The sequence below is a fragment of the Klebsiella sp. CN_Kp100 genome (assembly GCF_040065315.1).
Lineage (GTDB): Bacteria > Pseudomonadota > Gammaproteobacteria > Enterobacterales > Enterobacteriaceae > Klebsiella > Klebsiella oxytoca.
The window spans coordinates 1-57671 of the sequence record NZ_JBEAIJ010000005.1 but is presented as its reverse complement, the minus strand read 5'-3'; the positions used below and the strand labels follow the sequence as shown (position 1 = coordinate 57671).

The following is a 57671-nucleotide window of genomic DNA, read 5'->3' as shown; positions in this document are numbered from 1 at the left end:
TCCATTCGCTTCTAATGGCACAACCCAGCTGCGTATCGATAACGATCAGTATATTCCGCGCCTGTTCAAATTAACCGAAACCTTACATAAACACGGCGCCTGCGTCGGTATTCAATTAAACCACGCTGGCGCATCGGCCTATGCATATCGCCTGAACGGCGAAATGCCGCTTTCCTCTTCCAGCACGCCGTCCAAAAAGAACGGTAATATTCCCCGTCCGATGACGCACGACGAGATATATCATGCCGTCGATAAGTTTGGTGATGCTGCGGAGCGCGTTCGCCGCGCTGGTTTCGACTGTGTGGAAATTCACGCCGGCCACTCTTATTTAATTAGTCAGTTTTTATCACCGCTGTTTAATAAGCGTACCGATGAATTTGGCGGCAGCGTAGAGAATCGCGCCAGAATATTAACCTTAATCGTCGATAAGGTACGCGCCTGCGTAGGTCCGCGTTTCCCGGTCAGCCTGCGTATTAGCGCCGATGACTTCCTGGAGGGCGGGAATACGCTCGAAGATTCCTTGCGGATCCTCGAATTGTGCCAGGAGAAAGTCGATATTATCAACGTCTCCGCCGCGCAAAACGACAACCTGAATTTCCAGATTGACCAGATGTCTCTGGAAGATGGCTGGAAGCGCTATCTCTCCCGTGCGGTACGCGACAAATTCCACAAGCCAACGGTAATTGCCGGCAATATCCGTACTCCTAAAGTCGCTGAAGATATTATCGCCAGCGGCGATGCTGACCTGATAGCCATTGGTCGCGGACTGATCGCCGAGCCGGAGTGGGTACAAAAAGTGCAGAGCGGTAACGAACGTTTGATGCGGAAATGCATCTCCTGCAACATCGGCTGCGCGGATCACCGCATCGCCCGCTCCCGCCCTCTGCGCTGCTCGATTAACCCGGATATTATCCACGGCGATGCCTATAAACAGCAGCGCGTTATCCGCGATACCAACGTCGTGGTTATCGGCGCGGGTACGGCGGGAATGGAAGCGGCCTGCACCGCGGCGGAAGTCGGCTGCCATACCTGGCTGCTGGAAGAGAAGCACAGCATCGGCGGACTGGCCAGCGAGATCTCCCTGCTGCCGGAGAAAAAGCGTATCGCCGATTTTCCGCAGTTTATGAAAAACCGTATCGCCTCGCTCGATAACCTGATGCTGCAGGTCGGCAAGCGCGCCACCGTGGCATCCGTTTCCGCTCTTCGCCCGGATTTAATCGTCAACGCAACCGGTTCAGTTCCTCTGCTGCCGCCAATTGAAGGACTGCGCGAGAACATCGATGTCGAAGGCGGAAACGTCTTCTCCATCACCAACATGATTCATCATCTGGACCAGTTTGCCGATGCTACAGGTAAACGCATCGCTGTCGTCGGCGCAGGCGCCGTAGGTCTGGATGTTATTGAATACTTCTCCGCGCGCGGCGCCAGCGCCGTGCTTATCGAGATGCAGGACGCGCCGGGACGCGACCTGGACATCATTACTAAAAATGCCATGTTGACCATGCTCGATGAACATCACGTGGAACAGCACATGCGTACGCAGCTGGTTGCCGTCACCCCAACGCATTTCACCGTTAAAAATGCGGATGGCACCTTTGACATTCCTTTTGATTACGGCTTCGTCTGCCTGGGAATGCGCGCCAATACCGCCGGTCTCACTGAGATTGAACAATGGGCCAGAGCCAATAACGTAAAAATAATGAACATCGGCGACAGCCTGATGGCCCGGCGAATCATTGATGGCGTGCGCGAAGGGCGCAACGTGCTGGACACCCTTGAAGATATGGGCGCTCTCGGCAACCGCGAATCGACAAAAATTCCATTTCTAACATATTGAGGACTTTATCATGGCAGAACGTATTACTGGACACACCGAGCTGATTGGCCTGATTGCGACCCCGATTCGTCACAGCATGTCGCCGACTATGCATAACGAAGCCTTTGCCCATCTGGGACTGGACTACGTTTATCTGGCGTTCGAAGTAGGTAATGAAGAGCTGAAAGATGTCGTACAGGGTTTTCGTGCATTAAAACTGCGCGGCTGTAACGTCTCCATGCCGAACAAAACGGAGATTTGCCAGTATCTGGACAAACTCTCGCCGGCGGCAGAACTGGTTGGCGCGGTGAATACCGTGGTGAACGACAATGGTGTCCTGACCGGCCATATCACCGATGGCACCGGATATATGCGCGCGCTCAAAGAAGAAGGCATTGATATCATCGGCAAAAAGATGACCGTTCTGGGCGCTGGCGGTGCGGCAACCGCGCTCTGCGTTCAGGCCGCGCTTGATGGCGTCAAAGCGATCTCCATCTTCAACCGCAAAGATAAATTCTTCGCCAACGCAGAACAGACCGTTGCCAAAATCCGTAATAACACCAACTGCGAGATCCACCTGTTCGATCTGGACGATCATGACAAACTGCGCGCGGAAATCGACAGCAGCGTCATTCTGACCAACGCCACCGGCGTGGGGATGAAACCGTTTGAAGGCCAGATGCTGCTGCCTGACGACAGCTTCCTGCGCCCGGACCTGATCGTTTCTGACGTGGTCTACAACCCGCGCAAAACTTATCTGCTGGAAGTGGCTGAGAAAAAAGGCTGCCGCACCATCAACGGTCTGGGGATGATGCTCTGGCAAGGCGCGCGCGCTTTTGAAATCTGGACAGGCAAAGAAATGCCGGTTGAACACGTCAAAAATATCCTGTTCTAAGGATGGGCGCGATGAAAAATCAATATGTCCCAACGGCAGCTGGGCTATATCTTAACTATCTGATCCACGGTATGGGGGTTTTGTTAATTACCCTCAATATGGCGAATCTGCAGGAACAATGGGGAACCGACGCTGCCGGCGTCTCCATCGTTATCTCGTCGCTCGGGATCGGTAAGCTCGCCACGATCGTGACAGGATTCCTGTCCGACCGTTTTGGTCGTAAACCCTTTATCTATCTCGGCATAGCCAGTTATGTGGTGTTCTTCCTCGGTATTCTGCTGACGAAAAACATCTATCTGGCCTACTGCTGCGGCATTATGGCGGGCCTGGCGAACAGCTTCCTCGACTCCGGTACCTATCCGGCGCTGATGGAGTCTTTCCCTAACTCCGCCAGCCGGGCTAATGTGTTGATCAAAGCCTTTGTCTCTGCCGGGCAGTTCCTGCTGCCGTTTATTATCGGTGCGCTGATATGGGCGAATATGTGGTACGGGTGGTCGTTTATCATTGCTGCAGCATTAATGATCCTGAGCGCGGTCTACCTGATAAAAATGCCTTTCCCGGATCATCGGGCGAAAAAGGAAACCGCAGAGAAATCAGTGACTGCCGCCGCCGCTCCGCAGGCGGACTCCGGCAAACTGGATATGGTCATCTTTACCCTGTACGGCTATATCGGTATGGCGACTTTTTATCTGGTAAGCCAGTGGTTAGCGCAGTACGGCGAGTTCGTTGCCGGCATCCCACACGAGTCGGCTATTAAACTCTTGAGCGTCTATACTGCCGGTTCACTGACCTGCGTATTTGTCACTGCGGCATTTGTTAAAGAGGTATTCAGCTCAGCCGTCGCTATGATCATCTACACTTTCCTGTCGATGATTTCACTGCTGATCGTTTGCCTGTTCCCGACGCCAATGATTGTGACCGGCTTTGCCTTTATCATCGGCTTTGCCGCCGCAGGCGGCGTGCTGCAGATAGGCGCGACCATCATGGCCATGAGCTTTCCGAACGGGAAAGGCAAAGCCACCGGGATCTTTTATACCGCAGGAAGTCTGGCCAGCTTTACGATCCCGTTGATTACGGCAAAACTGTCGAAGATTGGTATCGCCAGCATTATGTGGTTCGATCTTCTGATCGCTATCGTCGGCTTTGTGATCGCCCTGTACATCGGTTATCGTCAGCTTCAGGTTCGCGCCGCTGCAAAAACATCCCGCGTTGCAGCAACCGCCTGATGGTCAATGACAAAAAGAATAATGGATACCAACATGACTAAAGCAGTAACAGTAAAAAACATCACCTTCCAGGAAGGGGAAACCTTAATCTGCGTACCGCTGATCGGCAAAACGCTTGCCGAGCTGCAGACTAACGCACGCGCGCTGGCTACCGCCGGAGCCGATATTATCGAATGGCGCGTCGATCACTTCACCCAGGTCAGAGAAACTGAGCAGGTTCTGCTGGCGCTGGGCGAAATTCGCCAGCTGCTGAAAGAGATTCCTCTGCTGTTTACCTTCCGCAGCAAAAAAGAGGGTGGCGAAACGGAAATTAGCGACGAAGCCTATTTTGAGCTGAATCGCCAGGCGGCCGTTAGCGGTCTGACCGACGTGATTGATATCGAGCTGTTCAACGACGAAGCGCAAATTCGCTCGCTGGTGAGCGATGCCCACGCTGCGGGCGTTAAAGTTATCATGAGCAATCACGATTTTCATAAAACGCCAGCTCAGGAAGATATCATCTACCGTCTGCGTCGCATGCAGGATCTTGGCGCTGACCTGCCGAAGATCGCGGTTATGCCACAGTCGCCGCAAGATGTTCTGACCCTGCTTTCGGCAACGCTGACGATGAAAGAGAAGTATGCCACTCGCCCATTAATCACGATGTCGATGGGTAAATCCGGCGGCGTGAGCCGGGTAACCGGCCGTTTGTTCGGTTCAGCAATGACCTTTGGCACCGTCGGTCAGGCTTCTGCGCCAGGGCAAATCGCCATTACCCAGCTGCGTGAACTGATGGATATTCTTTCCTGATGAAACCATCGCCCGGAGGTCACCCTCCGGGCATCTTGTTATCTGATTTTTTGGCTGTCATTAATAATGACATCTTTAAATGACTGAATGGCCGGGGAAAGTACCCGCTCCTTCATGGTCGCCAGATAGATATAACGCGGAGGAATGGCATTTTTGATCGTCAGGATATGCACGTTGTAATACGACAGCGCGGAAATTCTCGGCATAATCGCAATACCGTAATCTATACTGACCAGCCCCGCCATCGCCGTATCCTCATCAACGTAGCAGGCAATATCCGGAACCAGTTTTTGCTGCATAAACACGTTATCAATAAAAGGTCGCAGACCGCTATTTTCTGAAAAATAGATATAGGGGTAGTGGATCGTCTCCACGAGGTCGACTTCATTTTCATAAAGCCTGGCCAGAGGATGATCTTTTGCCGTCACTACGACCAGTTCTTGTTGAATAATAGGAATAAAGTCAATATCCGGTTCATCCGCAATATAGGAACAAATAGCCAGATCGCTTTTTCCGGCTTTCAGTTCCTGGAGAAGGGTTAACGAGGTTCCCTGAGTAAAAGAAAATGTCACATTGTGACGAGATGGTGACAGCGAATATTTATTAATTAACTGCGGAACAACATATTCGCCCATGGTATAAATAAATGCAATGCGAATATTTTCTTTGTTCTCAGCGCTATTTTTTTGCAACGTCATACGGCCATTTTCTAACGAGGCCAGCGCGTCTTCCACGTAGGGCAGAAAGCGCCTACCATTCTGCGTAATCTTGACATTGCGCCCTTTCCTGGCAAATAGCGCCACTCCCAGCTCTTTCTCCAGTTCAGATATGGCATGGCTGAGGGACGGTTGGGTGATAAAAAGGCTGGAGGCAGCTTCAGTGTAATGCTCAGTTTCTGCCAGTCGCTTAAAATAATAAAGTTGCTTTAGGTTCATTATTTTTGCTCGTATAATATAAAAATAAAACTAATGTGCTTAATATACCATACAAGCTATCTATGATGAGCCGGAAAGGAGAAATATCGGAGTCATATCAAATATTCTTTTACCATTTCGTTCCAGGGGTAACAAGGCATGACCAATCATCGATAGAGTCAATACTTAAGCAGAGTATTTCTGCATGCATAAATACATGCAAAAATATTTTAAACTTTAAAGGAACTCTCTATGAGGACACTCAATGCTCAGGAACGGCCGATTTTGCCGTCGGCCACGCAAAAGCGAACTAAAACACGAATTGTAATTTTAATGTTACTATCGATCGGGACGATGATAAATTATCTCGATCGTACTATTTTAGGTATTGTTGCACCTAAGTTAACGAGCGAAATCCATATCGACCCGGCGATGATGGGTATCGTTTTTTCCGCTTTCGCCTGGACCTACGCGCTGGCGCAAATTCCCGGGGGAATGTTTTTAGATCGCTTCGGTAATAAATTAACTTACGCGCTTTCTATTTTCTTCTGGTCAACCTTTACCCTATTACAAAGCTTTTCCGTAGGCTTAAAATCATTGCTGCTGCTGCGATTAGGTTTAGGCATCAGCGAAGCCCCCTGCTTTCCGGTGAATAGTCGGGTCGTGAGTAAATGGTTTCCCCAGCATGAACGCGCTCGGGCAACGGCGACTTACACCGTCGGTGAATATATTGGACTGGCCGCATTCTCCCCGCTACTTTTTTTAATTCTGGAGCATCATGGCTGGAGAACGCTATTTTTCCTGACCGGCGGTTTGGGCATTGCATTCACTTTTGTGTGGTGGAAATTTTATCATGAACCGCATCAATCAAAGACTGCAAATAAAGCAGAGCTGGAATATATCGGCGTAGAAAATACGACTAGCGCCGATGAAAATATCCCGTTTAACTGGCCCGATGCCAAACGCCTGCTGTGCTGCCGACAGATTATCGGCGCCAGCCTGGGGCAGTTTGCCGGTAACACCACGCTGGTTTTCTTCCTGACCTGGTTCCCCACTTATCTGGCTAACGAACGCCATTTACCGTGGCTTCACGTGGGTTTCTTCGCCTCCTGGCCGTTCCTGGCCGCGGCTATCGGTATCTTTTTCGGCGGTTGGGTATCCGATAAAATCTTAAAGAAAACCTGTTCCGTAAATATTAGCAGAAAGCTACCCATTATTTCCGGGCTGCTGCTTTCGAGCTGCATCATCATTGCTAACTGGGTCGAGAGTAACACCGCTGTTATTATTATTATGTCGATCGCTTTTTTTGGTCAGGGGATGGTTGGACTCGGCTGGACGCTTATTTCAGACATTGCGCCTAAAAACATGGGCGGACTCACCGGGGGGATCTTCAACTTCTGCGCAAATATGGCGTCAATTATTACCCCGTTAATTATCGGGGTCATCATATCCATGACCGGTAATTTTTTCTACGCGCTGATTTATATCGGATTAACCGCGCTGATTGGCGTTATCGCTTATATTTTTATTATCGGCGATATAAAAAGGATCGTGTTGAAATAACCCGCCGGGACGCTGCCCCGGTAGCCAGCCGGGGCGGTAACGACAATCAGATATCTTTCACCCGGCTGGTCATAAATAGCGTCACCAGCGAGATAGCGGCAATTGTCCAGTAGACGCTGGCGTGCCCATAGCTTTGCGACAGTGCGCCCTGAATCACCCCGGCCAGAATCACCCCGGTAGAGATACTGTTGGTAAACAGCGTCGTCGCGGCGCCCACCCGTCCGGGCATCAAATCCTGAAACCACAGCATGCCAATGCCGGCAACAATGCCGATAAACACGGCATTAAACAGCTGTAACACCAGCAGCGCCACGCGGTCGTGAAACAGAATCAGACCGATATAAAACAGCACGCCCGCCGCCACCGCAGTCACCATCATCTTGCGTTTCCCCCAGCGCTTAACGTAGTAGCCCGCCAGGATCATCGCCGGGATCTCCAGCCCGGCGGCGGTGCCCATCAGAATCCCCGCGAGGCTATCGGGAAGGCCAAGATCGCTACTGATCCACAAAGGCATATCAATGATATACATGGTGTTGCAGGTCCACATCAGCGTCGAGGCAATAAACAGCATGCGTACGTTTTTATCGTGCCATCCTCCGGCCTGTACCAGAACTTCAGCGCCTTCCGAGGGTTGTTCAACGCGGGCGACCGAGGGCAGCTTGAAGGCAATCAGCGCCAGGCTAATAACAAAGATCCCGGCAGCAATCGAAAACATGGTGGTGAAGCCGTAGTTCAGCGCCAGCATAAAGGCCAGCGGCGGGCCAATAACCCATGCCAGCGAGAGCTGCGCACGCATTATCGAACTGAACATCACCACTTCACGCGCCGAGCTATCAGCATATTCCCGCGCGAGGGCAAAAAGCTGCGGCATCGCGGCATTCGCCACGGAGGCCAGCATAACCCCGCAGGTAATCAGCGTCAGATAGTGGCGATTAAAAGCAAACAGCAGCGCGTTTCCCACCGCCATCAGGCAGCAAAACATAATCAGCCGTCGGCGATCGCCCCGACTATCGGAGCGCTTAGCCAGCGCCAGGCTGACCAGTATGCCGGCAATGGCGTTAACCGTATAGAATAGCCCTACCCAGAAAGGCTGCGCGCCCACTTCGCGGCTGAGAAATAAGCTGAGCGTCGGCGCCTGCAGCGCGCCTGCGATTCCCATCATGAAAGCGACAAGCATAAAAGCGGCGTAAACGCCGTTAAGACGTCGACCCATCGTCATTAACCACAGCATGAAATATCCTTAAGCACGCGAAGAAAACGAAAAAAGCCAGCAGAAGTTTTCTGCTGGCGGGTGATTCTATACTCTATGGATTTCGAGTTGCGGGCAGGCGGCCAGAACGTAAGTCCCTGGGAACATAGATAACTATGTGACCTGGGCGAGCGGGCGCAGCCAACGCACCTGCAGCTTGAAAGACGACGAGTATAACACCAATACTCAGTCACACATGATGTCTGCAAGTCAATGATCAGAGGCCTGCGACGTAACTCCCCACTGCATCAGTTCGCCGAGAATTTCCTGCTGTCTTCCTGCCATCAGGCGGGCCAGCCAGGACGCATCCTGCGTCGCAGAAAAGTAGCGTTGGTAGAACTGTTTAATGGTTGACCCCATCATATTCACCTCCTCGCTTCATCGACGTTGATTATTGACTTAATATAGGAAGTAATAAATTGCTGAGTTTTTATCAGGAGTTCCCCTTTTATGTCTTCCGGTCGTTTACAACAGCAGTTCATCCGCCTGTGGCAGTGCTGCGACGGCAAGTCGCAGGAGACAACGCTGAATGAACTGGCAGAGATGCTAAGCTGCTCGCGTCGTCATATGCGTACCTTACTCAACATGATGGAGGCGCGCGGCTGGCTGACCTGGGAGGCGGAGGCCGGACGCGGCAAGCGTTCCCGGCTCGCTTTTCTCTATACCGGTCTCGCGCTGCAGCAGCAGAGGGCGGAAGATCTGCTGGAGCAGGACAGAATCGATCAGCTGGTGCAGCTGGTTGGCGATAAAGCCGCCGTCCGCCAAATGCTGGTTTCCCATTTAGGCCGCAGCTTTCGCCAGGGTCGGCATATCCTGCGCGTGCTCTACTACCGGCCGATGAAAAATCTGCTGCCCGGCAGCGCGCTGCGCCGCTCGGAAACCCATATTGCCCGGCAGATTTTTAGCGCCCTGACGCGAGTAAATGAGGAAAATGGGGAACTGGAAGCCGATATTGCTCACCATTGGCAGCAGATCGCGCCGACCCACTGGCGTTTTTTTCTGCGTCCAGGCATTCATTTTCACCATGGGCGTGAGCTGGAGATGGAGGATGTCATCACCTCCCTGCAGCGCAGTAACACGCTGCCGCTCTTCTCTCACATCGAGCGTATCGACTCCCCCACCGCCTGGACTCTCGACATTCATCTCAGCCAACCCGACCGCTGGCTACCGTGGTTGTTAAGCCAGGTACCGGCCATGATCCTTCCGCATGAGTGGCGAACGATGGAGAATTTCTCCAGCATCCCCGTGGGGACAGGGCCTTACTCGGTTGTGCGTAATAATCAGAATCAGCTCAAAATTCACGCCTTCGATGACTATTTCGGCTACCGGGCGCTGATCGATGAAGTGAACGTCTGGGTTCTGCCGGAAATCAGCGAAGAGCCCAACGGTGGGTTAACGTTACAGGGCACCACGCAAAGCGAAAAGGCGGTGGAAAGCCGTCTGGAAGAGGGGTGTTATTACCTGCTGTTCGATGCCCGTAGCCCGCTCGGCGCGAACAGCGCGGTACGCCAGTGGCTAAGCTATGTATTCCAGCCCGCTAATCTGCTCTATCACGCGGGTGAGCACTATCAGGGCAACTGGTTCCCGGCGTATGGCCTGCTGCCCCGCTGGCATCATGCGCGCAGCCACGCCTGTGAAAAACCGCCCGGTCTTGAAACGGTCAGGCTGACCTACTACCAGGACCACGTCGAGCATCGCGTGATGGGCGGGATCATGGCGACGCTGCTGGCCGAGCATCAGGTTAAGCTGGAGATCCAGGAACTGGAGTATCAGGAGTGGCACCGCGGTGAGGTGGTCAGCGACGTATGGCTCAACAGCGCCAACTTTACGCTGCCGATCGATTTCTCCCTGTTTGCCTGGCTGTATGAAGTTCCCCTGATTCGCAATTGTATCCCCATCGACTGGGAGCAGGACGCCGCTCGCTGGCGCGCGGGTGAGCTGAATCCGGCGACCTGGAGCCAGCAGCTGTTGGCCAATCAAACCGTGGTGCCGCTCATTCACCACTGGCTGATGATCCAGGGGCAGCGCAGTATGCGCGGCGTACGCATGAACACGCTCGGCTGGTTTGACTTTAAATCCGCGTGGTTCGCGCCGCCGGAGCCGTAATGCTTTCAGTCCGCTGACAAAATCATTACACTAACTGCCGTTCTCAACGGGGTGCTAATAAACATACGCAATCTCATTCAAGTTGCCTCAATGCGCGGTTAGCGCGGAAGCAACCCGAAGATAAAGCGTATGGGCTGAGAAAATACCCGTCGAACCTGATCCGGATAACGCCGGCGAAGGGATTTGAGGCCCTCTCAAAATCCTTTGCCCCCCCTTTTTCTGAGGTGCAAAGTGTTGAAAAAATTACTCCCCCTGCTGGCGCTGGCCGCCGCGCCCGTTTTTGCCAAACCGCTGCTCACCGTTTATACCTACGACTCATTCTCCGCCGACTGGGGCCCTGGCCCGGCGGTTAAAAAAGCCTTTGAAGCCGACTGCGGCTGCGAGCTGAAGTTCGTGGCGCTGGAAGATGGCGTCTCGCTGCTCAATCGTCTGCGGATGGAAGGCAAAAACAGCAAAGCCGACGTAGTGCTGGGGCTGGATAACAACCTGCTGGAAGCGGCTTCGCAAAGTAAGCTGTTCGCCAAAAGCGGCGTCCCTGCCAGCGCGGTGAACGTACCCGGCGGCTGGAACAACGACACCTTCGTCCCGTTCGATTACGGCTATTTCGCCTTTGTTTACGATAAAAACAAGCTGAAAAATCCGCCCAGGAGCCTGAAAGAGCTGGTTGAGGGCGAGCAAAAATGGCGGGTGATTTATGAAGATCCGCGTACCAGCACGCCGGGTCTGGGCCTGCTGCTGTGGATGCAAAAAGTCTACGGCGATAAAGCGCCGGAAGCCTGGCAGAAGCTGGCGGCGAAAACCGTCACCGTCACCAAAGGCTGGAGCGAAGCCTACGGCCTGTTCCTGAAAGGCGAAAGCGATCTGGTGCTGAGCTACACCACCTCCCCGGCTTACCACATTATCGAAGAGAAGAAGGATAACTACGCCGCGGCAAACTTCGCTGAAGGACACTATTTGCAGGTCGAAGTCGCCGCCCGCACCGCGGCCAGCAAGCAGCCGGAACTGGCGGAAAAATTCCTCAAATTTATGGTATCGCCGGGCTTCCAGAATGCGATCCCCACCGGCAACTGGATGTATCCGGTCACTCAGGTTGCGCTTCCGCCAGGCTTTGACGCGCTGATGAAACCGCAGACGACCCTCGAATTTACACCGCAACAGGTGGCCGCCGAACGTCAGAACTGGATTAGCGCATGGCAACGCGCCGTCAGCCGCTAGCTTTCGGCTGGCTCCTGCCGGGACTCACGGCGGCCATCGTTCTGGTCGTCGTGGCGCTGGCCGCCTTTCTGGCGCTATGGTTCAGCGCCCCGGAGACCACCTGGAAAGCGCTTATCAGCGACGGCTATCTCTGGCACGTGGTGCGTTTCTCCTTCTGGCAGGCCTTCCTTTCCGCGCTTTTTTCGGTGATCCCGGCAATCTTCCTCGCCCGCGCTCTGTACCGGCGACGTTTCCCCGGGCGCACGCTGCTGCTGCGCCTTTGCGCGATGACCTTAATCCTGCCGGTACTGGTGGCGGTCTTCGGTATTCTGAGCGTCTACGGTCGTCAGGGATGGCTGGCTGAATTATGCAACGCGTTCGGCTGGCAGTGGGAATTCTCGCCCTACGGGCTACAGGGGATCCTGCTGGCGCACGTGTTCTTTAATATGCCGATGGCTACGCGCCTGCTGCTGCAGACGCTGGAAAATATCCCCGGCGAGCAGCGGCAAATCGCCGCCCAGCTCGGCATGCGCGGCTACGTCTTTTTCCGGCTGGTTGAATGGCCGTGGCTGCGGCGGCAAATCCCGCCCGTTGCGGCGCTGATCTTTATGCTCTGTTTCGCCAGCTTTGCAACCGTGCTGTCGCTGGGCGGAGGACCGCGGGCCACGACGATCGAGCTGGCGATTTACCAGGCTCTCAATTTCGACTACGACCCGGCGCGCGCGGCGATGCTGGCGCTTATCCAGATGATCTGCTGTCTCGGGCTGGTGTTGCTTAGCCAGCGCCTGAGTAAAGCGCTCGCCATCGGGGCCAGTCATATCCGCGGCTGGCGCGATCCCGACGACCGGCTATATAGCCGGCTGTGCGACACGGCGCTGATCGGCGCTGCGCTTTTGCTGCTGCTACCGCCGCTGCTGGCGGTGATAGGCGACGGGCTGAACAGCAATCTGTTTAGCGTGCTGCAGCAGCCTGCGCTTTGGCAGGCGCTGTGGACATCGCTGCGTATCGCCCTTGCCGCCGGACTCTTTAGCGTCATCCTGACCATGATGCTGCTGTGGAGCAGCCGTGAGCTCCGCGCCCGCCGTCGCCCTCTCGCCGGTCAGGCGCTTGAGCTGAGCGGCATGCTGATCCTCGCCATGCCGGGCATCGTGCTGGCCACCGGTTTCTTCCTGCTGCTCAATAATAGCGTGGGCCTGCCGGAATCCGCCGACGCCATCGTTATTTTCACCAATGCGCTGATGGCGATCCCCTACGCGCTTAAGGTGCTGGAAAACCCGATGCGCGATATTGCCGCCCGCTACGGCACCCTCTGCGAGTCGCTGGGGATGCACGGCTTTACCCGCCTCCGGGTGGTCGAGCTTCGCGCTTTAAAACGGCCGCTGGCCCAGGCGCTGGCCTTCGCCTGCGTGCTGTCGATTGGCGATTTCGGCGTCGTAGCGCTGTTCGGCAACGAAGATTTCCGTACTCTGCCCTTTTATCTGTATCAGCAAATTGGCTCTTATCGCAGCCAGGACGGCGCCGTCACCGCCCTTCTGCTTCTGCTGCTGTGCTTTTTACTCTTTAGCGTGATTGAAAAACTTCCGGGACGCGATGCTAAAACTGAATGATGTGACCTGGCTTTATCAGCATCTGCCGATGCGTTTCACGCTTGCCGTCGAACGCGGTGAGCGCATTGCGGTTCTTGGCCCCAGCGGCGCCGGGAAAAGTACGCTGCTGAACCTGATTGCCGGTTTTCTGCCGCCTGCCAGCGGCAGTATCGAGATCGATGGTCAGCCCCATACCTACACGCCGCCCACGCGTCGCCCGGTATCGATGCTGTTTCAGGAAAATAATCTGTTTAACCATCTCACCATCCGCCAGAACATTGCTCTGGGAATGCATCCGGGGCTCAAGCTGAACGCGACGCAGACCACCCGCCTGCAGGCCATTGCCGGGCAGATGGGAATCGACGCCTTGTTAGAGCGGCTGCCGGGCGAGCTTTCCGGCGGCCAGCGTCAGCGTGCGGCACTGGCGCGCTGTCTGGTACGCCAGCAGCCGGTACTGCTGCTGGATGAGCCCTTCTCCGCGCTCGATCCCGCGCTGCGTCAGGAGATGCTGACCCTGGTTGCCGACATCTGCCGGCAACAGCAGCTGACGCTGTTAATGGTCTCGCACAGCGTGGAAGATGCCGCGCGTATCGCGCCGCGGTCGGTGGTCGTGGCTGAGGGACGGATTGCCTGGGATGGCGAGACTGCCGCGCTGCTCAACGGCAGCAGCAGCGCCTCGGCGCTACTGGGAATTAGCGCAAAATAACCTTATGCAGGATGTCGAGATAGACCGGCATCAGCGGATGACGGAAGGCGAGCACCAGGGCCGCGGCGGCGGCGCATACCATCAGCGGCGCGATCCACAGCAGGCGCGAACGCGGCAGAAAGCGGGTGAGACGATCGCCGGCGCTTTTGGCGCTGCGCCACAATCGCCAGCACAGCCACGCCGCCAGCCACGCCAGCAGCGCCGCCCCCAGCAGCAGCCACTTAAAGCTGGCGCTATTCTCATCGGCCGGAATATCAATTGCCGCCCCGGCTAGTATCCCCGGTAAGAAGTAGAGCGGGGGCCATAGCAGGCAGCCAATGATATTCGGCGGAATGAATTTCGCGACCGGCAGATCCAGCATCCCGGCGACCATCGGCACCAGCGGGCGCGTTGGCCCGACAAAGCGGCCAATCAAAATGGTAAACATGCTGTGCTGATGCAGCGCATGTTCGGTTTTATCCAGCAGCGCTTTGTTTTTCTTTAAAAAAGACCAGCGATGCAGCGGCTTTTTAAACCGCCAGCCAAGCCAGAACGATATCCAGTCGCCGAGCAAACAGCCGATAATCCCCGCCAGCCACGCCTGCCAGAAGTTAACCTCTCCGCTGCCGATCAGCGCCCCCAATCCGGCCATCATCACCGTTCCCGGTAAGATAAGCCCCACCAGCGCCAGCGACTCGAGGAAGGCGACCAGCAGAACGGCTATCAGGGAATAGACCGTCGATTGAGTAATAAAGTGTTCCAGCAATGCTTGCATAATGTACCCGGTTTAAAAACGAAGCACGGATTCTCCGGAGCCGTTCATACTTCGTCAAGCCATCATTTGTTTGTATAGTTTACTGGCTGTGTTAAAAATCCGGGCCATCATTTCACTTTCTTTACTTTTTATTCACACCCAGCGCGAAACTCGCTCGGGCTGGCGCCGGTGCATTTCTTAAACACGCGCGAAAAGTAGAGCTGGTCCTCAAAACCGACGTTACGGCCAACGGTAGCGATCGGCATCCGCGTCGTGCTCAGCAGCAGCTTGGCCTGGCTAATGCGCTGATCCTCCCGCCACCCCAGTACGCTGATCCCTAACTGCTGGCGGAACAGATGCGACAGGCGCGACGGCGACAGGCACACGTGCTGGGCGACGCTGGCAATGTCGAAATGGCTGTCCGCCAGATGATCGCTGATGTACTGGCAGGCATCGCGCACCCGGTTATCCAGCGGCGGATGCAGCGATTCATTGATGGCCTCCATACGGCGCAGCAGCAGTTGCTCCATAAGATTGATCGCCAGCAGCTCGGAATAACGCCCCGCGCCCTGCCCGGCCTCCACAATCTGCCCGAACAGCTCGCCAAAGCGCGCCTGCCACTGCTCATCCGGGCGGAAAAAGCCGGTCTGGGCAAAAATCGTTGGCCAGTTAAGCCATTCATGCCAGTAGGCGCGCGGCCGGAAATAGACCCACTGGTGATACCACTCGCGGGCATCGGGATGGCGGCCGTAGTGGTGTATCTCTCCCGGTGGAAACAGCAGCATATCGCCGGGGCGGCAGATAAACTGCTCCCCGTGGTTATTGATCACCCCTTCGCCGCGGATCGTCAAATTAAGGATATAGCCCTTCATACCCAGCGGACGGTCAATAAAGAAATCCAGATAGCCGTCGGCCTCAATCGGCGTCAGGCCCGTCACCAGATGGGCATTAAAAGAGTAACCCGGCAACAAAGGATCGTTTTGCGTTTCAGCCATAAACTCTGCTCTCCCGGAGACATTAAGGACACCAATTGTCCATACCTTGCATTTTATCCTCAGGCTGAAGACCCGTACTGCGATGCGCGTTAGAAATCGGATTAAAACCCGCCTCATCTCGGCAAAAACTGAGCACGGCGCACAATTCAGGCGCTTTGAGCGCATAACTGAAGTGTCTATAAAGACGGCAGGAAAGTCCACATTGAATATTTGCACGGCGTCACACTTTGCAGCTTCACAGCAATATAGTCCATAAGATTAGCGAATACGGCCTGACGGTTTTCAGCCCAGATATCTACTGTTGCACCATGAATGATTTTTAGCATGGAGTAACAGTATGGCAATTGCGATTGGCCTCGATTTTGGCAGTGATTCAGTACGCGCCCTGGCGGTAGAGTGCGCGACCGGCGAAGAGCTCGCCGCAAGCGTCGAGTGGTATCCGCGCTGGCAGGAGGGGCTATTCTGCGATGGCCCGAACAACCAGTTCCGCCATCATCCACGCGACTATATCGAATCAATGGAAGCCGCGCTGAAAAGCGTCCTCACCGCCCTTAGCGCCGAACAGCGCGCTGCCGTCGTAGGTATCGGCGTTGATAGCACCGGCTCAACGCCCGCGCCCATCGACGCTGACGGCAACGTGCTGGCGCTGCGCGATGAGTTCGCCAACAACCCCAACGCCATGTTCGTGCTGTGGAAAGACCATACCTCGGTGGAGGAGGCGGAGGAAATTACCCGCCTGTGCCACCAGCCCGGCAAAGAAGATTACTCCCGCTATATCGGCGGTATCTACTCCAGCGAATGGTTCTGGGCCAAGATCCTCCACGTGACTCGCCAGGACCGCGCCGTCGCCGAGGCCGCCGCGTCGTGGATTGAGCTGTGCGACTGGGTGCCGGCCCTGCTTTCCGGGACGACGCGCCCGCAGGATATTCGCCGCGGCCGCTGCAGCGCCGGGCATAAATCCCTTTGGCATGAAAGCTGGGGCGGCCTGCCGCCAGCCGGGTTCTTCGATGAACTTGACCCGATAATTAACCGGAACCTGGCCTACCCGATGTTCAGCGAGACCTGGACTGCGGATCTGCCGGTCGGCACGCTGACCGCCGAATGGGCCGCGCGTCTGGGCCTGCCGCAAACCGTCGCCATCTCCGGCGGCGCATTCGACTGCCATATGGGCGCCGTCGGCGCCGGAGCGCAGCCAAATGCGCTGGTTAAAGTTATCGGCACCTCCACCTGCGACATTCTGATCGCCGATAAACAGAGCGTTGGCGAGCGCACGGTAAAGGGCATTTGCGGCCAGGTTGATGGTAGCGTCGTGCCTGACTTTATCGGTATGGAAGCGGGGCAATCCGCCTTTGGCGACATCTACGCCTGGTTTGGCCGTATTCTCGGCTGGCCGCTGGAGCAGCTGGCGCAGGCCCACCCGGAACTTAAAGAACAGATCAAAGCCAGCCAGAAACAGCTGCTGCCCGCGCTGACCGACGCATGGGCGAAAAATCCGTCTCTCGACCACCTGCCGGTAGTGCTGGACTGGTTTAACGGGCGCCGTACGCCGAATGCCAACCAGCGTCTGAAAGGGGTCATTACCGATCTGAACCTCGCCACCGACGCCCCGGCGCTGTTCGGCGGGCTGATTGCCGCCACCGCCTTCGGCGCCCGCGCCATTATGGAGTGCTTCACCGAACAGGGGATCCCGGTCAATAACGTGATGGCGCTCGGCGGCATCGCGCGCAAAAACCCGGTGATCATGCAGGCCTGCTGCGATGTGCTGAATCGCCCGCTGCAAATCGTCGCGTCCGATCAGTGCTGCGCGCTGGGCGCGGCTATCTTCGCCGCCGTTGCTGCCGGCGTCTACCACGATATTCCTGCCGCGCAGGAGCAAATGGCCAGCCGGGTGGAAAGCACCCTGCAGCCTCGCCCGGCGCAGGCGCAACGTTTTGAACAACTCTATCAGCGCTACCAGCAGTGGTCGCTCAGCGCGGAACAACGTTACCTCCCTTCGACTGCAAAAGCGGAATCCGCGCCGCAATCTCAGGCAGCCTTCACCCATTAAGGACATGAAAATGACAATTTTTGATAATTATGAAGTGTGGTTCGTCATCGGTAGCCAGCATCTGTATGGCCCTGAAGCGCTACGCCAGGTGACAAAGCACGCAGAACATGTGGTGAACAGCCTGAATGCGGAAGCCAAACTGCCGTGCAAACTGGTGCTTAAGCCGCTGGGTACCACGCCGGATGAGATCACCCATATCTGTCGCGACGCAAACTACGATGATAAGTGCGCCGGGATGGTGGTGTGGCTGCATACCTTCTCACCGGCGAAAATGTGGATCAACGGCCTCACGATCCTGAATAAACCGCTGATGCAGTTCCATACTCAGTTCAACGCGGCGCTGCCGTGGGACAGTATCGATATGGACTTTATGAACCTGAATCAGACCGCCCACGGCGGCCGCGAGTTCGGCTTTATCGGCGCGCGGATGCGTCAGCAACACAGCGTGGTAACCGGCCACTGGCAGGATAAAGAAGCCCATCAGCGCATCGGCGCATGGATGCGTCAGGCGGTTTCGAAACAGGATACCCGCCACCTGAAAGTGTGCCGTTTCGGCGATAACATGCGTGAAGTGGCGGTCACCGACGGGGATAAAGTCGCCGCGCAGATTAAGTTTGGTTTCTCGGTTAACACCTGGGCGGTGGGCGACCTGGTACAGGTCGTCAATGCGGTCACCGATGGCGAAATCAGCGCCCTGGTCGATGAGTATGAAAGCAGCTATCGCCTGACGCCAGTGGTGCAAATCCACGGTGATAAGCGGCAGAACCTTCTTGATGCCGCGCGCATTGAGCTGGGGATGAAGCGCTTCCTGGAACAGGGCGGCTTCCACGCCTTTACTACCACCTTTGAAGATTTGCACGGCCTGAAACAGCTTCCGGGTCTCGCCGTACAGCGTCTTATGCAGCAGGGCTACGGCTTTGCGGGCGAAGGCGACTGGAAAACCGCCGCCCTGCTTCGCATCATGAAGGTGATGGCAACCGGTCTGCAGGGCGGCACCTCCTTTATGGAGGATTACACCTACCACTTCGAGAAAGGCAACGATCTGGCGCTGGGCTCGCATATGCTGGAAGTCTGCCCGACCATCGCTACCGCGGAGAAACCGATTCTCGACGTGCAGCCGCTGGGCATCGGCGGGAAAGCCGATCCGGCGCGCATCATCTTCAACACCCAGACCGGCCCGGCGATCGTTGCCAGCCTGATCGATCTCGGCGATCGCTATCGTCTGCTGGTGAACACCATTGAGACGGTGAAAACGCCGCACGAGCTGCCGAAGCTACCGGTGGCCAATGCGCTGTGGAAAGCCCATCCGGATCTGCGCACCGCGTCCGAGGCCTGGATCATTGCTGGCGGCGCGCACCATACCGTCTTCAGCCATGCGCTGACCCTTGATGATATGCGCCAGTTCGCAGAGCTACAGGATATCGAACTGACCGTGATTGACAACGAGACCCGCCTGCCCTCCTTCAAGGATGCGCTGCGCTGGAACGAAGTGTATTACGGTTCAAAACGCTAAGAGATCGTCCCCTCACCCTTACCCTCTCCCATAAGGAGAGGGTACCGCTCGGGCGCGGAACTGCTTTTCTCCCCTACCCTTGAACCGGGAAGAAAAGTTCGGGCACGGGACGGCTTCCTCCCTGGCCCTCCGGGAGAGGGCCGGGGTGAGGAGAGGCTGACTCGCCAGCTATTCGGAGCACATTATGTTAGAAGATCTTAAACGCCAGGTTCTCGAAGCCAACCTGGCCCTGCCAAAGCACAATCTGGTCACTCTCACCTGGGGCAACGTCAGCGCCGTCGACCGTGAACGGGACGTGCTGGTGATTAAACCCTCCGGCGTCGACTACAGCGTCATGACCGCCGAGGATATGGTGGTGGTCAGCCTGGAGACCGGCGAAGTGGTTGAAGGCCAGAAAAAACCCTCGTCTGATACCCCGACCCACCGTCTGCTGTATCAGGCATTCCCGACGCTGGGCGGTATTGTCCACACTCATTCGCGTCACGCCACCATCTGGGCGCAGGCCGGTCAGCCCATTCCCGCTACCGGCACGACCCACGCCGACTATTTCTACGGCGCGGTTCCCTGCACCCGGCTGATGACCGACGACGAGATCAACGGCGAGTACGAGTGGCAAACCGGCGAAGTGATCGTCGAAACCTTTCGTGAAAAAGGCATCGATCCGGCGCAAATGCCCGGCGTGCTGGTGCACTCTCACGGGCCGTTTGCCTGGGGTAAAAACGCCGAAGACGCAGTGCATAACGCCATTGTGCTGGAAGAGATCGCCTATATGGGCATCTTCTGCCGCCAGCTGGCGCCGCAGCTGCCGGAGATGCAGCAGACGCTGCTGGATAAACACTATCTGCGCAAGCACGGCGCGAAAGCCTATTACGGGCAATAAACCCGCGATCTCCCTGGCTCGCGCTGCGCTTAGCCGGGCTACAGGTGCGCAGCCGTCTGCAGGACTGGTAGCCCGGACTGGTGCGCAGCGCCGCCTCCGGGAGATAGCCCGCGCCACACCTGTATAAAATCCCAGCATTACTCGGTGAACCAGGCTATAATCAGGCCTGGTTTTTACTGATGAGAGCACGGCGTGACGCAGCCACGAGAAGGTTTTTTACTGACCCGTCACTGGCGGGATACCCCGCAGGGCACCGAACTGACTTTCTGGCTGGCGACCGATGACGGCCCGCTTGAGGTCACGCTGCCGCCCCAGGAGTCAGTGGCGTTTATCCCTGAATCCCAGCGCGCGCAGGTTGAACGCCTGCTGCAGGGGGAAAACGGCCATCGCCTTGCCCCGCTCAGCCTGAAAGATTTTCATCGCCAGCCGGTTTTTGGCCTTTACTGCCGCGCTCACCGCCAGCTGATGCGGCTGGAAAAAAAGCTGCGCGAAAACGGCGTCACGGTTTATGAAGGCGACGTTCGCCCGCCGGAGCGCTATCTGATGGAGCGCTTTATCACCGCCCCAGTGTGGGTTGAAGGCGAGTCGCGCGGCCAGCAGCTGGTCAACGCCCGGATGAAGCCCAATCCCCACTACCGCCCGCCGCTAAAATGGGTTTCGCTGGATATTGAAACCAGCCGCCACGGCGAGCTCTACTGCATCGGTCTTGAAGGCTGCGGCCAGCGGGTTGTCTATATGCTCGGGCCGGAGCCCGCCTCGCCCCCTGCCGTCAACTTCCAGCTAGAGTACGTCGCCAGCCGCCCGCAGCTGCTGGAAAAGCTTAACGCCTGGTTTGCCGCTCACGACCCGGACGTGCTGATCGGCTGGAACGTGGTGCAGTTCGATTTACGCGTCCTGCAAAAGCACGCCGAGCGCTATCGCATCCCGCTACTGCTCGGGCGCGGCAACAGCGAACTGGAGTGGCGCGAACACGGTTTTAAGAATGGCGTCTTCTTTGCTCAGGCCAACGGCCGCCTGATTATCGACGGCATTGAGGCGCTGAAATCCGCGTTCTGGAACTTCTCCTCTTTTGCGCTCGAATCGGTCGCCCGCGAGCTGCTCGGCGAGGGCAAAGCCATTGATAATCCCTGGGATCGGATGGATGAAATCGACCGCCGTTTTCACCAGGATAAACCGGCGCTGGCCACCTACAACCTGCAGGACTGCGAGCTGGTCACCCGCATCTTCCATAAAACCGAGATCATGCCGTTTTTGCTGGAGCGCGCGACGGTCAACGGCCTGCCTGCGGATCGCCACGGTGGTTCGGTCGCCGCCTTCAGCCACCTCTATTTTCCACGCATGCACCGGCTCGGCTACGTCGCGCCGAACTTCGGAGAAGTGCCGCCGCAGGCCAGCCCTGGCGGCTACGTAATGGATTCACGCCCCGGTCTGTACGACTCTGTGCTGGTGCTGGACTACAAAAGCCTGTACCCGTCGATTATCCGCACCTTCCTGATCGACCCGGTGGGGCTGGTTGAAGGTCTGGCGCAGCCCGATGACGCTCACAGCACCGAAGGCTTTCTCGGCGCGCGCTTCTCGCGAGATAAGCACTGCCTGCCGGGGATTGTCGGGCAGATCTGGCACGGGCGCGACGAAGCCAAGCTGCATAAAAACAAACCGCTGTCGCAGGCGCTGAAGATCATTATGAACGCCTTCTACGGCGTGCTCGGCACCAGCGCCTGCCGCTTTTTCGATCCGCGCCTGGCCTCTTCCATTACCATGCGCGGTCACGCGATTATGCGCCAGACCAAAGCGCTGATTGAATCCCAGGGCTATGACGTTATCTACGGCGATACCGACTCCACCTTCGTGTGGCTCAAGCGGGCCCACAGCGAAGAGGAAGCTGGCGCTATCGGTCGGTCGCTGGTGGCCTTCGTCAACGAATGGTGGGCGACGGAGCTGGGCAAAGAGGGGCTCGCCAGCACCCTGGAACTGGAGTTTGAAACCCACTTCTGCCGCTTTCTCATGCCTACCATTCGCGGCGCGGATACCGGCAGTAAAAAGCGCTACGCCGGGATGATTCAGGAAGGCAGCGAGCAGCGCATGGTGTTTAAAGGCCTGGAGACGGTACGCACCGACTGGACGCCGCTGGCCCAGCAGTTTCAGCAGGAGCTTTATCTGCGCATTTTCCGCCATCAGCCCTATCGCGACTATGTGCGCGAAACCATTGATAAGCTGATGAACGGCGAGCTTGACGATCGACTGGTCTATCGCAAACGCCTGCGCCGTCCGCTGGCGGAGTATCAGCGCAACGTGCCGCCGCACGTGCGCGCGGCGCGGCTGGCTGATGAGCACAACGTTCGGCTGGGTAGACCGCAGCAGTATCAGCAGCGCGGCAGCATTAAATACGTCTGGACCACCGGCGGGCCGGAACCAGTGGATTATCAGCAGTCGCCGCTGGATTATGAGCACTATCTCTCTAAGCAATTAGAGCCTGTCGCCGAAGGAATACTTCCCTTTGTCGACGACGATTTTGCTACAATAGTGACGGGGCAACTGGGGCTATTTTGATTTTTTCTCACTCGTTCCGTCAGCACAAAAGCCGCAAAATGAAGGGTGAGGAGGACGTGACGAACATTCCGCCATCCAGTAATATAGCGCCCTTTCCATTCCTGGACCCAATTTTGACGCATCTCCGATTCTCCATGGAGATGATCAACTATTGCCTGCAATTAAAGAACTAAAGAGCCGAACATATATGCCTTTTACACTTGGTCAACGCTGGATTAGCGACACAGAGAGCGAACTGGGATTAGGGACGGTCGTTGCGCTGGACGCGCGCATGGTGACCCTGCTTTTCCCCGCCATCGGCGAAAACCGTCTGTACGCACGCAACGACTCCCCGATCACCCGCGTGATGTTTAACCCGGGCGACACCATCACCAGCCATGAAGGCTGGCAACTCCAGGTTGACGAAGTTAATGAAGAGAACGGCCTGCTGGCCTACACCGGCACCCGACTCGACACCCAGGAAGCCAACGTTACCCTGCGTGAAGTGCTGCTCGACAGCAAGCTGGTTTTCAGCAAACCGCAGGACCGTCTGTTCGCCGGACAGATTGACCGTATGGATCGTTTTGCCCTGCGCTATCGCGCGCGCAAATTCCAGAGCGAACAGTACCGCATGCCGTGGAGCGGCCTGCGCGGTCAGCGCACCAGCCTGATCCCGCATCAGCTGAATATCGCTCATGACGTTGGCCGTCGCCATGCGCCGCGCGTCCTGCTGGCGGACGAAGTGGGTCTGGGTAAAACCATCGAAGCCGGGATGATCCTGCATCAGCAGCTGCTCTCCGGCGCCGCCGAACGCGTACTGATTGTCGTTCCGGAAACCCTGCAGCACCAGTGGCTGGTGGAAATGCTGCGCCGCTTTAACCTGCGCTTCTCGCTGTTTGACGATGAGCGCTATGCCGAAGCGCAGCACGATGCAATTAACCCGTTTGAAACCGAACAGCTGGTGATCTGTTCGCTGGATTTCGTACGCCGCAGCAAGCAGCGTCTGGAACACCTGTGCGAAGCGGAGTGGGATCTGATGGTCGTTGATGAAGCGCACCACCTGGTCTGGAGCGAAGACGCCCCGAGCCGGGAATATCAGGCGATTGAACAGCTGGCCGAATGCGTGCCGGGCATTCTGCTGCTCACCGCGACGCCGGAGCAGCTGGGAATGGAGAGCCATTTCGCCCGTCTGCGCCTGCTCGACCCCAACCGTTTCCACGACTTCGCCCAGTTTGTTGAAGAGCAGCAGAACTACCGTCCGGTTGCCGACGCCGTCGCCCTGCTGCTGGCCGGCAATAAGCTGAACGACGCCGAGCTGAACGCGCTGAGCGATCTGATCGGCGAACAGGATATCGAGCCGTTATTGCAGGCCGCCAACAGCGATCGCGATGATGCCCAGGCCGCTCGTCAGGAGCTGGTGTCAATGCTTATGGACCGCCACGGTACCAGCCGCGTGCTGTTCCGCAATACCCGTAACGGTGTCAAAGGCTTTCCGAAACGCGAGCTGCATACGATTCGTCTGCCGCTGCCGACCCAGTACCAGACGGCCATCAAGGTTTCCGGCATTATGGGTGCCCGCAAAACGGCCGAAGAGCGCGCCCGCGACATGCTCTATCCGGAGCAGATTTATCAGGAATTTGAAGGCGATACCGGTACCTGGTGGAACTTTGACCCGCGCGTTGAATGGCTGATGGGCCATCTCACCAGCCACCGCTCGCAGAAAGTGCTGGTGATCTGCGCTAAAGCGGCCACCGCGCTGCAGCTGGAGCAGGTTCTGCGCGAGCGAGAAGGCATCCGTGCCGCGGTGTTCCACGAAGGGATGTCAATTATCGAACGCGACCGCGCCGCCGCCTGGTTCGCCGAGGAAGATACCGGCGCTCAGGTGCTGCTGTGTTCTGAAATCGGCTCCGAAGGCCGCAACTTCCAGTTCGCCAGCAACCTGGTGATGTTCGACCTGCCGTTCAACCCGGATCTGCTGGAGCAGCGTATCGGTCGTCTTGACCGTATCGGCCAGGCCCACGATATTCAGATCCACGTTCCGTATCTGGAAAGAACCGCCCAGTCGGTGCTGGTGCGCTGGTATCACGAAGGTCTGGACGCGTTCGAGCACACCTGCCCGACCGGCCGTACCGTTTACGACAGCGTGCATAATGAACTGATTAACTATCTCGCCGCGCCGGAAAATACCGACGGCTTCGACGACCTGATCAAAGCCTGCCGCCAGCAGCATGAAGCGCTGAAAGCGCAGCTGGAACAGGGCCGCGATCGTCTGCTGGAGATCCACTCCAACGGCGGAGAAAAAGCCCAGCAGCTTGCGGAAAGCATTGAAGAACAGGATGACGACACCAGCCTGATCGCTTTCTCCATGAACCTGTTCGATATTGTCGGCATCAACCAGGACGACCGTGGTGAAAACCTGATTGTCCTGACCCCCTCCGACCATATGCTGGTACCGGACTTCCCTGGCCTGCCGGAAGATGGCTGCACCATTACCTTTGAGCGTGACGTCGCCCTGTCCCGCGAAGACGCGCAGTTCATCACCTGGGAGCATCCGCTGATTATCAACGGTCTGGATCTGATCCTCTCCGGCGATACCGGCAGCAGCACCATCTCGCTGCTGAAGAACAAAGCGCTGCCGGTAGGTACCCTGCTGCTGGAGCTGATTTACGTCGTTGAGGCCCAGGCGCCGAAGCATCTGCAGCTCAACCGCTTCCTGCCGCCGACGCCAGTGCGCATGCTGCTCGACAAAAACGGCAACAACCTTGCCGGTCAGGTGGAGTTCGAAAGCTTTAACCGTCAGCTGAGCGCGGTAAACCGCCACACCGGCAGCAAGCTGGTCAACGCCGTCCAGCAGGACGTCCACGCCATTTTGCAGCAGGGCGAAGGCCAGGTGGCCAGAGCGGCCCAGGCCCTGATCGACGCCGCGCGTCAAGAAGCCGACGATAAGCTGTCGGCCGAACTGTCGCGCCTTGAAGCGCTGCGCGCCGTTAACCCGAACATCCGCGATGATGAACTGGCGGCTATCGAGAGCAACCGTCAGCAGGTCATGGACGCGCTGGCGCAGGCAGGCTGGCGCCTGGATGCGCTGCGCTTAATCGTGGTCACCCACCAGTAACGGAACGCGAATATGGCGATGGAAAACTACAATCCGCCGCAGGATCCCTGGCTGGTTATCCTCTACCAGGATGAGCACATTATGGTGGTCAACAAGCCAAGCGGCCTGTTGTCCGTACCGGGCCGGCTGGCTGAGCACAAGGACAGCGTGATGACGCGCATTCAGCGCGATTTCCCGCAGGCCGAGTCGGTGCACCGGCTGGATATGGCGACCAGCGGCGTGATTGTGGTAGCCCTGACCAAAGCGGCAGAGCGCGAGCTTAAGCGGCAGTTCCGCGAACGCGAGCCGAAAAAGCAGTACGTCGCCCGCGTCTGGGGGCATCCGGAAAAAGCCGAGGGTCTGGTGGATTTACCGCTGATTTGCGACTGGCCGAACCGGCCAAAGCAGAAGGTGTGTTACGAAACCGGCAAAGCGGCGCAAACCGAGTATGAAGTGCTGGAGTTCGCGACGGACAACACCGCCCGCGTGCGCCTGAAGCCAATTACCGGGCGTTCGCATCAGCTGCGCGTGCATATGCTGGCGCTGGGCCATCCGATTCTTGGCGACCGCTTTTATGCGTCGCCGGAAGCGCTGGCCATGGCGCCGCGTCTGCTGCTGCACGCTGAAACCCTGACCATCACCCATCCGTCATTCGGTAATACGATGACGTTCCGCGCGCCGATCGACTTCTGATCGTTCAAATCTGTCCCGGGTCTTGCCGCCAGCGGCTTACCCGGGCAATTCCTCGCTCATCATCGCAGCGGAACACCGGCGTTAGTCGCGGGCAAACCACGCATCAATCATCTGCTCAACGCGGGCGACAACCTCCCCGGTGTCATGACGGCGGCTGCGCGCGCAAGCGTGCGCAGGTTCATCGCACAGCAGGCAGCGGCGCTGGTTTTCCCCCATTGACTGACGGCCAACCAGGCCATCTTTCGGGCAAATCACGTCGATATCCCACAGGCGGCCCAGCGGATGGGTATGCTCAAGATCGGTACAGAAAGCTTTGATTTCACTGGCGGCGTGATCGACGCACCATAGCGCTTCCGGACCGGTCGGCAGCCACAGCACCTGGCGATCCAGCGTCTGCCAGCGGTGTTTCCACAGCATCTGATCGCAGGCCTGTAGCGCTACGCCCATCATATTACGGTAGCGAATGCTGTCTTTCACCGCGCCCGGGGTCACCAGGGTCAGCGAAATCACCGGCCGCTGATAATGGGCTAACCAGTCGGCCTGGCGCGCGGCGCGCTGCTCTTTCGCCGCCAGCAGCGCTTCCATGCTTACGCCCTCACGGGCGAGAGTATCCACTGACATTTGTTTCTCTCCTCACTCAATTACAGGCAGCGGACAGGCTGCCGTCGCAGTCGCGAATAATGGCGCTGATTGTATCGCTAAACGATCCCTGTTTTGGAGACGGGACGCAGATATTTTCTGCGCCATTTAGCACGAAAAAGCAGGCTTAGCGGTTATAAAAAAGTTAAATCAGGCCAGAAAGTGACTGAGGAACAGCAGACCCAGCGAAACATTAATCGCGCCGCCGATCCTGGTTGCGATCTGCGCGAACGGCATCAGGTTCATGCGGTTGCCGGAGGTCAGTATCGCCACGTCGCCGGTACCGCCCTGACCGCTCTGGCAGCAGGAGACAATCGCCACGTCAATCGGGTACATGCCAATCTTTTTGCCGACCAGGAAACCGGTCGCCACCAGCGCCGTTACGGTGCTGATAATCACCAGCAAATTGGTTACGGTAAACGCGTTGACCAGCTCCTGCCACGGGGTGATCGCCACGCCGACGGCAAACAGAATCGGATAGGTGACCGCCGTGCGGAAGAACTTATACACCATCTGCGATCCCTCCTGCAGGCGCGGAGAGACGCCGTTCACCAGCTTCAGCAGCACCGCGAGGAACAGCATGCCCACCGGCGCGGGCAGGCCGATGGTCTTCTGCCCCAGCATGCCCAGCATATAGAGCAGCACCGCCAGCAGCGCGCCGGAGGCCAGCGTCGTTACGTCCATTTTGCCCTCGACGGGCGTTTCGCGATGCGTCTCGTTGCGGCGGTTCGGCATCAGCTGTCCCTCACCGGTCAAATGCGGAAAACGCTTGCCCAGTTGATTTAAACAGCCGGAGATAACAATCGCCGTCAGGCTGCCCAGCATCACCATCGGCAGCACGCGCCCAAGCGCCACGCCCTGATCCATATGCATCAGCGCGGCGTAGCCAATCGACAGCGGGATCGCTCCCTCGCCGACGCCGCCGGCCATGATCGGCAGGACGATAAAGAAGAATACCTGGAACGGCTCCAGCCCCAGCGCGGTACCGACGCCGACGCCAACGACCATGCCGACGATTTCTCCGCACAGCATCGGGAAGAAAATCCGCAGAAAGCCCTGAATCAGCGTGGTGCGGTTCATGCTCATAATGCTGCCGACGATAATGCAGCAGATATAAAGATAAAGAATGTTGGTCGACTTATAGAATTTGGTGGTCGATTCCACCACCACCTCCGGCAGCAGGCCGTAATGAACCAGCGCAGAAGGAATAAAAGTCGCGCAGATGGCCGCTGCGCCAAGCTTACCCAGAACCGGCAGGCGTTTACCGAATTCACCGCAGGCAAAGCCGAAAAAGGCCAGCGTCGCCACCATCACGACGATATCGCTCGGCAGCTTGCCGCCTAAACAGTCCAGGGCAATCAGGCCGCCGGCCAGCAGAAAGAGCGGCAGCGGGATAATACCGACTTTCCAGTTATCGAGGATATGCCACCAGCGCTGCTTAAGCGGCGCTTTCGGGGTATTGATAGGGTCGATGGTTGCAGAGAATGCATTGTCTGTGGTGCTCATAATTAAGCCCTCTGGTTATTATTATTTTTCAGGTTAGAGGGCCATGCGCAGAGTTAATGTGAGGATCGACAGATTAAAAAAGAAGTTTTAATGGTCACTATGGTTTTTATGGTTTCTATTAATATTGTGAAACCGCTCTGATTTATTGCCGTGGTTTTTAAGGTTTTTAAATCCAGCGCCTGATTAACCTTGATAAATTCCGCGCCAGCAGATAATTGTGGTTTCCGGACGCCTGCGAAGGGGGTCACCGTTTTCCTTCAGCCACGATGTCGGTATGGCCAAAGATGATACAGTGCCGCATCCCTGATACGGTGCAATAGAATTATGAAGGTTTCATTTCAATTTAAGCTGTTCATTTCACTGGTCGCTTTTTTCTCAGTGCTTTTCGCGCTGCTGGGCGTGTATTACTATTTTGACGCCAGCCGTCAGCTTTATCAGGAAATGAGCGCCCGCGCGAAAATACAGGCGCAAGAAATTGCCCTGATGCCGGATTTACGCCAACAGGTCGCGCGTGAAGACGCGCTGGCGATAAAACCTTTTATGCAAAATATCGCCGCCCACAGCGACGCCAGCTTTATTGTCATTGGCGACAGGCGAGGCGTGCATCTGTTTCATTCGGTCCACCCGGAATGGGTCGGCACGCGGCTGGTTGGCGGCGATAACCAGCCGGTGCTGGAGGGGAAAAGCGCCACCACCATCCGCAAAGGGGGACTGGGGATTTCCCTGCGCAGCAAAGCGCCGATTTTCGACGATGCGGGCCGGGTCATCGGTATTGTTTCCGTCGGCTACCTCACCAGCTATCTCGACAGCATCACGCTGGAAAAAGTCATCAATATCTTTGTCGCCGCGGTGCTGCTGTTGATTGCGCTGTTTATCTTCTCCTGGTACTTCACCCGCAGCATTAAGAAGCAAATTTTCTCGCTGGAGCCGCGGGAAATCGGCCTGCTGGTGCGCCAGCAAAAGGCGATGATGGAGTCGATATACGAAGGGGTGATCGTAATTGACCATCACCGGCGTATCGAAGTGATAAATCATGCCGCCCGCAGCCTGCTCGGACTGAGCCAGCCGGCGCATCAGCTGCGCGGTAAGTCTATCGATAGCGTCATTACGCCGCAGCCGTTTTTCGCCAGCGGGGAGATGCTCGAAAACGATACCCACGACGAGCTGTGCCGCTTTAATCAGCTGACCGTTGTCGCCAGCCGGGTGCGTATCCTGCTGGAGAGTGAACTGCAGGGCTGGGTGATCACTTTCCGCGACCGCGACGAAATCAACTCGCTGAGCGCCCAGCTCAGCCAGGTGAAGCGCTACGTTGATAATCTGCGCATCATGCGCCATGAACAGCTGAACCGTATGACCACCCTTTCCGGCCTGCTGCATATGGGTCACTATGATGAGGCGATTCGCTACATTCAGGCGCAGTCGGAGCATGCCCAGGAGCTGCTAGACTTTATCTCATCGCACTTTAATTCGCCGACGCTGTGCGGTCTGCTGCTGGGCAAAGCCGCCCGCGCGCGGGAAAAAGGGGTTGAACTGAGCTTTGACCCGGCCTGCCGCATTGACCGTCCGCTGCCGTCATTGATGGAGTCCGAGCTTATCTCTATCATCGGTAATCTGCTGGATAACGCTATCGAGGCTACCCAGCGCGCCGAACTGCCGCACGAACCGGTCGAGATTCTGATTCAGCTCAACGCCCGGGAATTAATGATTGAAGTCGCCGACCGCGGCGTCGGTATTCGTCCGGAGATCCGCGAGCATATTTTTGAGCGCGGCGTCACCACCAAAACCCGCGGCGATCACGGTATTGGCCTGTATCTTATTGAGCGCTACGTTACCCAGGCCGGCGGCACAATTGAAGTGGCCGACAACGCCCCGCGCGGCGCGATTTTTACGCTGTTTATCCCCGCCAGCGGGCCAGCCCATCCGCAAGAAGAGACGCACTATGCATCATGACCTGGTCGATGTTCTGATCATCGAAGATGAAAGCGAACTGGCGCGGCTGCACGCCGAGCTTATTCAAAAACACCCGCGCATGCGGCTGGCAGGCATGGCGGCCTCCCTCGCCCAGGCGCGGCAGAGACTCAACGCCAGGCCGCCCCAGCTGGTGCTGCTGGATAATTATCTGCCGGACGGCAAAGGGGTCACGCTGATGAACGACCCGATCATGGCCCAGGCTAACTGTTCGGTGATCTTTATCACCGCCGCCAGCGATATGGAAACCTGTAGTCTGGCAATCCGCAACGGCGCCTTCGACTACATTCTTAAGCCGGTGTCATGGAAGCGCCTGAGCCAGTCCCTTGAACGGTTTGTGCAGTTTTACGATCAGCAGCGCGAGTGGAAGATTGTCGACCAGCAGAACGTGGATTCGCTGTATCAGCTACAGGCCAAAAACTATCGTGCCGATAGCGGTAGTAAAGGGATTGAAGAAAAAACGCTGGCGCTGGTGCAAAATCTGTTTACCGGCGATGAAGAACGCTGCTTTTCGGTTGATGACGTGGTGAGCGAAGCAGGATTGAGCAAAACCACGGCTCGTCGCTATCTGGAGCACTGCGTGGAAATCGGCTTTCTGGAGGTGGAAATGCTGTACGGCAAGATTGGCCATCCGCGGCGTATGTACCGCCGCGCCGCCAGCCCATCGTGACGCCTCCCCCGCCCGGGAGAGGCCGGTCGTTCAGAAGCCGCGCTGTTCTTTGATCAGCTCCCAGGCTTTCTGGATCTCCTGCGCTTTCTGCTTAGCCATCTCCATCATTTCCGGCGGTAGCCCTTTCGCCACCAGCTTATCCGGATGGTGCTCGCTCATCAGCTTACGATAGGCGCGCTTGACGGTGGCGGCATCATCAGTCGGTTTTACCCCCAGCACATTGCAGGCATCTTCCAGAGTGGGCCCGCGCTGCGCCTGCTGCCAGCCGGCGTTGCCGCCGCGCTGGCCGTAAGATTGCTGCTGCGACCCGCCGCCGAACTGCGCCCCGCCCTGCATCATGCGCAGGAACTGCTCAAACTGAGCGCGGGAGATGCCCAGCTCATCGGCAATCACAAACAGCACTTCACGCTCGTTGGGATGCAGATCGCCATCGGCAAAAGCCGCCTGCAGCTGAATTTCCAGAAACATCCGAATTAAATCAAAGCGGCCAAAACAGACGCTGCGCAGCTGGCGCATTTTCTCACGCAGCGGATAATCATCTGATTTCCCTACCCGAAACGCGTGCTGTGCCGCCGTCCGCGCTTCGCCATGAAGATTCATGCGATCCATCAGCAAATTGGCGACGTGGATATCGGCTTCGGTGACGCGCCCTTTAGATTTAGTCAGGTGCCCCATCACTTCAAACGTCGTCGAGAAGAACAGCGACTGGCGCTCCTGCTGGTTGGCAAAGACGTTCAGCCGGCGGCTGCGCGCGCGGTCAAACATATGCCCGATTAAAAAGCCCAGTACCACGCCCCAAAAGCCGCCGCCCATCATCAACGCAACCGCAACGCCAATTATTTTACCCAAATACTGCATAGACTCCCCAATCTCTCTGCCGCCAGTTAAGCTATATCTGACCGCACGTTACAAAGCGTTTACGCCTCGGTCAATTGTGGGACATAGCCTATAATTTGCTTTATCATACTCGTCATTCTACACGGTGCCTAACGCTCGGGCTCGAAACGGGCAGGATTAACACTAGCGCGATTTAGACGAGTAAGTTAGGCTCTGACCGTTTGCAAGCCGCTGCCACACGATGACGGAACAACAAATACAACGTATGAAAAAACGTATTCCCAGCCTCCTGGCCACCATGATCGCCAGCGCCTTGTATAGCCAACAGGGCCTCGCTGCCGATCTCGCCACGCAGTGTATGCTTGGCGTCCCAAGCTACAATCGTCCTTTGGTCGAAGGGAAACCCAACGACCTGCCGGTGACGATCGATGCCGATCATGCGAAAGGCAACTACCCTGATAACGCCGTATTTACCGGCAACGTCGATATTAATCAGGGAAACAGCCGGCTGCAGGCCGATGAGGTCCAGCTCCACCAGCAGCAGGCGGAAGGCCAGCCGCAGCCGGTGCGGACGGTTGATGCCCTCGGCAACGTGCACTATGACGATAATCAGGTGATCCTCAAAGGGCCGAAGGCCTGGTCGAATCTCAACACCAAAGATACCAACGTCTGGCAGGGCGATTACCAAATGGTAGGCCGTCAGGGGCGCGGTACCGCTGACCTGATGAAGCAGCGCGGCGAAAACCGCTACACCATTCTGGAAAACGGCAGCTTTACCTCCTGTCTGCCGGGCTCTGACACCTGGAGCGTGGTCGGCAGCGAAGTTATCCACGACCGCGAAGAGCAGGTGGCTGAGATCTGGAACGCGCGCTTTAAGCTCGGTTCGGTGCCGATTTTTTATAGTCCCTACCTGCAGCTGCCGGTGGGCGATAAGCGCCGTTCAGGTTTTCTGATCCCCAACGCTAAATACAGCACCAAAAACGGCGCGGAGTTCTATCTCCCTTACTACTGGAATATCGCGCCTAACTTTGACGCCACCCTGACCCCGCACTATATGAGCAAGCGCGGCGGCGTGATGTGGGAAAACGAATTCCGCTATCTGACCAAAGCAGGGACCGGTTTATTTGAGTTCGACTACCTGCCGTCGGATAAAATTTATCATGACGATCATTCGAACGACAGCAACAGCCGCCGCTGGCTGTTCTACTGGAACCATTCAGGCGTCGTAGACCAGGTGTGGCGTTTCAACGCCGACTACACCAAAGTCAGCGACCCGGACTACTTTAACGATTTCAGCTCCAAATACGGTTCCAGTACCGATGGCTATGCCACGCAGAAACTCAGCGCCGGCTACGCGAATCAGAACTTCGACGCCACCGTATCGACCAAGCAGTTCCAGGTCTTTGACCGCGACTCAAGCAATGCCTATTCCGCCGAGCCGCAGCTGGACGTGAACTACTACCAGAACGACGTCGGCCCGTTTGATACGCATCTTTATGGCCAGGCGGTGCATTTTGTTAACTCGAACAGCAAAATGCCGGAAGCAACGCGTCTTCACCTTGAGCCAACCATCAACCTGCCGCTGTCTAACGGCTGGGGAAGCATCAATACTGAGGCAAAACTGCTGGCCACCCATTACCAGCAAAGCAACCTTGATAGCTACAACGCGACCAACGGCACTGACTATAAAGACTCCGTTAACCGCGTCATGCCGCAGTTTAAAGTCGACGGCAAAATGGTTTTCGAGCGCGATATGCAAGAGAACTATACCCAGACGCTTGAACCGCGCATGCAGTATCTGTATATCCCGTATCGTGACCAGAGTAAGATCGGCAGCTACGACTCAACGCTGTTGCAATCAGACTACAGCGGCCTGTTCCGCGACCGCACCTACAGCGGTCTGGACCGTATTGCGTCCGCCAACCAGGTCTCCACCGGCATCACATCTCGCGTTTATGATGCCGCCGCAGTTGAACGTTTTAATATTTCCGTTGGTCAAATCTACTATTTCACCGAAGCACGTACCGGTGACGACAACATCAACTGGGAGAACAACGACACGCGAGGTTCACTGGTATGGGCCGGGGATACCTACTGGCGCATTACCGACGACTGGGGTTTACGCGGGGGAATTCAGTACGATACGCGTCTGGATAACGTCGCGACCAGCAGCGGAACCGTGGAATACCGTCGCGACGAAAACCGTTTAGTACAACTTAACTATCGTTATGCAAGTCCGGAATACATTCAGGCGACTCTGCCTTCGTATTCCACCGCTAAGCAGTATAAAGATGGTATTTCGCAGGTGGGAATGACCGCCAGCTGGCCAATCGTCGATCGTTGGGCAGTCGTCGGCGCGTATTACTACGATACGAATACCAGAAAGTCAGCGAACCAGATGTTAGGGGTGCAGTATAGCTCCTGCTGCTACGCTATCCGCGTTGGCTATGAACGTAAGATCAACGGCTGGGATAACAGCAGCAGCGAAAGCAAATACGACAATACCTTCGGCTTTAACATTGAGCTGCGCGGCCTGAGCTCCAATTACGGTCTCGGCACCCAGCAGATGCTGCGTTCGAACATTTTACCGTACCAGAGCTCCCTGTGATGTGGCTGGTTTAAACGTAATCCGCAATTGCGGTTAATTGAAATGGAAAAAGTATGAAGAACTGGAAAACGCTGCTTCTCGGTATCGCCATGATCGCGAATACCAGTTTCGCTGCCCCACAGGTTGTCGATAAAGTAGCGGCTGTCGTCAATAATGGCGTTGTTCTGGAAAGCGACGTCGATGGCTTGATGCAATCGGTAAAACTTAACGCCGGCCAGGCCGGGCAGCAGCTGCCGGATGACGCCACCCTGCGTCATCAGATCCTTGAGCGTCTGATCATGGACCAGATTGTCCTGCAGATGGGTCAGAAAATGGGCGTGAAGATCACTGACGATCAGCTGGACCAGGCTATCGCCAACATCGCCAAACAGAACAACATGACCATGGATCAGATGCGCAGCCGTCTGGCCTATGACGGTATTAACTACAACACCTATCGTAATCAGATCCGCAAAGAGATGCTGATTTCGGAAGTGCGTAACAACGAAGTACGTCGCCGTATTACCGTTCTGCCGCAGGAAGTTGAAACCCTGGCCAAGCAGATTGGCGATCAGAACGACGCCAGCACCGAACTCAACCTCAGCCACATTCTGATCCCGCTGCCGGAAAACCCCACTTCCGAGCAGGTGGCAGAAGCTCAGGACCAGGCCAACTCGGTGGTTCAGCAGGCGCGCAGCGGCGCGGATTTCGGCAAACTGGCGATCACCTACTCAGCCGACCAGCAGGCGCTGAAAGGCGGCCAGATGGGCTGGGGTCGTATTCAGGAACTGCCGGGCATCTTCGCCCAGGCGCTGAGCACGGCTAAGAAAGGCGATATCGTTGGTCCGGTACGTTCCGGCGTTGGCTTCCATATTTTGAAAATCAACGATATGCGCGGCGGCAGCCAGAATATCTCCGTGACTGAAGTTCACGCCCGCCACATCCTGCTGAAACCGTCGCCGATCATGAATGACAATCAGGCCCGGGCAAAGCTGGAGCAAATTGCGGCTGACATTAAGAGCGGCAAAACCACATTTGCTAAAGCGGCAAAAGAGTTCTCTGAAGATCCGGGTTCGGCAAACCAGGGCGGTGATTTAGGCTGGGCAACGCCGGATATCTTCGATCCGGCCTTCCGCGACGCTATTCTGCGCCTCAATAAAGGCCAGACCAGCGCACCGGTTCACTCATCCTTCGGCTGGCACCTGATTGAGCTGCTGGATACCCGCAACGTCGACAGAACCGACGCCGCGCAGAAAGATCGCGCTTACCGCATGCTGATGAACCGTAAATTCTCTGAAGAAGCGGCTACCTGGATGCAGGAACAGCGCGCCAGCGCCTACGTTAAGGTACTGAGCAACTAATCGCATTAGCCTCATACACAACATCACTCAGGGTGTATCGAGGCGGCTCGGCGAATCGCCCTGGTCTCTGACTGGGGCGACGAAACGCAGCCAGTAAGAGAACGCCTGAAGGATGAAGTGTATGAATCGAGTTGTTATCACTCCCGGCGAACCTGCCGGGATTGGCCCCGATCTCGTTGTGCAGCTTGCGCAGCGCGACTGGCCGGTCGAGCTGGTGATTTGCGCCGATGGCGCTCTGTTATCCGACCGGGCAAGCCTGCTCGGTCTTCCTTTATCGCTTCTGCCTTATGACCCTACCGTTCCCGCTACGCCACAGCGCGCAGGCACCCTGACGCTTCTTCCCGTCGCTCTCAATGCGCCGGTTGAGCCAGGCGTGCTCAACGTCAGCAACGGCAGCTATGTGGTGGAAACGCTGGCCCGCGCCTGTGATGGCTGTCTGAACGGCGAATTCGCCGCGCTGATTACCGGGCCGGTGCACAAGGGCATTATCAACGATGCGGGAATCGCCTTCACCGGTCATACCGAGTTCTTTGAAGAGCGCTCGCAGGCCAGTAAAGTGGTGATGATGCTGGCGACCGAAGCGCTGCGCGTGGCGCTGGTGACCACTCACCTGCCGCTTAAAGCAATAAGCGATGCGATTACCCCCGAGCTGCTGCGGGAAATCATCACCATTCTGCATCACGATCTGCGCACCAAATTTGGCATCAATAACCCGCACGTGCTGGTTTGCGGCCTGAACCCGCACGCGGGCGAAGGCGGCCATATGGGTACGGAAGAGATTGATACCATTATTCCGGTGCTGGAAGAGATGCGCGCGAAGGGGATGAATCTCAGCGGCCCGCTGCCGGCGGATACCCTGTTTCAGCCGAAATATCTCGACCATGCCGATGCGGTACTCGCGATGTATCACGATCAGGGCCTGCCCGTGCTAAAATACCAGGGCTTTGGCCGCGGCGTGAATATTACGCTCGGTTTACCATTTATTCGCACTTCCGTTGACCACGGCACCGCGCTTGAACTTGCGGGCCAGGGGAAAGCGGAAGTCGGCAGTTTTATCACGGCGCTTAATCTCGCCATTAAAATGATTGTTAATACTCAATGAATAATCGAGTCCATCAGGGCCACTTAGCCCGTAAACGCTTCGGGCAAAACTTTCTCAACGATCGGTTTGTGATCGACAGCATTGTCTCGGCCATCAATCCACAGAAAGGCCAGGCGATTGTTGAAATCGGCCCCGGCCTCGCCGCGCTGACCGAACCGGTCGGTGAACGCCTCGACCAGCTCACCGTTATCGAGCTGGACCGCGACCTGGCCGCTCGTCTGCAAACGCATCCGTTCCTCGGACCAAAGCTGACGATTTATCAGCAGGATGCGATGACCATGAACTTCGGCGAGCTGTCGCAGAACATGGGCCAACCGCTGCGCGTATTCGGCAACCTGCCGTACAACATCTCGACCCCGCTGATGTTCCATCTGTTCAGCTATACTGATGCCATTGCCGATATGCACTTTATGCTGCAAAAAGAGGTGGTCAATCGTCTGGTTGCCGGGCCGAACAGTAAGGCGTATGGTCGACTAAGCGTCATGGCGCAGTACTACTGCCAGATTATCCCGGTGCTTGAAGTTCCGCCGAGCGCCTTTACGCCGCCGCCTAAAGTTGATTCCGCCGTGGTGCGCCTGGTGCCTTACCGCACGCTGCCGCATCCCGTTAAAGATGTACGCGTGCTGAGCCGCATCACGACAGAAGCATTTAACCAGCGTCGGAAAACGATCCGCAACAGTCTGGGCAATCTGTTCAGCGTTGAAGTTCTGACCGAGCTGGGCATCGACCCGGCGAAGCGCGCAGAGAATATTTCCGTGGCGCAGTACTGTCAGCTAGCTAACTGGTTATCTGAGAACGCGCCCACCAAGGAGAGCTAACCATGATTAATTCGCCCCGAGTTTGTGTACAGGTGCAAAGCGTCTATATCGAATCGCAATCTTCTCCGCAAGAAGAGCGCTACGTCTTCGCTTATACCGTCACCATTCGCAATCTGGGGCGGACTCAGGTTCAGCTTCTTGGCCGCTACTGGCTTATCACCAATGGGCACGGTCGTGAGACCGAAGTCCAGGGGGAAGGCGTTGTCGGCGAGCAGCCGCATATTCCGGCCGGCGGTGAATACCAATATACCAGCGGCGCGGTCATTGAAACGCCGCTGGGCACCATGCAGGGACATTATGAGATGATCGATGTGAACGGCGCGCCGTTCACCATTGAAATCCCTGTTTTCCGTCTCGCAGTACCCACTCTCATCCATTAAAACAATGTCTACATACCTTATTGGCGACGTTCACGGTTGCTACGATGAACTGATCGCACTATTAGAGCAGGTGGAGTTTAACCCTGAGACTGATACGCTGTGGCTGACGGGCGACCTGGTCGCGCGCGGCCCCGGTTCGCTCGAAGTACTGCGTTTCGTGAAACAGCTTGGCGACAGCGTACGCATCGTGCTGGGCAATCATGACCTGCACCTGCTGGCGGTCTTTGCGGGCATTAGCCGCAATAAACCCAAAGATCGGCTGAAATCGCTGCTTGAGGCGCCGGACGCCGACGATCTGCTCAACTGGCTGCGTCGTCAGCCGATGATGCAAATCGATGAAGAGAAAAAGCTGGTTATGGCCCACGCCGGGATCACGCCGCAGTGGGATCTGGAAACCGCTAAACAGTGCGCACGCGACGTGGAAGCCGTGCTTGCCAGCGACTCCTATCCGTTCTTCCTCGATGCGATGTACGGCGACATGCCGAACAACTGGAGCAACGAACTGAGCGGACTGGCGCGCCTGCGCTTTATCTCTAACGCTTTTACCCGCATGCGCTACTGCTTCCCGAACGGCCAGCTGGATATGTATGCCAAAGAGGCGCCGGAAAACGCGCCCGCGCCGCTCAAGCCGTGGTTTGCGATTCCCGGCCCGGTGGCCAGCGAATACAGCATCGCCTTCGGTCACTGGGCTTCGCTGGAAGGAAAAGGCACGCCGGAAGGTATTTACGCGCTGGATACCGGCTGCTGCTGGGGCGGCGATCTGACCTGCCTGCGCTGGGAAGATAAGACGTACTTCACGCAGCCGTCAAACCGGCAGCCAAATCTTGATGAAGGCGAGGCGATCGCCTCCTGAAGAGAGTCACCCCGGTGAGCGAACGCCACCGGGGAAAACCTTAGCGACGCTCCAGAATCTCGAAGCAGTAACTATGGGAATTCTGCGCATCAGCATCGTGGAACTCGCTGAATACCGACTCCCACTCGTCCGGATCGTAATCCGGGAAATGAGTATCGCCTTCCACTTCCGCATCAATATGGGTCAGATAAAGCTTTTGCGCTTTTGGCAGGAACTGCTCATAAACGCGTCCGCCGCCGATCACCATCATCTCTTCGACGTCGCCGCAGGCGGCGATGGCTTCATCGACCGACTTCACCCACTGCACGCGATCGTCGGTGCCGGGCTGGCTGCTAATAACGATATTTTTACGCCCCGGTAACGGGCGACCGATAGATTCCCAGGTGAGACGCCCCATCACTACCGGTTTGTTTAAGGTATTGCGCTTAAACCAGGCGAGATCGGCAGGCAGATTCCACGGCATGGCATTTTCCATACCAATGACGCGATCTACCGCTAACGCCGCAATCAGACTGATCATTGAATAATTCCCGAATGCAAAAAATTGCCGCCACTATACGGAAAGCGTAATACTTCGTCGACTGGGCGGAGAGTAAAGAATCAGAAAATTTTAAGATTTGCTGGCGAGCCCACGTAAGCCCCGCGAGCCGCCAGACAGGATTTAAATTGAAAACAAAATGTTACTTGTAAAGCTAACGTAACACCCTGAATTCCCCCTTATGCCGGGGGTTTATTTTCCGGCTCATCAGCGATATCACCGGTATGCCTCCCCTCTTCCGTTCCTTGCCAGCCATGACGCTGAACCAGCGATAAATGGTTGCGGTCTTCGTTGATTATTCCGGTCAGCATATCGCTGGTGCGCTTGAATACCGCCACCCGCGAGGCCGCATCGTTTTCCGCCATGGCCACCATCTCTTCGACCATTTGCAGGTTGAAACGGCGGAACAGATCGGCGCGCTCGCGGGCCTCGTAGGCTCCCAGGCCCAGCGCCTCAAGCGTCATACGCCCGGACTTCAGCGCCGCTTCAAAGGTTTCACGCTCCGGCGCCTCAACGCCGGCCTGGCGCAGCTTGATGTAATGATCGACATCGCGGGCGCGGGAGATGATCTGCAGATGCGGGAAATGCTCTTTTGCCAGCTCCGCCAGCTGCAGGTTTGTCTGCGGATCGTCGATGGCGTTAATCAGCACTTCCGCTTTTTCCGCCCCCGCCGACTCCAGCAGGTCAACCCGCGTCGCATCGCCGTAGAACACCTTCATATCAAACTTACGCAGGGTATCGACGTGGTCAGGATCGTGATCGAGAATCACCATCTTCACGCCGCTGGAGAGCAGCACGCGGCCGGCAATCTGCCCGTAGCGGCCAAAGCCGGCAATAATTACCCGCGGCTGCTCTTCGTCAATTTCATCCGCCTCGCGCTCCTGACCGCTGGTGGATTTCTCCAGACGGGTCAGCAACACCAGCAGGATTGGCGTGGCAGCCATCGATAGCGCCACCGCCAGGGTCAGCGCCTTCGCCCATTCGCCGTCCAGGACATCGGCCATCTGCGCCGCGCCGAAGACCACAAAGGCAAATTCACTCCCCTGCCCCAGCAGCACCGCAAACCAGCGGCGCTGCGCGCGGGGTACGCCTAATGGCCTGGCGATCAACCACAGCATCAGGGATTTAATCACCAGAAATCCCACCAGCAAAATCAGGATCCGCAGCGGATGAGTCACCAGAGTACCGAAGTCGATAGACATCCCGACGCCGATAAAAAACAGCCCCAGCAGCAGCCCCTTAAACGGTTCAATATCGCTTTCGAGAGCGTGGCGGTACTCCGAGCTCGCCAGCAACACCCCGGCCAGGAATGCCCCCATCGCCATCGACAGCCCAACCTCTTCCAGCAGCAGCCCGAAGCCAAACACCAGGAACAGGGCCACGGCGCTGAAGACTTCACGCAGGCCGGAGCGCGCAACAAAACGCAGCATCGGCCGGGTCAGATAGCGGCCAAGCACCACCACCAGCGCCAGCGCACCCGCCACTTTCAGGGCCGAGAGTGCAAACGCGCCCAGCGTCGTCGAGCCGCCGCTCGCCGCCAGCAGCGGGATCATCGCCACCAGAGGAATAGCCGCAATATCCTGGAACAGCAGCACCGCAAAGGCGCTCCGGCCCAACTGGGTGACCGTCAGGTTACGCTCGTTCATCGCCTGCATAGCGATCGCCGTTGAAGAGAGCGCCAGCGTCATGCCAATCAGCTCGGCAACCTGCCAGCGCAGACCAAGCGACATGCAGAACAGGCCGATCAGCACGCCGCAGACGACCATCTGCAGCGCCCCGCCGCCGAACACCGAAGCGCGAAGTTTCCACAGGCGCTGGGGATCGAGCTCAAGACCGATAACGAAAAGCATCAGCACCACGCCGATTTCCGCGAAGTGCAGAATCGACTCGGCGTCGGTGACCAGCCGCAGCCCCCACGGGCCAATAATACAGCCGGCAATTAAGTAGCCGAGCACCGACCCTAAGCCAAGACGTACGGCAATCGGCACGATCAGCGCGGCGGAGCCTAAATAGATGAGCGCCTGTATCAGCGTATGGCTATCCATGGTTGTGCGCCTCCTGCCATTCGATTAAGCGTTGCCGATAGCGGCGCGCCTGCGCCTGTAGGGTTTCGTCATCACAGATAAAAGTGCAATGCATCGCAAACGGCGGTAGCCATGTCATGCCGCAGTAGAGGGCTGTCGCCTGCAGCGGCTGCGCCAGGACGTCGAAACCGGGAAAGGAACCAATATCAAAGTGGCTTTCGCCGCCGCCGGTAGTAACCGCCCACATCAGCGATTTACCGCGCAGCGCGATACCGTTGTGACCGTATGCCCAGCCGTGCGCCAGCACTTTATCCATCCACAGCTTGAGCAGCGGCGGCACGCTGTACCACTGCATCGGATGCTGCCAGATAACCAGATCGGCACGAGCCAGCGCCGCCTGCTCGGCGGCGATGTCAATATTAAAGTCAGGATAAAGCTGATAGAGGGAGCGTATCTCTACGCCGTCAAGCGTCCCTGCCTGCTCAAGCATCCGCTTATTCGCATGCGAGTGCTGCGGATAAGGGTGCGCATAAATTATGAGGATCATTGATTAGCCTGCGTTAGCTCTTGTTGTAATCAGCAAGAGTGTAGACAGTTAATCGAATCGCTTACAATGATAAGTGTGATTTATCTCTCATTCAGGGCGAGGATCGCTCAGGCAGGGGTGACCCCGCGATACGGGGCCATGAATAACGCTTAGTTATCCAGTTCATCCATCGATTTAACCTGATCGCGATTGATCTGCTCGGTACGACCGGTTTCCGCGTTTTTGTAGGACACCAGACCGGTGTCGTCATCCACCTGGGGTTTGCCATCGGTGACAATAGTTTTGCCATCGGTGGTTTTTAGCGACTGATTAGATGAACAGCCAGCCACGGTGAAAAGCGCTGCAGCGGCAAAAATAGCGGCGGTGAGGGGCTTGTTGTACATGGTGTTTCTCTCCCGTTATTCAGTCATATTCATTATCACCCTAACCACTTTAGGCTAGCTGACTGTCCGGGGAGAGAAAACCAGAACTCTCCGAAGTGGCCTGTTAGCGCCGATCCCTCTGTTTTTGTTCGAAGTTCACCGCCGCGCCGATCAGGTTAGCATCGTTGCGGTATTGGCAGAGCACCACCTGCGGTAAAAATTCTGCTAAATCTTTTTCATTCACCAGCTCGTTCAGGCGCTGCTTGATGCCGTTAAAAATCTTATCGCTGGCGGAGATACCGCCGCCGATAATCAGGCAGTCTGGGTCGTAGCACACCTGCAAATTCAGTAAGCCTATCGCCATCCAGTGGTAAAACTGCGCCACTTCCTGCTGCGCGATATTGTCGCCCTCCTCAGCCAGGCGAAAGACATCCTCTCCGGAGACGGAGTCAGCCGCCAGCGACATGCGCCGGGCATAACGACGCGCCGTAGCGACGGCGGTTGCCAGTTCGCTAAAGGTTTGCCCCTCGTGCAGGGTCATCATGCCAAATTCCCCGGCGTAGCGATGGCTGCCGTGGCGCAGGACTTTATTGTCGACAATGGCGCCACCGATACCTGAACCGGCAATCACAAACAGTACGCTGTCATACTCGCGGCCCGCGCCCAATGCCGCCTCGGCGATACCCGCCGAGTTGGCGTCGTTCTCAATGCATACCGGCAGTGAAAACAGCCCGGAAAGCTCTTCGACGATGGGAAAGTGATGAATATAGGGAATGGCGCTCAGGCCGCTAATGACCCCGCTCTGCGGATCCACGCACCCAGGAGCACTAATTGAGATCCCATTAATGGCGTAGCGCGACTGAAACTGTTGATAAAGTTCCAATAGCCGATTTTTCATCTCTTCCCAGCTATCAGGCGTCTCAACCGATGCGGTGTCCTTCAGCTCCCCCTGCTGCCAGACGCCATATTTAATCGATGTGCCGCCCCAATCAAACAAAAGTATCGCCATGTCGTTATCCTTGCGTGCGTCATGAAATGGTTTTGTTCCATTAAGGATGAACCCTCTCCCCCTATTTCGCTTTATCGCAACGCAAAAAAAAGCGCCTCCGGCGTTGGCCACCGGAGGCGCTTTTACTGGCAGATGAGATTACTTTTTAATCTGCGCGTGCATTTCCTGCACCGAGGTCACTTTCTCTATCGCGTTGGCATTGAGGGCCATTGCGGTAGCGAAACCGCCGTTCAGCGTGGTGTCGTAGTGCACTTTGTACTGCAGGGCGCTGCGGCGAATCAGCTTGGAGTCTTCAATCGCCTGACGGCCTGCGGTGGTGTTGATGATGTAGGTGTATTCGCCATTCTTGATGCGGTCCTGAATGTGCGGGCGGCCTTCATGCACCTTGTTCACCAGACGCGGGTTGATGCCGGCTTCGCCCAGCACAATCGCAGTACCGTGGGTTGCATCCAGCTCGAAACCAAACTTCAGCAGTTTTGCCGCCAGATCCACCACGCGCTCTTTGTCGCCTTCGCGTACGGAGAGCAACGCGCGTCCCTGTTTCTTCATCGTCGAGTTGCTGCCTAACTGCGCCTTGGCGAACGCTTCCGCGAAGGTGCGGCCAACGCCCATGACTTCACCGGTAGAGCGCATTTCTGGCCCTAACAGCGGGTCAACGCCCGGGAATTTGTTAAACGGCAGAACCACCTCTTTCACCGAATAGTACGGCGGGATGATCTCTTTAGTGACGCCCTGCTGAGCCAGCGTTTTGCCCGCCATCACGCGCGCCGCGACTTTCGCCAGCGGTACGCCGGTGGCTTTCGAGACAAACGGGACGGTACGCGCCGCGCGCGGGTTGACTTCAATCAGGTAGACTTCGTTGTTTTTGACCGCAAACTGCACGTTCATCAGACCGCGTACCTGCAGCTCAAAGGCCAGCTTCTGCACCTGCTCGCGCATCACATCCTGAATTTCCTGGCTCAGGGTGTAGGCCGGCAGCGAACACGCGGAGTCGCCGGAGTGTACGCCCGCCTGCTCGATATGCTCCATGATGCCGCCAATCAGCACCATTTCGCCGTCGCAGATGGCATCGACGTCAACTTCAACCGCATCGTCAAGGAAGCGGTCCAGCAGCACCGGCGCATCGTTAGAGACGCTGACGGCGGTCTGGAAGTAGCGACGCAGGTCGATTTCGTCGTAGACGATTTCCATCGCGCGGCCGCCGAGAACGTAGGACGGGCGCACCACCAGCGGGTAGCCAATCTCTTTCGCCTTCTCGACCGCCATTTCGATCGCGGTCACGGTGGCGTTCGCCGGCTGCTTCAGTTTCAGGCGGTCAACCGCGTGCTGGAAGCGCTCACGGTCTTCCGCACGGTCGATTGCATCCGGGCTGGTGCCGATAACCGGCACGCCTGCGGCTTCCAGCGCACGCGCCAGCTTCAGCGGCGTCTGGCCGCCGTACTGCACGATAACGCCTTTCGGCTTCTCAATGCGCACGATTTCCAGCACGTCTTCCAGCGTCACCGGCTCAAAGTAGAGGCGGTCAGAGGTGTCGTAATCGGTAGAGACGGTTTCCGGGTTACAGTTGACCATAATGGTCTCGTAGCCGTCTTCGCGCAGCGCCAGGGAGGCATGGACGCAGCAGTAGTCGAACTCGATGCCCTGGCCGATACGGTTCGGGCCGCCGCCGAGCACCATGATTTTATCGCGGTCAACGGACGGATTGGCTTCGCACTCATCTTCATAGGTGGAGTACATATAGGCGGTGTCGGTAGCGAATTCCGCCGCGCAGGTATCCACGCGCTTGTAGACCGGGTGCAGGTCATACTGGTCGCGCAGCTTGCGGATTTCCGCTTCGCGCACGCCAGCCAGCTTCGCCAGACGCGCATCGGCAAAGCCTTTACGCTTGAGCTGACGCAGGAAGTCGGCGTCGAGGCCGGTAATACCGACTTCAGCCACTTTCTCCTCCAGACGCACCAGCTCTTCAATCTGCACCAGGAACCAGCGGTCGATATTGGTCAGGTTGAACACGCCATCAACGGAGAGGCCCGCGCGGAAAGCGTCAGCGATGTACCAGATACGCTCAGCGCCAGCATCTTTCAGTTCGCGGCGGATTTTGGTCAGCGCTTCCGGATCGTCGAGGCTCACTTTCGGGTCGAAGCCGGTGGCGCCCACTTCCAGACCGCGCAGCGCTTTCTGCAGGGATTCCTGCTGGGTGCGGCCAATCGCCATCACTTCGCCCACCGATTTCATCTGGGTGGTCAGACGGTCGTTGGCGCCGACGAATTTTTCAAAGTTGAAGCGTGGGATTTTGGTCACAACGTAGTCGATGGACGGCTCAAACGACGCCGGGGTGCGGCCGCCGGTGATATCGTTCATCAGCTCATCAAGGGTGTAACCGACCGCCAGCTTCGCCGCCACTTTAGCGATCGGGAAGCCGGTGGCTTTCGAGGCCAGCGCCGAGGAGCGGGAGACGCGCGGGTTCATTTCAATAACGATCAGGCGGCCATCTTTCGGGTTCACCGAGAACTGAACGTTGGAACCGCCGGTCTCTACGCCGATTTCACGCAGTACCGCCATCGAGGCGTTACGCATGATTTGGTACTCTTTATCGGTCAGGGTCTGTGCCGGCGCGACGGTGATGGAGTCGCCGGTGTGGATACCCATTGCGTCGAAGTTTTCAATAGAGCAGACGATGATGCAGTTGTCGTTTTTATCACGCACCACTTCCATCTCGTACTCTTTCCAGCCAATCAGCGACTCATCAATCAGCAGCTCATTCGTCGGCGAGAGATCCAGACCGCGTTCGCAGATTTCTTCGAACTCTTCGCGGTTGTAGGCGATACCGCCGCCGGTGCCGCCCATAGTAAAGGAAGGACGGATGATGCACGGGAAGCCAACTTCAGCGGCAACCGCCAGCGCTTCTTCCATGGTATGTGCGATCCCGGAACGCGCGGTGTCGAGGCCAATTTTCTTCATTGCCACGTCGAAACGGCGACGGTCTTCCGCTTTATCAATCGCGTCGGCGGTCGCGCCAATCATGGTCACGCCGAACTCTGCCAGCACGCCCTGACGCTCCAGCTCCAGCGCGCAGTTCAGCGCCGTCTGGCCGCCCATGGTCGGCAGAACCGCATCCGGACGCTCTTTCTCAATGATCTTGCGCACCACTTCCCAGTGAATCGGCTCGATGTAGGTAGCATCGGCCATTTCCGGGTCGGTCATGATGGTGGCCGGGTTAGAGTTCACCAGAATGACGCGGTAGCCCTCTTCGCGCAGCGCTTTACACGCCTGGGCGCCGGAGTAGTCAAATTCACACGCCTGACCGATAACAATCGGGCCCGCGCCCAGAATCAGGATGCTTTTTATATCTGTACGTTTTGGCATGGCTCTCTTAACTCCTGATTATTTCGCGGACTGACGGTACTGCTTAATTAACTCGATAAAATGGTCGAACAGCGGTGCGGCATCGTGCGGGCCGGGGCTCGCCTCCGGGTGTCCCTGGAAGCTGAACGCCGGTTTGTCAGTACGATGAATCCCCTGCAGGGTGCCGTCGAACAGCGACTTATGGGTGACGCGCAGGTTGGCCGGCATAGACGCTTCATCCACCGCGAAACCGTGGTTCTGCGCGGTGATCATCACCACGTTGTTATCAATATCTTTTACCGGATGGTTGCCGCCGTGGTGGCCGAACTTCATCTTCACGGTCTTCGCGCCGCTCGCCAGCGCCAGCAGCTGGTGGCCGAGGCAAATGCCGAATACAGGAACGCTGGTTTCCAGAAACTTCTCAATCGCGTCGATAGCGTAGTCACAAGGCGCCGGGTCGCCGGGACCGTTGGACAGGAAGATCCCGTCCGGATTCATCTTCAGCACCTCTTCGGCAGGAGTCTTAGCCGGCACCACCGTCAGACGGCAGCCGCGGTCTACCAGCATGCGCAAAATGTTGCGCTTGGCGCCGAAATCGTAGGCCACCACGTGAAACGGCAGCTCGCTTTCCGCTTTGGCTTCCGGCAGGTCACCCGCAAGGGTCCAGCTTCCCTGCGTCCAGCTGTAGGTTTCTGCGGTGGTTACTTCCTTCGCCAGATCCATACCGTTAAGGCCCGGGAACGCTTTTGCCTTTTCCAGCGCCAGCTGCGCATCCGGGCTATCGCCGGCGATGATGCAGCCGTTCTGCGCGCCTTTTTCACGCAGCAGGCGGGTCAGCTTACGGGTGTCGATATCGGCAATCGCTACAATGTTATGGCGCTTCAGATAAGAAGAGAGGTCTTCGGTATTGCGGAAGTTGCTGGCAATCAGCGGCAGATCGCGAATGACCAGACCCTGCGCGTGTACCTGAGAAGATTCTTCATCAGCGGCATTGGTGCCGACATTGCCGATATGGGGATAAGTTAGAGTGACGATTTGGCGGGAATAGGAAGGATCAGTGAGGATTTCTTGATAACCGGTCATTGAAGTATTGAAAACGACTTCCCCAACCGCCGTGCCGGTAGCCCCAATGGCCCGACCGTGAAACTGGGTTCCGTCTTCCAGAACCAATAGCGCTGACTTAATCAAAACACCCTCCAGAGAATATCCACTCACTTTATTTGCATATTAATTCATAATGTAGATCTGAATCAATGCAAATCTGTTGCCCGCAGAATTTTGGCAAACGGCGGCATTCTGGAGAGATGGCGGGTAAAAGTCAACTTAAAGCGGATATTTTTAATCTTGTTTCAGGCGACTACTCTGTAATCTCTGCTTTAAGCGGCAAAAAGATCAACTAACTCGCCTGGGAAAACGCTTGCGGAGGAGGAAGAGTGTAAAAACTGCGCTCAAGGTGTAAAAAAGTGGACCGGATAGTCAAAATTTACAATAAAACAACAAAATCAGGGTGGATAATGTATTTTTTTGGAGGGTTCATCCAATAAAAATCGCAAAAATCAAAAAATAAAAAAGGGCAATAAAGTATTGCCCCTTGCAATCAATTACTTATTGAAAGCAATAACCACATCACGATGGGTAATAATCGTTATAAAGAGTTCAATTCAAGCACATCACGCATATCAAAAAGACCATTTTTCTTGCCTTTTAGCCATAATGCAGAGCGAACGGCACCATTTGCAAAAGTCATCCGGCTGGAAGCCTTATGGCTGATTTCAATACGTTCGCCGATATCCGCAAACATCGCCGTATGTTCGCCGACGATATCCCCGGCGCGCACGGTTGCAAAGCCGATGGTGCCGGGAACGCGCTCACCGGTATAGCCTTCGCGACTGTATACCGCGCACTCCTTCAGATCTTTATCCAGCGCGCCGGCAATCGCCTCGCCCATCGCCAGCGCCGTACCTGATGGCGCGTCGACTTTATGGCGATGATGCGCTTCAATAATCTCAATATCGGTATAGTCGCCCATCACCTTCGCCGCTTTCTCCAGCAGCTTAAGCATAACGTTAACGCCAACGCTAAAGTTTGCGGCAAAGACGATGGCGATCTCCTGCGACGCCTCGCGAATGGCCTGCTTCCCGGCGTCGTCAAAACCGGTGGTGCCGATAACCATGCCTTTACCATGTTGACGGCAAAAAGCGAGATGGTTCAGCGTGCCTTCCGGACGGGTGAAATCGATGAAGACATCGAAATCGTCTTTTACCGCCTCAAGGCTGCTCTGCACCACCACCCCTGACTTGCCCGCGCCCGCCAGTTCGCCCGCATCGCTGCCGAGCAGCGAGGAACCTTCGCGCTCCAGCGCCGCGCCAAGCGCCGCGCCTTCCATCTGCTGTACCGCCTGAATTAACTGGCGTCCCATCCGGCCGCCCGCGCCCGCGATGGCCACGCGGATATGTGCATCATGCATAGCTATTCTCTTTTGTTAACACTACGTAAATTGTTTTCAGAGTAACCAGCCCAACGATGAGCCGCTACTCAAAAACACCGATAATTAGAAATTTATGACAAACTGCCGCCGATATCAGTAAAAACTATACGATTATGCCGGGAATCGGCCATTGGGCAGAGAGAAGGAATGAACAAATGGGGCTGGAACCCCGGTTCAGCCATGTGCAGGTCAATCCGGGGTCAGCTATCGATGAAAAACCGGGCAATTAATGCAGGAACATCTCCCCGGCAGGAAAACCAGACAGGAACCAGGTTACCGCCAGCAGGTCAGCGCTGCCGCCAGGGCTAAGATGGCGAACAATCAGTTCATCATCGAGCTGGCGCAGCGCTTCCAGCCCGACATCGGCCAGCACTCCGCCTTCCCACAGCAGTTTTTGCGCCTGCTGCTGAACAAAATTCAGCCCTTCCAGCCCACCGCGCGATACCAGATTGGTATCGTCATTCCAGGCCATCAGATGCAGCAGGGTCTGCAATAACGCCAGATTGGCGTCGCCGGTATTCGCCATGACGCGATTGAATACCGGCATCGCCTGAGTGCGCACGGTGTGAAAGCCGCTTTCCGCTTCTCCTCTGGCGCCGGAGAGCCCGTAGCGCAGGAAATGCCCTTCGCCTTTGCTCACCTTCTTTCCTTCAGAGGAGGAGAGCTCGCGCGCCACCAGGCCGCGACAGAATCGGGCCACCTGATCGCAAACCCGATGCTGTTCAACCGGCTCCCCTCTGGCAACCAGTCTTCCCGCCGCCGCGCAGAGCAGGCCAAAAGCGAAGATCGCGCCGCGATGGGTGTTCACCCCGCCGGTGGCTTCCAGCATATCCGTCTCGCAGGCCATGCCCACCGGACGCAGCATCGTCAACACCTGTTCCGGCGTGATATTGGCGGTGTCGTGTCCCATAATGAAAAACTTCTCCATCCACGGGGCGACAACCGCCGTACTGGCCTCAAAGGTGGCCAGATCCATATCCCGATGCGCGCCGGCATTACGAATATCCACCAGACCCGGCTTCGGCGTCAGGCGAACTTCAGTCAGTAGCGCCCGTCCCACGCGAGAAACCATCTCCTCAGCCGTCACCGTTTGACGGCTCAATGGCCGATGCTGGCTTATTATCACTTCGCTCATGCCTTTCTCCTCAGCGCGTTTAACCAGCGGTTTTAACCTGACGAATCACGTCGATCACCGAACCATCGCGATAGCGCACCACGGCCACGACCCGATCGGTGAATTCGATCGGATCAGGCTTGCCGGTCAACAGTTCGGCGCGCTGCTGTAGCTCTTCGATGGTCATGAGCTGGATGCCCGCGTTACGCAGGTTATCAATCAGGTCCTGACGCGCCGGGTTAACGGCAATACCGTGGTCGGTCACCAGCACATCCACGCTGGCCCCCGGCGTGACGCGAGTCAGGACTTTCTCCACCACGCACGGAATACGCCCACGCACCAGCGGCGCGGTGATAATGGTTAAATCCGCGCCTGCCGCCGTATCGCTATGGCCGCCGGACGCCCCGCGCAGGACACCGTTGGAGCCGGTCATCACGTTAACGTTAAATCCGGTGTCGATTTCCAGCGCGCTGAGCATCACCACATTCAGGCGTTCGCAGGAGATCCCTTTCGAACCGGGATTGGCGTACTGATTAGCGGAAATTTCGATATGGTTAGGGTTGTTCGCCAGCGAACGGGCGGCATCGCCGTCGAAAGATTGGGTATCCAGCAGCGCTTTGATCAAGCCCTTTTCATGCAGATCGACCATCGTGCCGGTAATCCCGCCCAAACCAAAGCTGGCGGTGATATTGTTACGACGCATCTTATCTTCGAGGAAGCGAGTTACCGCCAGCGATGCGCCGCCGGTACCGGTTTGCAAAGAGAAGCCCTCTTTGAAGTAGCCCGAATGTTCGATGACTTTAGCCGCCTGGCGGGCGATCAGCAGCTCGCGTGGGTTGCTGGTCAGACGGATCGCGCCAGCGGTGATTTTCGCCGGATCGCCGACTTCATCAACCTGCACGATCAGATCCACCTGATCCTGGGCGATGCTGGCCGGATAGTTCGGATAATCCACCCACTCTTCAGTCAGCAGTACCACGCATCTGGCGGCATCGGCATCCACTTTGGCGTAACCCAGCGAGCCGCAGCGGGATTTACCGCTAAAGCCGTTGGCATTGCCATATTCATCGCAGCACGGCACGCCGAGGAACGCCACGTCAATGGTTAGCTCACCGGTTTGCACTAAATACGCCCGGCCGCCGTGGGAATGGATTTGTACCGGATTTTCCATCAGCCCGGCGGAGATCTCTTCCCCCAGCTTCCCGCGCAGACCGGAGGTATAAATCTGCCGGATCACGCCGTTTTTTATGTGCTCGATCAGCGGCCAGTGGGCGTCGATCAGCGAGCTTGAGGCCAGCGTCAGATCGCGAAAGCCCATTTCAGCCAGCTTCGCCACCACCATATTGACCACCTTGTCACCGCCGCGAAACGCGTGATGGAAGGAGATGGTCATACCGTTTTGCAGCCCGGAGCGGCGAATCGCCTCCTCCAGCGAAGCGCAGACTTTACGCTGCCGCTTTTCGCTTTCACTGGCCAGCCACGGACTCTTCGCCGTTACCCCTGCGTAAGGTTCTAATCCTTCCGGCATGACGTACTGTTGATTAAGCATTGCCACGGTCTCTTTCATTATTTCCTCCTTAATCACGAATGCCGGAAGCCGACAGCGCCACGACTTTGCGCGCATGATCGATAATCGGTCCATCTATCATCTTGCCGTTTAGCGAGACCACGCCGAGTCCGCGTTCTTCCGCCTCTTCCGCCGCCGCGATGACGTCCCGCGCATGCTCAACTTCTTTCAGCGTTGGGGCATAAACCTGGTGCAGCAGCTCAATCTGGCGCGGGTTAACCAGCGATTTGCCGTTAAAGCCGAGATTTTTCGCCAGATTCGCTTCCGCGAGGAAACCCTCTTCATTGTTAATGTCCGACCACACGACGTCATAGGCCGCGATTCCGGCGACGCGGGCCGCGTGCAGCACCGCGCAGCGGGCGTAGAACAGCTCCGTGCCGTCGCCGCGGCAGGTCCCCATATCCATGACGTAGTCGAAGGCCGCCAGCGCAATGGCCGACAGACGCGGACTGGCGCGGGCGATTTCTACCGCGTTCACCACGCCCAGCGCCGACTCAATCGCCGCCATTAATTTGGTGCTGCCCACCTCCCGACCGCACTCGCGCTCAATACGTTCGACGTGAGCCTCCAGCTCATGAATATCTTCTTTGCTATCGGTTTTCGGCAGACGCACCATGTCGACACCTGCCCGCACCACCGCCTCAAGGTCGGCAAGGCCGAACGGCGTGCTGAGCGGGTTAATACGCACCACGGTTTCCACATCCCGGTAGAGTGGATGCTGGAGCGCATGATGCACCAGCAGGCGAGCGGTATCTTTTTCTCGTAGCGAGACGGCGTCTTCGAGGTCAAACATCACCGCGTCAGCGCCGTAGACAAAAGAGGTGCTTAACATCGCGGCGTTGGCGCCGGGGATAAACAGCATACTGCGACGAGGTTTCATAGCTGGCTCCATTGCGGTTGAGATTGTTGCGCCGCGCGCAGCGCTGCGGCCTGGACGCGAGCCTTCAGCACGCATTCGAGCGCGCCTTTATCATCGACGACGACGTTCGCCCGGGTAACGCCAAGCTGGGTCAGCGTCTCTCTGACGACGCGTTCAATCGCCGCGCCAAACTGCTGCTTCACAATGCTGTCGATTTCAAGCTGAATACCTGGCTCATTCGCAGGCCCAATCCTGACCATCACATCGCTGGACTCCAGCGTGCCGGCCAGGGCGTCAATCATCATTTCCATAGAGGCTGATCCTTAGTTATGGCGGTAAAATCAGGCGGTCTGGCGTTCGCTTTCCGCCAGATGCATCAGAAAAGCGAGCGTTCCCGGCGGTACCAGCGGCTCGATAGCCGACCACTGGCGCTGCTGATACAGCTTGCGCACCCGGGAAGCGGAAATCGGCGCGCCCTCTTTCTCAACCCGCGCCAGCTCAACCACTTCAATGGTCGGCGCGTCGCCGGGCGCTTCCAGCAGCTGTCGCATACGCAGGTTGTAATTACGGGTTAATTCGCACAGCGGTTCGCTGCCGACAAAGCGGTGGGTGACCCCCAGCGCCGGAGCTAAATGTTCGCGAAACAGCTGCAGATCGATCTGGCAGTGGCAATCGTCAACCACGCCTTTGTCTTTCAGGAAGTAGCCGGGGAAAGTGGCGCGCGAGATCAGATAGGCCGATCCCGGATGCAGGGTCACGTTATCGATCCCGGCGATCCCCTGCTCGATCAGCGCCACGCGATCCTGGTAGCTGAAAAATGAAGCATCTTCCTTCACTACGAAAAGATGCAGCCAGTCGCACTGGCGAGCGGCTTGCTCCACCAGCCAGCGATGCCCCAGCGTAAAGGGATTGGCGTTCATTACGATGGCGCCGATTTTTTCTCCGGGCTGGCGATACATCCTGAGCTGGCGGCAATAGCGGGCCAGGCGTTCGCGGCTGTTCTCCATCAAAACGGCCCTGTCGCCCGCACGGGCGATAGGCCAGAAACCGGCGCAGGAAAAGAGGGCCGCGTTATAAGGTTTAGTGAACAGAAACAGCTCGCTGCGGCCCAGCTCATACGCCAGGGTCATCAGTTCAGTCAGCAGCTTCAGGCTAAGCCCTTCTCCCTGCAGCGACGGGTCGACGGCAATGCACTTCAGCACGCATCCGGCAATCGCGCCGCAGCCAACAATGCGCCGCTGGTACTCGGCGACAATCACTATTTCGCAATCCGCCTCCAGCGAGAGCTGATGCTGATGAAGAAAGAGGTCAACGGCCTCTCGCCGCCGGGGATCTTTCTGTACCACGACGCGTTTTAATATCAGATTCATTTTTTTCGCGCTTCATTGACCAAAACGAGCTGTATTTCGCCACCGTTCCCGTAGCGGTTCTTTTATTTGAATCACACTTTTCCCCGTACCTTAATTTGCTTTATGGTTTTTATGTTGTTAATTAATTCAGAAGAATAAAAACAATTAAATTAATTAAAAACACGACTAATCAGTGAACGTAATCACATATCGCCGTAGCGCATCTTTATTATTATGCCGCCGTCCTATTATTGCTTTTTCTAACGGCATTATTCCTTTTTTTAACAGGGTGACGTCATATGACTAATATGAGCCAGGCTCCTTCGACGGAGAAAAATGGTGTAAGTGAACTGCTGAAGTTTAAAATCTTCGGCATGCCGCTTCCGCTATACGCGTTTGCGTTAATCACTTTACTACTTTCACATTTTTATAACGCGCTGCCGACCGACATTGTTGGCGGCTTCGCCATCATGTTTATTATCGGCGCCATCTTTGGCGAAATTGGCAAACGGCTGCCGATATTTAATAAATATATTGGCGGCGCGCCGGTGATGATCTTCCTCGTAGCTGCTTATTTCGTTTACGCAGGCATTTTTACCCAAAAAGAAATTGATGCAATCACTAATGTGATGGATAAAAGCAATTTCCTGAACTTATTCATCGCAGTTTTGATAACTGGCGCAATTCTCTCGGTTAACCGTAAACTGCTGTTGAAATCGCTGCTGGGTTATATTCCGACGATCCTTATGGGGATCCTCGGCGCATCTATCTTCGGGATTATCATCGGCCTGTGCTTCGGTATTTCCGTAGACCGCATCATGATGCTGTACGTTCTGCCGATTATGGGCGGCGGCAACGGCGCAGGCGCGGTTCCGCTGTCCGAAATTTATCACTCCGTCACCGGCCGCTCCCGTGAAGAGTACTACTCCACCGCGATTGCCATTCTGACCATCGCCAATATCTTCGCCATCGTTTTTGCCGCACTGCTCGATATTATCGGTAAAAAACACACCTGGCTGAGCGGGGAAGGCGAACTGGTACGTAAAGCCTCCTTTAAAGTCGATGATGATGAAAAAGCAGGCCAGATTACCCATCGCGAAACGGCGGTCGGCCTGGTGCTCGCCACCACCTGTTTCCTGCTGGCCTACGTCATTGCCAAGAAAATTCTGCCAAGCATTGGCGGTGTGTCAATCCACTATTTTGCCTGGATGGTGCTGATCGTCGCGGCGCTGAATGCTTCCGGCCTCTGCTCGCCGGAGATCAAAGCCGGGGCCAAACGCCTGTCTGACTTCTTCTCTAAGCAGCTGCTGTGGGTACTGATGGTCGGAGTCGGCGTGTGCTACACCGACCTGCAGGAAATTATCGACGCGATTACCTTCGCGAACGTCATCATCGCTGCGGTAATCGTCGTAGGTGCTGTCGTCGGGGCGGCCGTCGGCGGCTGGATGATTGGCTTCTTCCCGATCGAATCCGCCATCACCGCAGGCCTGTGCATGGCTAACCGCGGCGGCTCAGGCGACCTGGAAGTGCTCTCTGCCTGTAACCGTATGAATCTTATCTCTTATGCGCAAATCTCCTCCCGTCTGGGCGGCGGTATTGTGCTGGTCATCGCCAGCATTGTGTTCGGCATGATGATGTAACCAACACGCACGATGGCGATGTTTGAGCGTCAACCACAGCGATGCCAATTAGGGGCCAGAGCCGGGGGCGGCTTCGGGAAATCCACCCTACTCCTTAGCCGGAAGTATCGTTTGGTTAGCCTTCAAACACGCCGTCGTGCCCTTACTTTAGGGTTTTTCAATGACTGAAGCTGTACTGCTGGGTGAAGGCTTCACCCTGATGTTCCTCGGCATGGGATTCGTGCTGGCGTTTCTGTTTCTGCTGATTTTCGCCATTCAGGGCATGTCCGCCGCCGTTAACCGCTTCTTCCCTGAACCGGCTCCGGCCCCGAAGGCGGCACCTGCGCCCGCTGACGATTTCGCCCGCTTAAAGCCGGTGATTGCCGCCGCTCTCCACCACCATCGCCGACTTAACCCTTAATTCACGGAGGAATCCATGACCGTTGCCATTACCGATGTCGTCCTGCGCGACGCCCACCAGTCCCTTTTCGCCACCCGCCTGCGCCTCGACGATATGCTCCCCGTCGCCGCTCAGCTCGACGACGCGGGCTACTGGTCCCTTGAATGCTGGGGCGGTGCCACCTTTGACGCCTGCATCCGCTTCCTCGGCGAGGACCCCTGGGTCCGCCTGCGCGAGCTCAAAAAGGCCATGCCGAAGACCCCCCTGCAGATGCTGCTCCGCGGCCAGAACCTCCTCGGCTACCGCCACTACGCCGATGACGTGGTGGAGCGCTTCACTGAGCGCGCCGTCAAAAACGGCATGGACGTGTTCCGCGTCTTCGACGCCATGAACGACCCGCGCAATATGAAAGCCGCCCTGCAGGCGGTGCGCAGCCACGGCGCCCACGCCCAGGGCACGCTCTCGTACACCACCAGCCCGGCGCACACGCTACAGACCTGGCTGGACCTGACCGAACAGCTGCTGGAAACCGGCGTCGATTCCATTGCGATTAAAGACATGTCCGGCATTCTCACCCCGATGGCCGCCTTTGAGCTGGTGAGTGAAATCAAAAAACGCTATGACGTCAGGCTGCACCTGCATGCTCATGCCACCACCGGGATGGCGGAGATGGCCCTGCTGAAGGCCATCGAGGCGGGCGTCGACGGCGTCGATACCGCCATCTCTTCCATGAGCGCCACCTACGGCCACCCGGCCACCGAGGCGCTGGCGGCGACGCTGGCGGGCACAAAATATGACACCGGGCTGGATATCCTCAGGCTGGAGAGCATCGCGGCGTACTTCCGCGAGGTGCGCAGGAAATACCACGCCTTCGAAGGCCAGCTGAAGGGCACCGACAGCCGTATCCTCGTGGCCCAGGTGCCGGGCGGGATGCTCACCAACCTCGAGGGCCAGCTGAAGCAGCAGAACGCCGCCCACCGTCTGGATGAGGTGCTGGCGGAAATCCCCCGCGTGCGCGAGGACCTCGGCTTCATCCCGCTGGTCACCCCGACCTCGCAGATTGTCGGCACCCAGGCGGTGCTGAACGTGCTGACCGGCGAGCGCTACAAAACCATCGCGAAGGAGACTGCCGGCATTCTGAAGGGCGAATACGGCCACACCCCGGTGCCGGTGAATGCGGCATTGCAGGCCCGCGTGCTGGAAG

General features: G+C 56.8%; 47 protein-coding genes and 1 riboswitch (1 of these 48 running past the window's edge). Of the genes, 26 read left to right on the top strand and 21 right to left on the bottom strand.

Features of this window, described 5'->3' with window-relative positions:
* The 4 genes in view from ABLV12_RS05295 to aroD are tightly spaced (at most 33 nt apart) and all read left to right on the top strand, a layout consistent with a single transcriptional unit that may run on beyond the window.
* Positions 1–1837, top strand: the 3' portion of a protein-coding gene (locus tag ABLV12_RS05295; RefSeq protein ID WP_004108151.1) for an FAD-dependent oxidoreductase. 197 nt of this gene lie to the left of the window's left edge; only the last 1837 of its 2034 coding nucleotides appear in the window; its start codon lies beyond the left edge, outside the window; its stop codon occupies positions 1835–1837.
* Between the two features lie 10 nt (positions 1838–1847).
* Positions 1848–2711 (top strand): shikimate dehydrogenase, encoded by an 864-nt coding sequence (locus ABLV12_RS05290; protein WP_004108154.1) that lies wholly within the window; start codon positions 1848–1850, stop codon positions 2709–2711.
* An 11-nt stretch (positions 2712–2722) separates the two neighbouring features.
* Complete coding sequence (locus tag ABLV12_RS05285) at positions 2723–3937, top strand: MFS transporter (protein WP_016807515.1); 1215 nt, start codon at positions 2723–2725, stop codon at positions 3935–3937.
* Between the two features lie 33 nt (positions 3938–3970).
* Positions 3971–4726 (top strand): type I 3-dehydroquinate dehydratase, encoded by a 756-nt coding sequence (aroD, locus tag ABLV12_RS05280; protein WP_004108159.1) that lies wholly within the window; start codon positions 3971–3973, stop codon positions 4724–4726.
* 38 nt (positions 4727–4764) lie between these two features.
* Here the strand turns inward: aroD and ABLV12_RS05275 are convergent, their stop codons facing one another.
* Positions 4765–5661: a LysR family transcriptional regulator gene (locus ABLV12_RS05275; protein WP_004108162.1), complete on the bottom strand. Its 897-nt coding sequence runs from the start codon at positions 5659–5661 to the stop codon at positions 4765–4767.
* A gap of 231 nt (positions 5662–5892) precedes the next feature.
* Between ABLV12_RS05275 and ABLV12_RS05270 the strand changes: the two genes are divergently transcribed.
* Positions 5893–7203 carry an MFS transporter gene (locus ABLV12_RS05270; protein WP_348866883.1) on the top strand — a complete coding sequence of 437 codons (1311 nt, stop codon included), beginning with the start codon at positions 5893–5895 and terminating at the stop codon, positions 7201–7203.
* Between the two features lie 46 nt (positions 7204–7249).
* On the opposite strand, the gene ABLV12_RS05265 is transcribed toward ABLV12_RS05270, so the two are convergent.
* Together ABLV12_RS05265 and sgrT are read right to left on the bottom strand one after the other, a co-directional pair.
* Positions 7250–8434, bottom strand: coding sequence for a sugar efflux transporter (locus tag ABLV12_RS05265; RefSeq protein ID WP_348866882.1), 1185 nt, complete (start codon positions 8432–8434; stop codon positions 7250–7252).
* 228 nt (positions 8435–8662) lie between these two features.
* Positions 8663–8815, bottom strand: a complete 153-nt coding sequence (gene sgrT / locus ABLV12_RS05260; RefSeq protein WP_004108171.1) for a glucose uptake inhibitor SgrT — start codon at positions 8813–8815, stop codon at positions 8663–8665.
* A gap of 87 nt (positions 8816–8902) precedes the next feature.
* Between sgrT and sgrR the strand changes: the two genes are divergently transcribed.
* The 4 genes from sgrR to thiQ all read left to right on the top strand — a co-directional run bounded on the left by sgrR (position 8903) and on the right by thiQ (position 14044).
* Complete coding sequence (gene sgrR, locus ABLV12_RS05255; protein ID WP_004108174.1) at positions 8903–10558, top strand: HTH-type transcriptional regulator SgrR; 1656 nt, start codon at positions 8903–8905, stop codon at positions 10556–10558.
* 37 nt (positions 10559–10595) lie between these two features.
* A riboswitch (TPP riboswitch) is annotated at positions 10596–10758 on the top strand.
* Positions 10759–10789: 31 nt separating this feature from the next.
* Positions 10790–11773 carry a thiamine ABC transporter substrate binding subunit gene (thiB, locus tag ABLV12_RS05250; RefSeq protein WP_023329242.1) on the top strand — a complete coding sequence of 328 codons (984 nt, stop codon included), beginning with the start codon at positions 10790–10792 and terminating at the stop codon, positions 11771–11773.
* Positions 11749–13359 (top strand): thiamine/thiamine pyrophosphate ABC transporter permease ThiP, encoded by a 1611-nt coding sequence (gene thiP, locus ABLV12_RS05245; RefSeq protein ID WP_348866880.1) that lies wholly within the window; start codon positions 11749–11751, stop codon positions 13357–13359. The genes thiB and thiP overlap by 25 nt, the downstream gene beginning before the upstream one ends.
* On the top strand, positions 13343–14044 hold the full coding sequence (thiQ, locus tag ABLV12_RS05240) for a thiamine ABC transporter ATP-binding protein ThiQ (RefSeq protein WP_348866879.1): 702 nt from the start codon (positions 13343–13345) through the stop codon (positions 14042–14044). The genes thiP and thiQ overlap by 17 nt, the downstream gene beginning before the upstream one ends.
* Here thiQ and ABLV12_RS05235 read toward each other — a convergent pair.
* On the bottom strand, positions 14031–14798 hold the full coding sequence (locus ABLV12_RS05235; protein WP_064372748.1) for a DedA family protein: 768 nt from the start codon (positions 14796–14798) through the stop codon (positions 14031–14033). The two genes, thiQ and ABLV12_RS05235, sit on opposite strands and share 14 nt — an antisense overlap.
* Before the next feature lie 128 nt (positions 14799–14926).
* Positions 14927–15772 carry an arabinose operon transcriptional regulator AraC gene (araC, locus tag ABLV12_RS05230; protein ID WP_004098545.1) on the bottom strand — a complete coding sequence of 282 codons (846 nt, stop codon included), beginning with the start codon at positions 15770–15772 and terminating at the stop codon, positions 14927–14929.
* A 337-nt stretch (positions 15773–16109) separates the two neighbouring features.
* On the opposite strand from araC, the gene araB reads away from it, so the two are divergent.
* The 6 genes from araB to rluA all read left to right on the top strand — a co-directional run bounded on the left by araB (position 16110) and on the right by rluA (position 26528).
* Positions 16110–17819 (top strand): ribulokinase, encoded by a 1710-nt coding sequence (gene araB / locus ABLV12_RS05225; protein WP_135800298.1) that lies wholly within the window; start codon positions 16110–16112, stop codon positions 17817–17819.
* Between the two features lie 10 nt (positions 17820–17829).
* Complete coding sequence (araA, locus tag ABLV12_RS05220; RefSeq protein WP_070555819.1) at positions 17830–19332, top strand: L-arabinose isomerase; 1503 nt, start codon at positions 17830–17832, stop codon at positions 19330–19332.
* Positions 19333–19516: 184 nt separating this feature from the next.
* Positions 19517–20212 carry an L-ribulose-5-phosphate 4-epimerase gene (gene araD / locus ABLV12_RS05215; protein WP_348866877.1) on the top strand — a complete coding sequence of 232 codons (696 nt, stop codon included), beginning with the start codon at positions 19517–19519 and terminating at the stop codon, positions 20210–20212.
* A gap of 192 nt (positions 20213–20404) precedes the next feature.
* The gene (gene polB / locus ABLV12_RS05210) at positions 20405–22762 is read left to right on the top strand and encodes a DNA polymerase II (protein WP_049127669.1); all 2358 of its coding nucleotides are present in this window, start codon (positions 20405–20407) and stop codon (positions 22760–22762) included.
* A gap of 187 nt (positions 22763–22949) precedes the next feature.
* Positions 22950–25856, top strand: coding sequence for an RNA polymerase-associated protein RapA (gene rapA / locus ABLV12_RS05205; RefSeq protein ID WP_004110527.1), 2907 nt, complete (start codon positions 22950–22952; stop codon positions 25854–25856).
* Positions 25857–25868: 12 nt separating this feature from the next.
* Positions 25869–26528, top strand: a complete 660-nt coding sequence (gene rluA / locus ABLV12_RS05200; protein ID WP_004108199.1) for a bifunctional tRNA pseudouridine(32) synthase/23S rRNA pseudouridine(746) synthase RluA — start codon at positions 25869–25871, stop codon at positions 26526–26528.
* An 81-nt stretch (positions 26529–26609) separates the two neighbouring features.
* Here the strand turns inward: rluA and citX are convergent, their stop codons facing one another.
* The gene (citX, locus tag ABLV12_RS05195; RefSeq protein ID WP_017145010.1) at positions 26610–27149 is read right to left on the bottom strand and encodes a citrate lyase holo-[acyl-carrier protein] synthase; all 540 of its coding nucleotides are present in this window, start codon (positions 27147–27149) and stop codon (positions 26610–26612) included.
* A 168-nt stretch (positions 27150–27317) separates the two neighbouring features.
* Entirely contained in the window at positions 27318–28673 is a 1356-nt protein-coding gene (locus ABLV12_RS05190) for a 2-hydroxycarboxylate transporter family protein (protein WP_004108203.1), read from the bottom strand.
* Between the two features lie 324 nt (positions 28674–28997).
* Here ABLV12_RS05190 and ABLV12_RS05185 point away from each other — a divergent pair, with 324 nt between their 5' ends.
* Positions 28998–30623, top strand: coding sequence for a sensor histidine kinase (locus tag ABLV12_RS05185; RefSeq protein ID WP_160886637.1), 1626 nt, complete (start codon positions 28998–29000; stop codon positions 30621–30623).
* On the top strand, positions 30613–31311 hold the full coding sequence (locus tag ABLV12_RS05180) for a response regulator (RefSeq protein ID WP_195606110.1): 699 nt from the start codon (positions 30613–30615) through the stop codon (positions 31309–31311). Before ABLV12_RS05185 ends, ABLV12_RS05180 begins: the two co-directional genes overlap by 11 nt.
* Before the next feature lie 30 nt (positions 31312–31341).
* On the opposite strand, the gene djlA is transcribed toward ABLV12_RS05180, so the two are convergent.
* Positions 31342–32169, bottom strand: a complete 828-nt coding sequence (djlA, locus tag ABLV12_RS05175; protein ID WP_004108210.1) for a co-chaperone DjlA — start codon at positions 32167–32169, stop codon at positions 31342–31344.
* Between the two features lie 244 nt (positions 32170–32413).
* Here djlA and lptD point away from each other — a divergent pair, with 244 nt between their 5' ends.
* The 6 genes from lptD to apaH all read left to right on the top strand — a co-directional run bounded on the left by lptD (position 32414) and on the right by apaH (position 39249).
* On the top strand, positions 32414–34756 hold the full coding sequence (gene lptD, locus ABLV12_RS05170) for an LPS assembly protein LptD (RefSeq protein ID WP_016807502.1): 2343 nt from the start codon (positions 32414–32416) through the stop codon (positions 34754–34756).
* Between the two features lie 53 nt (positions 34757–34809).
* The gene (surA, locus tag ABLV12_RS05165; protein ID WP_016807501.1) at positions 34810–36096 is read left to right on the top strand and encodes a peptidylprolyl isomerase SurA; all 1287 of its coding nucleotides are present in this window, start codon (positions 34810–34812) and stop codon (positions 36094–36096) included.
* Between the two features lie 112 nt (positions 36097–36208).
* The gene (gene pdxA, locus ABLV12_RS05160; RefSeq protein ID WP_024273721.1) at positions 36209–37198 is read left to right on the top strand and encodes a 4-hydroxythreonine-4-phosphate dehydrogenase PdxA; all 990 of its coding nucleotides are present in this window, start codon (positions 36209–36211) and stop codon (positions 37196–37198) included.
* Positions 37195–38016 (top strand): 16S rRNA (adenine(1518)-N(6)/adenine(1519)-N(6))-dimethyltransferase RsmA, encoded by an 822-nt coding sequence (rsmA, locus tag ABLV12_RS05155; RefSeq protein WP_004108225.1) that lies wholly within the window; start codon positions 37195–37197, stop codon positions 38014–38016. Before pdxA ends, rsmA begins: the two co-directional genes overlap by 4 nt.
* A 2-nt stretch (positions 38017–38018) precedes the next feature.
* Positions 38019–38396: a Co2+/Mg2+ efflux protein ApaG gene (gene apaG, locus ABLV12_RS05150; RefSeq protein ID WP_004108227.1), complete on the top strand. Its 378-nt coding sequence runs from the start codon at positions 38019–38021 to the stop codon at positions 38394–38396.
* Positions 38397–38400: 4 nt separating this feature from the next.
* The gene (gene apaH, locus ABLV12_RS05145) at positions 38401–39249 is read left to right on the top strand and encodes a bis(5'-nucleosyl)-tetraphosphatase (symmetrical) ApaH (RefSeq protein WP_004108229.1); all 849 of its coding nucleotides are present in this window, start codon (positions 38401–38403) and stop codon (positions 39247–39249) included.
* A gap of 40 nt (positions 39250–39289) precedes the next feature.
* Here apaH and folA read toward each other — a convergent pair whose 3' ends face one another.
* The 13 genes from folA to citC form a co-directional block, all read right to left on the bottom strand.
* Complete coding sequence (gene folA, locus ABLV12_RS05140) at positions 39290–39769, bottom strand: type 3 dihydrofolate reductase (protein WP_004108231.1); 480 nt, start codon at positions 39767–39769, stop codon at positions 39290–39292.
* A gap of 197 nt (positions 39770–39966) precedes the next feature.
* Positions 39967–41832, bottom strand: coding sequence for a glutathione-regulated potassium-efflux system protein KefC (gene kefC / locus ABLV12_RS05135; protein ID WP_004108233.1), 1866 nt, complete (start codon positions 41830–41832; stop codon positions 39967–39969).
* On the bottom strand, positions 41825–42358 hold the full coding sequence (kefF, locus tag ABLV12_RS05130; RefSeq protein WP_004108234.1) for a glutathione-regulated potassium-efflux system oxidoreductase KefF: 534 nt from the start codon (positions 42356–42358) through the stop codon (positions 41825–41827). Before kefF ends, kefC begins: the two co-directional genes overlap by 8 nt.
* A 149-nt stretch (positions 42359–42507) precedes the next feature.
* On the bottom strand, positions 42508–42741 hold the full coding sequence (locus ABLV12_RS05125; RefSeq protein WP_004108236.1) for a YgdI/YgdR family lipoprotein: 234 nt from the start codon (positions 42739–42741) through the stop codon (positions 42508–42510).
* Between the two features lie 103 nt (positions 42742–42844).
* A complete protein-coding gene (locus ABLV12_RS05120; RefSeq protein WP_049101540.1) occupies positions 42845–43729 on the bottom strand; it encodes an ROK family protein in 885 nt (294 codons plus the stop codon).
* 138 nt (positions 43730–43867) lie between these two features.
* On the bottom strand, positions 43868–47092 hold the full coding sequence (gene carB, locus ABLV12_RS05115) for a carbamoyl-phosphate synthase large subunit (RefSeq protein WP_004108241.1): 3225 nt from the start codon (positions 47090–47092) through the stop codon (positions 43868–43870).
* Positions 47093–47110: 18 nt separating this feature from the next.
* Entirely contained in the window at positions 47111–48259 is a 1149-nt protein-coding gene (gene carA, locus ABLV12_RS05110) for a glutamine-hydrolyzing carbamoyl-phosphate synthase small subunit (RefSeq protein WP_017145012.1), read from the bottom strand.
* Between the two features lie 457 nt (positions 48260–48716).
* Positions 48717–49538 carry a 4-hydroxy-tetrahydrodipicolinate reductase gene (gene dapB / locus ABLV12_RS05105; protein WP_004108255.1) on the bottom strand — a complete coding sequence of 274 codons (822 nt, stop codon included), beginning with the start codon at positions 49536–49538 and terminating at the stop codon, positions 48717–48719.
* Between the two features lie 247 nt (positions 49539–49785).
* Positions 49786–50694 carry a triphosphoribosyl-dephospho-CoA synthase CitG gene (gene citG, locus ABLV12_RS05100; RefSeq protein WP_348866876.1) on the bottom strand — a complete coding sequence of 303 codons (909 nt, stop codon included), beginning with the start codon at positions 50692–50694 and terminating at the stop codon, positions 49786–49788.
* 19 nt (positions 50695–50713) lie between these two features.
* Positions 50714–52240, bottom strand: a complete 1527-nt coding sequence (citF, locus tag ABLV12_RS05095) for a citrate lyase subunit alpha (RefSeq protein WP_004108265.1) — start codon at positions 52238–52240, stop codon at positions 50714–50716.
* Positions 52241–52250: 10 nt separating this feature from the next.
* Positions 52251–53120 carry a citrate (pro-3S)-lyase subunit beta gene (citE, locus tag ABLV12_RS05090; protein ID WP_004108268.1) on the bottom strand — a complete coding sequence of 290 codons (870 nt, stop codon included), beginning with the start codon at positions 53118–53120 and terminating at the stop codon, positions 52251–52253.
* Positions 53117–53410, bottom strand: a complete 294-nt coding sequence (gene citD / locus ABLV12_RS05085) for a citrate lyase acyl carrier protein (protein ID WP_004108271.1) — start codon at positions 53408–53410, stop codon at positions 53117–53119. Before citD ends, citE begins: the two co-directional genes overlap by 4 nt.
* A gap of 30 nt (positions 53411–53440) precedes the next feature.
* Entirely contained in the window at positions 53441–54469 is a 1029-nt protein-coding gene (citC, locus tag ABLV12_RS05080) for a [citrate (pro-3S)-lyase] ligase (protein ID WP_049593847.1), read from the bottom strand.
* A gap of 278 nt (positions 54470–54747) precedes the next feature.
* On the opposite strand from citC, the gene citS reads away from it, so the two are divergent.
* The 3 genes from citS to oadA all read left to right on the top strand — a co-directional run.
* On the top strand, positions 54748–56088 hold the full coding sequence (citS, locus tag ABLV12_RS05075; RefSeq protein WP_004108277.1) for a citrate/sodium symporter CitS: 1341 nt from the start codon (positions 54748–54750) through the stop codon (positions 56086–56088).
* Positions 56089–56248: 160 nt separating this feature from the next.
* A complete protein-coding gene (locus ABLV12_RS05070) occupies positions 56249–56488 on the top strand; it encodes an oxaloacetate decarboxylase subunit gamma (RefSeq protein WP_201505887.1) in 240 nt (79 codons plus the stop codon).
* A gap of 15 nt (positions 56489–56503) precedes the next feature.
* The coding region (gene oadA, locus ABLV12_RS05065; protein ID WP_348866875.1) for a sodium-extruding oxaloacetate decarboxylase subunit alpha at positions 56504–57671 on the top strand (1168 nt) is incomplete at its 3' end.

Excerpts from the sequence above, each read along its gene's own strand:
- apaH (WP_004108229.1), top strand. The coding sequence starts at position 38,401 with ATGTCTACATACCTTATTGGCGACGTTCACGGTTGCTACGATGAACTG.
- citS (WP_004108277.1), top strand. The coding sequence starts at position 54,748 with ATGACTAATATGAGCCAGGCTCCTTCGACGGAGAAAAATGGTGTAAGT.
- djlA (WP_004108210.1), bottom strand. The coding sequence starts at position 32,169 with ATGCAGTATTTGGGTAAAATAATTGGCGTTGCGGTTGCGTTGATGATG.
- ABLV12_RS05265 (WP_348866882.1), bottom strand. The coding sequence starts at position 8,434 with ATGCTGTGGTTAATGACGATGGGTCGACGTCTTAACGGCGTTTACGCC.
- araB (WP_135800298.1), top strand. The coding sequence starts at position 16,110 with ATGGCAATTGCGATTGGCCTCGATTTTGGCAGTGATTCAGTACGCGCC.
- ABLV12_RS05270 (WP_348866883.1), top strand. The coding sequence starts at position 5,893 with ATGAGGACACTCAATGCTCAGGAACGGCCGATTTTGCCGTCGGCCACG.
- apaG (WP_004108227.1), top strand. The coding sequence starts at position 38,019 with ATGATTAATTCGCCCCGAGTTTGTGTACAGGTGCAAAGCGTCTATATC.
- citE (WP_004108268.1), bottom strand. The coding sequence starts at position 53,120 with ATGAAACCTCGTCGCAGTATGCTGTTTATCCCCGGCGCCAACGCCGCG.
- citX (WP_017145010.1), bottom strand. The coding sequence starts at position 27,149 with ATGTCAGTGGATACTCTCGCCCGTGAGGGCGTAAGCATGGAAGCGCTG.
- ABLV12_RS05285 (WP_016807515.1), top strand. The coding sequence starts at position 2,723 with ATGAAAAATCAATATGTCCCAACGGCAGCTGGGCTATATCTTAACTAT.
- citG (WP_348866876.1), bottom strand. The coding sequence starts at position 50,694 with ATGAGCGAAGTGATAATAAGCCAGCATCGGCCATTGAGCCGTCAAACG.
- carB (WP_004108241.1), bottom strand. The coding sequence starts at position 47,092 with ATGCCAAAACGTACAGATATAAAAAGCATCCTGATTCTGGGCGCGGGC.
- folA (WP_004108231.1), bottom strand. The coding sequence starts at position 39,769 with ATGATCAGTCTGATTGCGGCGTTAGCGGTAGATCGCGTCATTGGTATG.
- sgrT (WP_004108171.1), bottom strand. The coding sequence starts at position 8,815 with ATGATGGGGTCAACCATTAAACAGTTCTACCAACGCTACTTTTCTGCG.
- ABLV12_RS05185 (WP_160886637.1), top strand. The coding sequence starts at position 28,998 with ATGAAGGTTTCATTTCAATTTAAGCTGTTCATTTCACTGGTCGCTTTT.
- ABLV12_RS05180 (WP_195606110.1), top strand. The coding sequence starts at position 30,613 with ATGCATCATGACCTGGTCGATGTTCTGATCATCGAAGATGAAAGCGAA.
- kefC (WP_004108233.1), bottom strand. The coding sequence starts at position 41,832 with ATGGATAGCCATACGCTGATACAGGCGCTCATCTATTTAGGCTCCGCC.
- aroD (WP_004108159.1), top strand. The coding sequence starts at position 3,971 with ATGACTAAAGCAGTAACAGTAAAAAACATCACCTTCCAGGAAGGGGAA.
- araA (WP_070555819.1), top strand. The coding sequence starts at position 17,830 with ATGACAATTTTTGATAATTATGAAGTGTGGTTCGTCATCGGTAGCCAG.
- ABLV12_RS05275 (WP_004108162.1), bottom strand. The coding sequence starts at position 5,661 with ATGAACCTAAAGCAACTTTATTATTTTAAGCGACTGGCAGAAACTGAG.
- sgrR (WP_004108174.1), top strand. The coding sequence starts at position 8,903 with ATGTCTTCCGGTCGTTTACAACAGCAGTTCATCCGCCTGTGGCAGTGC.
- citD (WP_004108271.1), bottom strand. The coding sequence starts at position 53,410 with ATGGAAATGATGATTGACGCCCTGGCCGGCACGCTGGAGTCCAGCGAT.
- surA (WP_016807501.1), top strand. The coding sequence starts at position 34,810 with ATGAAGAACTGGAAAACGCTGCTTCTCGGTATCGCCATGATCGCGAAT.
- ABLV12_RS05125 (WP_004108236.1), bottom strand. The coding sequence starts at position 42,741 with ATGTACAACAAGCCCCTCACCGCCGCTATTTTTGCCGCTGCAGCGCTT.
- ABLV12_RS05120 (WP_049101540.1), bottom strand. The coding sequence starts at position 43,729 with ATGGCGATACTTTTGTTTGATTGGGGCGGCACATCGATTAAATATGGC.
- araD (WP_348866877.1), top strand. The coding sequence starts at position 19,517 with ATGTTAGAAGATCTTAAACGCCAGGTTCTCGAAGCCAACCTGGCCCTG.
- dapB (WP_004108255.1), bottom strand. The coding sequence starts at position 49,538 with ATGCATGATGCACATATCCGCGTGGCCATCGCGGGCGCGGGCGGCCGG.
- ABLV12_RS05290 (WP_004108154.1), top strand. The coding sequence starts at position 1,848 with ATGGCAGAACGTATTACTGGACACACCGAGCTGATTGGCCTGATTGCG.
- thiQ (WP_348866879.1), top strand. The coding sequence starts at position 13,343 with ATGCTAAAACTGAATGATGTGACCTGGCTTTATCAGCATCTGCCGATG.
- thiP (WP_348866880.1), top strand. The coding sequence starts at position 11,749 with ATGGCAACGCGCCGTCAGCCGCTAGCTTTCGGCTGGCTCCTGCCGGGA.
- rluA (WP_004108199.1), top strand. The coding sequence starts at position 25,869 with ATGGCGATGGAAAACTACAATCCGCCGCAGGATCCCTGGCTGGTTATC.
- ABLV12_RS05235 (WP_064372748.1), bottom strand. The coding sequence starts at position 14,798 with ATGCAAGCATTGCTGGAACACTTTATTACTCAATCGACGGTCTATTCC.
- citF (WP_004108265.1), bottom strand. The coding sequence starts at position 52,240 with ATGAAAGAGACCGTGGCAATGCTTAATCAACAGTACGTCATGCCGGAA.
- ABLV12_RS05190 (WP_004108203.1), bottom strand. The coding sequence starts at position 28,673 with ATGAGCACCACAGACAATGCATTCTCTGCAACCATCGACCCTATCAAT.
- rsmA (WP_004108225.1), top strand. The coding sequence starts at position 37,195 with ATGAATAATCGAGTCCATCAGGGCCACTTAGCCCGTAAACGCTTCGGG.
- ABLV12_RS05070 (WP_201505887.1), top strand. The coding sequence starts at position 56,249 with ATGACTGAAGCTGTACTGCTGGGTGAAGGCTTCACCCTGATGTTCCTC.
- pdxA (WP_024273721.1), top strand. The coding sequence starts at position 36,209 with ATGAAGTGTATGAATCGAGTTGTTATCACTCCCGGCGAACCTGCCGGG.
- rapA (WP_004110527.1), top strand. The coding sequence starts at position 22,950 with ATGCCTTTTACACTTGGTCAACGCTGGATTAGCGACACAGAGAGCGAA.
- citC (WP_049593847.1), bottom strand. The coding sequence starts at position 54,469 with ATGAATCTGATATTAAAACGCGTCGTGGTACAGAAAGATCCCCGGCGG.
- araC (WP_004098545.1), bottom strand. The coding sequence starts at position 15,772 with ATGGCTGAAACGCAAAACGATCCTTTGTTGCCGGGTTACTCTTTTAAT.
- lptD (WP_016807502.1), top strand. The coding sequence starts at position 32,414 with ATGAAAAAACGTATTCCCAGCCTCCTGGCCACCATGATCGCCAGCGCC.
- kefF (WP_004108234.1), bottom strand. The coding sequence starts at position 42,358 with ATGATCCTCATAATTTATGCGCACCCTTATCCGCAGCACTCGCATGCG.